Source organism: Pseudoalteromonas sp. SR43-5 (assembly GCF_014163835.1).
GTDB lineage: Bacteria > Pseudomonadota > Gammaproteobacteria > Enterobacterales > Alteromonadaceae > Pseudoalteromonas > Pseudoalteromonas distincta.
On record NZ_JACJEA010000009.1, the window covers coordinates 1 to 57,671 of the forward strand.

The following is a 57,671-nucleotide window of genomic DNA, read 5'->3' on the forward strand; positions in this document are numbered from 1 at the left end:
AGTATGTTCGTTAATCATAATGTGCCCTCAAACAAGATTTGAAGATCTGATCATGACATTGAGATTTAGTTCAAAAAAATCCCCGCTAATTTCTTAGCAGGGATTTGTGTATAAGAGACAGCTTAGAGAGACTTATTTCTATAGGAAAGGTGCATTTTTACCTTCACCAGTACCTTCTTATACTGTCCATCTTCCAGAACAATCTTTAGGGAAGTGATTTTATGGATAAAATATTATTATTGTTGATTATGATGGCGCCTTCCATTTATGCCGCAGGTCCTCGATGGGATAATACTATAGATATAAATGACCCAGATTTAACTGTAATAACCGCCGCACAGCAATGTCATAAAAGCTTAATTAACGCGCCAGAGTATCTTGAAGAGTGGTGTGAAAAAGCTTATTCCATGGGATACTGGAAAGCATTGATTACTTTAAGCCTTCACACTGGGGATGGGACTCGATTATTAGAGGAAGCCAAAAAGCGGGTTGCGGCAAAAGAGATAGAAGCTTATTCAACATTAGCTTGGTTATATGGAAGCGGCATGTTTGTAGGGCAAGATATTAATAATGCAATTTCCCTTCACAAAGAATTTTTAGCATTAGATGCAGAATTGCCAAATTCATTAGTTACAACGGCGCATTTTGAGTTAGCAAGTTTATATAAATCGCAGCATAATTGGCTTGCAGTAAAAGAGCATGCACAATATGTTATTGAACACAGCGCTTTAGCTTATGACAAAGAGCAAGCTGTTAGTCTATTACAGTTAGCAAAAGAGAAAGCTCAATTAAAATAAATCATTGAATTCAAACTGATACACAAAGGAGCTATGAACGCCTAAGCTAAGGCGCTATAGAAATGATATGGAACAACAAAGCCAACAAACACTAACTAACCTTGTTTACGATATATATGAAGACCCAGCTTTAATAGAAGAGCATCAAGTGCTTATAAACCCTTTGTTGAGCGATTTAGTTGCCACTGCGCCAGCTGGGTTTGAGGGTATGGCGACGATGATTAATACCCATATTTCTAATGGGTTTAAATTCAAAAATCCTAAAATACAAAAATTTGAACTTGAGTCAGGACTTTTAAAACTTAAAACGTATTTTCAAAAAATAAACCTTTAATACCTACCTCTCTTTATTATTGAACACCCACATTATAATGCAGCACAAGTGCTGCATTAATTCTTTCTCATCAAGGATGATCTATGAACCTTATCACCACGAGTATTTTAATGCTGTTTTTACAGCCTTTATTTGTATATTTAGCTCTTTTTAAAGAGTCAGATCGGAGTACTCCAAGCCGTTCATTAGATAACGAAGATGCTATGTATCTTTTTATAGCACCAGGGTTAGCTGTATTTTATTCTGATAACTTTTGGCAGGCGTTACTTTATTTAGGAAGTGTATGCCTGTTAGGTTTAATGCTTGCCATTATTGTAAAAAGCAAAGCTAAAAAACGATTAACAAGAGATGACGCTATCGGGTTTACTATTGCCAGCTTTTTATTTTTTGGGATTATAAAATTAATTATTGGTGGGTTAGGATATTTTTTTAGCGAAAATGCCGCGAATGCTTCAGCGCCTGTCATAGGTGAACAAACTTATTCATCAACTACAGGTGAGCTTTTAAACTGGGGGTATTTATATTATCAGTTTTGGCCAACGCTATACTTTTTACTCTTTATGTTAGCCACATTAGTTATAAAAATAATAGAGAGCCGATTTAATAAACATTCATTTTCAGGCTCGCTCTTAATATTGGGCGCAGTTTTGGCAGGTGTATCACCGTTATTTGGGCATGCTTTTATTTTAGGCGTTATCGCAAACTTTTTTATATTTTTTGTTGTGTGCACGACATGTATAGAAATTGATAAAAGGAGCGATCCTTCAGCGGGTGCTATTAGTTTTATATATGGTTTTTTGCTTGTGGGCGGTATCGCGTTTAGTAGTATTGGCAAATTAATATATACGCTATTTTATAATTAAATTAGGATTGTTTTTTGATTAAAAAACATGCAATATAATTGTACCTAATTAGTATGTTCCCCTACTTTTTTTTAATATAAATATGGTTGGTGTAATTAATTGGCCATAAACATTAAGTAGCTTATAGCTAGGTCTTGGGAGAGTGTTTGCTTTGTTTTTATCGCGTTTAAAAATTTTTGTGTTGGTAATAGCCTCTATTGCCGTTGTTTTTTTTACTACATCACAGGCTTGTGCGGATATGTTTGGTTTTTTTAATAAACAAGAATTTTATTTATCGGCTCCAGTAAAGGGGCAGTTATTAGATAATGGGCAGCCAGTTGCAAACACTAAAGTAATGCGCTCACTCACCTATGGCGATGAATACGTTGACGAAACCACAACAGACGAACACGGTTATTTTACTTTTACAGAAAAAACAATAAAAACAGGTAAGCCCTCTAATATGTTTGATAACGACTCGTTGGTTCAGCATATTTATTTAGAAAACGGCACGCCAGAAGGAATTGTTTTATGGTACACGCTTGTTTCAATTCATGAAAAAAGTGACACACTTAAAGAGCTTCTTGCACACTTGAAGTGCGATATTTCTAAAGAGCCGCAAACATACGATATTCCAATTAAAGAAGATACCAGCCACGCTTTTGCGATTTACACATCATGTAAACTTTAACTATTAATTTAAAGGGAACTTATATGAATACTTTGACGCCAACCCAAGCGGTACAGTTAGCTAACCTTGCTTATAAAGCAAAAAGCATTAAAACCACTAACTTACTTCATCGTTCACTTCATGCATCTTTGCGCGACAATTTTAACTTTTCAGTTAACCCTGGCGCAGTACAAGGGGTAACGGGCGGTTTTTTCTCCCATTTATTTAATTTAAGTACGGGTTTTGCTTTAGTAGGGCATGGGCTTGGCGATTATCAGGGTGATTCGGTTATAACAATTCGAGTACTAACTCGCTAAGAGATGGCTTAACTGATGGCCATTTTGGTTTAAGTGGAGGCTCAAATGGCAGTATGGTGCATGCTGGATTTAATAAGACCTTTTACAGTATGAAGCCCGCGTTACAGGAGTTTGTTGAAGCTAATATTAAAGATAAAGTAACCGATTGTATTCATTTAGTTGGCCACAGCTTAGGTGGTGCATTAGCGACGCTTTCTGCCGATTGGATTAGAGCTGAATATTCAATACCTGTAAAGCTATATACGTTTGGCTCACCGCGCGTTGGGCTTGAAAACTTCTCTCGGGCTGCTACATCGAGAATTGATAAAATTTATCGCTGTACTCATGGTGCAGACCCAGTTGCTAAGGTACCTTTGTGGCCGTTCTCGCATGCGCCTTATAGCGGTCAAGAAATACGCTTAGATAATGGGCAAGGTTTAAAAGGTGCTGCCCATACTCTCAATGGTACGCCTGGCTATATAAACACAGCCAATAGTAATAATTGGAACAACTTAACCATTCAAGCTAATCATTTTTTGAGTACCCCTGTACGTTTGAAGTTTGAAGATAGAAATCAAGCCTCTTTTACTTCCCACTGGGCTGATAAGCTAGGGGCTGCGTTAGTCACACTTTTAAAAGATGCCGGCTATTACAGTGCAGTAGCAGCTCAAGCAGCTATTGGTACTGGGCTCACTTTTTACGATATGTTGGCGCGTACTTTAGATAAAATAGCTAAAGCGTCAGCCTCGTTTGCAACACAAACCTTAGGTTTACTAGGGCATATGTTAGTGTTTGCTGGCAAAGTAATTAGTAAAGAGGTGGAGCTTACATATAGCTTTATAAAATCGGTATTCGATTCAACCCTAGGTGCTCTATACCGAGCGGCGAGAGAGGGGCTAAGCGGCTTAGATTAACTTTAATCTAGCCCTCAATCTCGCTCTAACAAAATAGCACCACTTTGGTTTTCGCCTAAGTGGTCGTTTTTGTTATAAATAGGGCATTTACTCATAGATAAGCACCCACAGCCAATACATCCATCAACGCGATCGCGCAAACGCTGCATATACGCTATTCGCTCGTCCAGCTGTGCTTGCCATTGCTTTGAAAGGGCTGCCCAGTCTTTTTGCGTGGGTGTGCGCTGATCAGGTAATGTTGCCAATGTTTGTTTAATTTCATCAAGGGTTATTCCCATTGCTTGTGCGGCTTTTATTACCGCTATACGGCGCAGTACATCTTTTTTATAGCGGCGTTGATTGCCGCTATTTCGCCAGCTACGTATTAGTCCTTTGGTTTCATAAAAATGCAGGGTTGATACTTTTACGCCGCTACGCTTTGCTACATAACCCACGGTTAGGTTGGCCTCAGTTAGTTTTTTTTGATCTATTGGCATTATTTTTAATTTCCGATTGACCTCAATATAACTTGAGGTTTTAAGCTTCTTGTAACATTAAAAAAGGAGCTAACTAAATGCAACAAAAACTTGAGCGTAGCACTGTTATTATTTATTCAAGCGCACGCAAAAATGGTAATACACAGGCGCACGTTAATGGATTTGCAGAGCAAAATAATGTGCGTGTAATATGCTTAGATGATTATAAAATTGCGCCGTACTGCTATAACAAAAACTATAAAAATGATGATTTTTACGCTGTGTTTGAAGCACTTTTAAAATATGATCATTGGGTGTTCGCGTCTCCTGTTTATTGGTACAGCACCACGGTACAAATGAAATTATTTATCGATAGAATAACCGATTATATGGACGATGAAGCATTAAAACCTAAGCTTCGTAGTTTACGTAGTAAGCATTTTTCAGTGCTTTCTAATGCGTCATCAAGTGAAGCCCCCGCCTGTTTTGTAGAGCAGTTTAAAAATACGTTTAGTTATTTAGGTATGCAGTTTATTAACCACAGCCATAAAAGTACCCAAAAGGTTGCTTAAATTGCAGCCTTTTTTGGTTGTCTCTGGTAGTTTAGTAATAATATTAAAAAACACAGGATTGTTTTATGAAATATTTACTATTGTTAGTGCTGCTTTTTAGCCCTTTAATATATGCAACAGAGCAACCAATTAAGGGATATGGTAATTATTACAATGTACCCGAGCATGATGAAATTAATGACGCTACGGTATTTAAAATAGCATTTGATGTTGCTGATGGCGCTGAAAAAGGCGCGCAAAATAATTCAATAAATTCGCTAGCGCGTTTTATTAACATGCATGTGGCGCATGGCGTAAAGCCTGAAAACATACAACTTGCATTAGTTGTGCACGGTAGCGCAAGTGTTGACGTGTTAGCTAATAGCGAATATAAAAAACGTTTTAACGTTGACAATAAAAATCAAGCGTTAATTGAGCAGCTACTAGCAAACAACACTAAAGTGTATGTTTGCGGGCAATCTGCTACTCACTTTAAAGTAACGCCAGCGCTTTTTATTGAGGGTGTAAAAATGTCGCTTTCGGCTATGACCGCTCACGCACAACTTCAACAACAAGGCTATACGCTCAATCCATTTTAATGACTCAAATAATAAAAAATATTCTCTGCTTTGGGGATTCAAATACATGGGGCTTAAACCCTGTAACGGGTAAACGTTTTGATGAAAATACCCGTTGGACATCACTTTTAAATAAAAACTTAGGGTGGGGCTTTAACGTAATAGAGGCAGGGCAACCTAATCGCACGTTAGTGCATAATCCCCCGTTTGACGGTGTGCTTAATGGTGTTAGCTATTTAAAGCCTTATTTGGATAAGCATGATCTCGACTTTATTATTATAGCTCTTGGTACAAACGATCTTAAAAAACGTTTTAATTTAACACCTAGTTTAATAGCAGATGGCTTGAATGATTTAATTAACTCAATACACATTTATTATCAGCAAGGTAGTACTTTAAAATCTCCTAAGATTATTATTGCTAGCCCACCTAAAATAAGAATTACCGAGCAGTATTCACGTATTTATGAAGAGGCTGATACAAAAGTAACAAAGCTCTCTAGTGCATTTAAAAGCGTTGCAGCTAATAATAAGTGCGCTTTTATTGATTTTAACTCGTTCATTAACATAACAGATGGTGATGGGATTCATTTTGATGATATCCAACATTTGGCAATAGGCTTTAAAATAGCGCAATTGATTCAAAACTCACTCAATAATTGTTAAATCTATCTGTGTGAATTTAATGCGACTTATGCAATCATCTAATAAAGTAGTGATATAAATTAACAACTTCGAGATGCTATGAAAAAGTACCAACAAAAATCTATTATAGCCGTTCTAACCGGAGTGTTAGTTTTTATAACTGGCTGTATAATTTTACTCAATTTTGCAGCGCAGCAATTAACAGCACAAACAAAGTCAGATGCTGAGTATATTCTCACTCATGTAGAAGGTGCAATTGCAGAGCGGCGTCGAATACTTACCCCATTAAATAAGCTTGCGTTTAAACAGTGTGACAACACAACTCTTCTTGAGATGCGCCGAGCTTTATTTGACGCAAAATATGTAATTGATATAGGTTTTTTTAAAGATAATCAGCTAGTTTGTACTACGGGTGCAGGCTTATTAAGTAAACCAATTAACGACAAACAGCCTGACTTTATTCGAGATGATGAACAGGTGAGGGTTCGTTTTGAGCCAGAGCTTTATCTATTATTATTTAGTGAGCGCCCTATGGAGGTAATTATAGTCAGACAAGGGGACTATAATTTAATTATGCAGAGTACTCCCTTTACCAACATTGGCATTACTGTGCCAGATTGGGAAGTTGTTTATAAAACACCAAATACTTTGCATCATTTAGCAGGTAAAGAGGATCTCTACCTTCAAGTAAAAAACAATGTTTTCTTTCCTTACGAAACTAATTTAGTTTGCAGTTCTGCAAGTAGCCAATATTGTGTGGTAGTGCACTTACCTTGGAGTCTGTTTTTTTCTAATAACCACTTATTACTAATAATTTCGTTAATTTTAACCTGTTTAGCGGGAATATCGAGTGCGTTAATAGTTGATGCAAGAATTGCTGCACGTCGCTCTATTAATCAGCGTATTCGTAAAGGACTCAAAAAGGGATCATTTTATTGGACTTACCAGCCTATTATTTGTTTGCAAAGTGGCAAGCTGATTGGTTGCGAGGTACTTGCACGTTTTGAAGATAATTACGGTGTTTTATTTCCAGATGAGTTTATTCCGGTTATTAGAAAAAACAATTTAACCTGGACTTTTACTGAGGCCATGATTGCCACTACAATCAAAGAGCTAACCTCTATAGAGGTATTGCCTGAAGGCTTTAAAGTGTCGCTTAATATATTTCCGTGTGATGTAGAGCTGGGTAACGTGTCGTTGCTGCCACAAATTACAGAGCTTACCAATTCACGCTTTATTATTTGTTTAGAGATAACTGAAGACGAATACCTTGATACAAGCATCGCGCATGCTCATTTTAGAACCTTGGTTGAATCGGGATTTAACTTATCATTAGATGACTTTGGTACGGGTTATTCGAATTTAAGAAATTTACAAAATTTGAGCTTTCATCAACTTAAAATTGATCGTACGTTTGTTCAAGATATAACAACTGAGGGCTTAAAAGCCTCTATGATCCCGAATATTATGGAACTTGTGCATAAGTTTAATTATACCTGTGTAGCAGAAGGTATTGAAACCACTGAGCAAGAAGCCATTTTAAAAACAGCGGGTGTGCATTACGGACAAGGCTGGAAGTATGGTAAACCCATGACTGCGTCTAAATTTAAAAATTATATAACTAATCAGCATTTTTAGATCTCAGCTGCCATACTAAACGTATCGGTATGAAATTTATAAATATTAGGTTTATTATGATCAAATTAACATTAAGTGCTTTTGCACTTTTACTACTTAGCGCATGTACAACACAGTACCCAAACCAGCAATTAACAGGTAAGCAGTTCCCAAGCATTAGTGGCGAAAGCTTAGAGCAAACTATGGTGACTATACCAAGTGATTTTAAAGCAGATAAAACACTACTGCTCATTGGGTACAAGCAAGACAGCCAGTTTGATATAGACCGTTGGTTAATTGGTTTAGATATGGCGGGCGTAACGCTCCCTACATACGAACTACCAACCATTGCCGGCATGGCACCACGTATGTTTAGCACATTTATAGACAGCGGTATGCGCAAAGGCATCCCTAAAGAATTATGGGGTGGGGTAATCACTATTTATAAAGATGGCGAGACAGTTCAAAAGTTTACAGGTAACCAAAGCCCAAATAACTCTCGTGTGGTACTTATAAATAGCAGCGGCGAAATTTTATATTTTTATGATCGAGGTTTTTCGGTTGATGCGTTAAATAAATTAAAAGAGACGATAGAATAATTAACCTAAAGCTTAGTTTACGATAATGTATATTTAAGGTTTTAATAATTACTAGACTACTAATCCGATCTGTTATTTATCTTACAAAAGTAATTGTAAAAACAAAGGCAATGTAGGTTATATATTGATTTAAAAGGTTTTTATCTTTTTTAGGGGGAGAAGCGGTAGCTTTATTTTAATACCAAAATCTCATTGTAAGTTGTATTTGATTTAGGTAATGTAGTGTAAATGTTTCAAGGACGAAATTTATGCCCCATAAAAACTCAGTATTCGTAAAAACTACATTTCAATCATCTTTTCATTCACACAACTACACTGCTATTTTAAGAACACTACAGGCCTTGTTTGGTGATATTAAAATGGACGATGTTATTCCTAAAGCTGAGCAGCGTGCAAATTATGATTTATTTTTAATAGATGGTGCTAAAAGCAAATGGCAAGATCTCATTCCCGCAGACCTTATTTGTTTAGCTAAACACCATAGTGTTGTTATCTTTAATGTTGATAAAGAAGATGTGTGCGAGCAAAACTTATTGCTTAACCACTTTAATGGTGTTTTTTATAAATCTGATGCGCCAGAAGATATTTTTAAAGGGTTAGTTCGTGTTGATACTGGTGAGCTTTGGTTTACGCGTAAAGTGATTTCAAAAGCTTTTAACGACATTTTAGCCGTGGCATCGTCATTTAATAACCTACATGACGATACTGAATTAAAGCAGGACGATTACGATCATTTAACAAAGCGAGAAAAGTCCGTTATTCATTTAATTGCACAAGGTGCGAGTAACAATACAATTGCTGATAAGCTCAACATTAGCGACCACACTGTAAAAACACATTTGTACAGTGCGTTTAAAAAAACTAACTCACGTAACAGGGTAGAGCTTGCGAATTGGGCTCAGCGTTACGTTTCTGTTTTATTACCAATGGCTAAATAAATAGCATATATAATCTCAATTTCTCCCATAAAAAAGGCTACTGTTAGTAGCCTTTTTTATTTGTTATGACGGCCTGTGTATTTAGCTCACTTTTTTAGCCCATAAGCCTTTATCAATGCCTTTTGTTATAAGGTCTGTCAGTGCTTTTTCTATTGCCTGAGTTACACAAATACTCATAGGTTCGTTGTCACTAAAGCCGGCTTCAGCTTCAGCTAGACGTTTGTAGCTTACGTATCTAAAAAAGCCTGCACGCATCTCTTGGCTTAATACTTTTTTGCTGGTGGCCACACTAAGCAACACTTGGCCTGTACGAACATCCACAGCGCGTAGATAAATTGAAATAGCATCTTCACGGTAAAGCTCAGATGCGCCTATACCAAAGTATTCCATACCTAACCCACCCGTTTTTACATTGGTGTCATAGCTTATAATACCGCCCTCTAAAATGATTTTAGCTGTGGTAAGTGGAGGTAACTCAGTCTGGTTAGGGTTATCAGTTTGGCCTGCACGAATAATTTTTCGCTCAGTTAAAATGTTTTGTAAACCTTCACGCTCAACAGGTGTAAACCAATCAGATTCATGCAGTGCTTGTACGAGTATTGAATTAGCACCTTGAGTAACGGCAGTCGAAAACGAACTAACGTTAGTTTGTGGTTTGTATTGACCTGTTTGGTCTCTAAATGAGTAGACCGATACCGGAATGCTGCCAACAGGTTTTGGTAAGTTTTTTAAGTCTGCAAATAATTCAGTTGGCTCTAGGCTAATTGCTTTTTGCTGTGATGGTGGAATAAGCTTACCTAAACTTGTACAGCCGCTCAAACCCAGTAATGTTATTGTTATTAGTAGTTTATACATTATCCAAACCTCGGTACTTCAATGATCACAACAGAGTCATCTAATATGTTTGTTATTTTTACTGTAATAGAATCGGTTGTGCTGGTTATAACTTCAATTTGATAATCACCACTCATAAAAATTGAGTCCTGATTAAAAATACTATCTTCAATATCCTCACCAAAAGCCATATCTGTAATTTCTCTTACCATGCGGTTTAAGTAAGTGCGCTCTAAAGAGTCTTGAAATTGTTCAGCATAACCTTTTTCGATTACCGGAGCCTTGTGCTTATTTTGAGCCTGTGCTTTGCTCAGCAGCATATTTGCATTGAGTGGATTACCACCAAAGCTTGGATTTATTGGGGTGTAAATTATTTCAGTCGCGGAAGCTGAAAAGCTTAATATTGTTATTATTATAAGGGCTATTTTTTTCATTTTACCATCCATCTTTAGCCATATCTGGTGTTGATGCAGCCATGTTTGAGCGAGCCATTGCATCTATTACTGTATAAACAGCTTGCTCAACACGTTCATCGAGGGGTTCTAATCTGCGACCTAAATAAGTCGCGTAAACGAGTTGATTATTCATTATTAAAGAAAGTTGTGTACCCGCTTTTGGTATTACGGTTTCTTTTATTTCAATATTAAAACCAGCTGTTGAAGGGAGATCTCGCCAGTAGTTTGAAAATTCATAATAAAATTGATGACCAAAGCGGCTAATACTTCTATCAAGTAATAAGCCATCTATTTCTAGTTCATCCGCAGCATGAGTTGCCCCAGAAAAACATAGGAAAAGTGTGAGTAGGTAACGATTAAAGTTAATATTTTTTTTCATAATTTAAAAAGGGGAGAGGATCGCTCTCCCCACCTCAACAATTACATTTGAGTAATTGTTGCTGCGTTTCCATCACCAATTTGGGTAACAGATACAGTGCTGTCAAAGCCAATTACTGAGCCTTCAACAATATTGTCGTTACCAATTTGAGTAACACTAAACGATACGTTTTCACCACCAACTAAAAATGCTGATTGTTCAACGCCAGTAACCCAGTTACCTTCACCTGTTTGTGAAATATCAATGCTGTGGTTATTGCCTTCAACCATCATATCAATAAGGTTTAACGTGCCACTTTGTGCAATATCAATTTGGTTATTATTACTATCTAAAATGCCAGCAAGGGTAACAATTGCTTCATTTTGAGAGCCGTCTTGAGCAATATCGATGTCATTATCGTTAGATGTAAGCGTTACATCTGGGTATGAAGATTGAACAAGTACGGCATTTTCATCGCCAGCTTGTACTAAATCAACATCATTGCCAGAGCCGTTAAAGTTAGCTAAGTGAATCGAGTTTAAATCACCTATTTGGGCTGATGTAAATTCATTGTCTGAACCAATTACACCCATGTAGGCTTCGTTTAAATCACCGTTTTGCATTGAAGTTAGTTCGTTGCTGTCACCAATTAAATCGGCTGTCATTAAGTTTTCAGCGCCAACTTGTGTTGCTGAAACCTCATTATTAGAACCTTCAAATAAGTTTGATTCAATTGTGTTAAGTGAACCTTCTTGATCTAAATCTATTTGGTTGTCGTCCCCAATTACAGTTGCAAACGTTACCGCATTAGTTAAGCCATCTTGCTCAATTTCAATTTCATTTGCATCACCAGAAATTGCACTAAATGCTACAGCATTACGATCACCTACTTGTTCAACTTCAAGCTCGTTGTCATTGCCTTGTAAACTACTTACTTTAAAGGTACTCCAATAACCGTCTTGAACTAAATCAAGAGTATTTTCGTCGCCTGTAAGCATCGTAATTTCTGCTTCATGCCATTCACCGGTTTGCAGTGAGGTAATTTCATTTGCGTTACCTTGCATATCCATGTTGTAGAACCAGTGACCACCAGTGCCTTGTTCAACATCAATGATATTATCATCACCAGTTACAATATTAATCGCTTCATTATTTACAAAAAAGCCTTGGCCAAATTGTGAAACAAATAACATATTATTATTACCAGTCACTTCAGAGATAAAACCATTAGCAACGCCATCTTGGCTGTATACTTGTAAGTTGTTGTCACCTGTGGTGATTACTTCAGCATAATTACCAAATTGGCTCTGCACAACTTCAGTTTCGTTATTATTACCGGTTGTTGTTACAAGCATGGTGTTGCTATCACCATCTTGTGTAAGTAGTGCAGTATTTTCATTAAAAGTTTGGATAAGAGTCATTGAGTTTTCAACACTTGCTACAGAAACGTTGGTAGCAAGTTCTGAGCTTGATGCTGATTTGTTGTTAGTATCTGCATAAGAAGCAAAGCTAGTACCCATTGCAATTGCAACTGCGCAGCTTAAAAGTGATTTGTTCAACTTCATTATTTTCTCCTTGAAATATTAAAACCAAACACCTTAAATTTTATAGGTTTTATAAGGTATTTGCTGTGTCAGCATGCCGTGCCGATATAATGTTTTGTGATCCGCTTGAAAAGCTCTTAAAGTAAAATTTTTCGATGTAGTTAATAATTATCACTAAACGCTTTGTCATTATTTTTAACTTACGTTTAATAACTGTTAATTATTAAGTACCCAATTACTGTATTCCTCAAATGTATTTTCTGAAATCATCATTTTTTACCAATTTTTTAATTTTTATTTTTCAGTGGGTTATAGTGCGGTTGTTGAGGTTTTTTATTAATTCAATCTAAAAGCAGTAAAAATCTCCGACCCTTTATTAGGTAAATGGCTTTGCGTGAATTTCATTAAAAGGTCTGTCTTTAGTGTTTTTTTTATACTTTAACTGGTCAAAATTGTTGGTTTTAACAACGTTTTTATTTTTTAACTTGTTAAATGATTAGTTTGGTTGTTTCCTTAGGGTATGCCATGTGATCCCTTGTACTCGAAATAGTGAAAGAACGTGCTTAGAGCATCTAAGCTAACCCAAAAAAAACTATGGATAGAACAATGAAAACAAAATTATCTATTATTACTCTTGCCTTACTTCCGTGCTTAGCAGCTGCAAAAGTTCCTGATGTGGGTGTAAAGCAATCTGTAACTGCTAGCAGTGATTCTATAATTGTTAAATATAAAAGTAATGCAACGAAAGAAATGCGTAAGCAGGCTCGTTCATTAGTTAAAGCTAAAATTACTGATCTAAATAAAGATGAACTTGATGACAGCTATACGTCTTTACTTTCAGGTCGCTTAGCTAAGTTTAAAGTGTCGGGAATGAGCACTAAAGACGCAATTGCGCTTTTAAAGTCTCATCAAGCTATTGAATATGTAGAGCCTGATTACCAAGTAAGCATTGCACGTACGCCAGATGATCCTCGTTTTGATGAGCTTTGGGGCTTAAATAATGATGGCCAAACGGGTGGTACAGCAGACGCTGATATTGATGCAGTAGAAGCATGGGATATTTCGACAGGTAGCCGCGATGTAGTGGTAGGTGTAATCGATACGGGTATTGATTACAGCCACAGTGATTTAGCTAGCAATATGTGGGTAAATAGCAGCGAAATACCAGGAGATGGTATTGATAATGATGGTAACGGTTTTATAGATGACGTGCATGGTATAAATGCCATTACTGACAGTGGCGACCCTATGGATGACGAAGGCCATGGCACCCACGTTTCAGGTACTATTGGCGCAAGTGGTGGCAATGGTATTGGTGTTGTAGGTGTTAACCATGAAGTATCACTTGTTGGTTGTAAGTTTTTAGATGCTGCGGGTAATGGCTCAACATCAGACGCTATTAAGTGTATTGATTACATGGTTAGCCTTAAAAACTCAGGCGTTAACTTACGCGTATTAAATAATAGCTGGGGTGGTGGCGGTTACAGCCAAGCACTAGCAGATGCAATTGCATCAAGCGAAGCGGCGGATTTACTCTTTGTAGCCGCAGCTGGTAACGATACTATTGATAACGATGTTAACCCGCATTACCCATCTAACTACGAAAACGCAAGTGTATTATCGGTTGCAAGTACGGATCAAACCGATGGTATTTCATGGTTTTCACATTATGGTTTAACAAGCGTTGATATGGGCGCGCCGGGTAGTGCTATTTTATCAACTACACCAGGTGAGAGCTATGCATCTTACTCAGGCACATCTATGGCAACGCCACATGTAGCAGGTGCTGCAGCGTTAGTATTGTCAATTAATCCTGAGCTTAGCACTCAAGAGCTGAAAGATTTACTAATGAACTCTGGCGATGCAAATGCTGCGCTACAAGGTGTAACGGTTGCAGGTACTCGTCTTAATGTTAACCAAGCGCTTATTGATGCAGACCCTACACCTGGCTTTAAAATATCAGCGGATCCACTTACGCAACAAATTGAAGCAGGCCAAGCTACTAACTACACATTTACAATTGGTTCAATTGCCGAATGGGATGAAGAAGTAACGCTTGAGTTATCAACAACATTAGGCGGCGCTTATTTATCATCGCTTACAGCGCGCCCAGGCGATGAAGTAATGCTAAATGTTGAAACCGATACTAACACTCAGTGGGGCGAATACGAGCTTACTGTAACAGCTACAGCTGGTGATATTGTTAAAGAGCAGTCAGTTAAATTAATGGTTCAACCTGTTGGCTTAAACGACTTTACTTACAGCAGTAACACAAGTGTTGATATTCCTGATAACTCGCCAGTAGGTGCAGTGTCAGTAATTAATGTTCCTGATGACTTAACAGTATTTGGTACTACTGCTGATGTAGATATTTCGCATACTTACTCAGGCGACTTAGTGGTTAAGTTAGTATCTGCTCAAGGCACACAAGTAACGCTACAAAGCAATGTGGGTGGTTCAAACGACGACATAGTTAGAAGCTTTACTTCTGAATCATTTAACGGCGAAGTTGCTACAGGCGATTGGACACTACAAGTAGAAGATACTGCCGCAGCCGATACCGGCACAATTAATGGCTGGTCATTAACGCTAAGCGCTATTGGCGAAGTTAGCCCACAACCACCACGTGCTAGTTTTGACGTTGAGACACAAGGCTTAACAGTTAACTTTATTGATTCAAGCACTGATTCAAATAACGATATTACACAGTGGAGCTGGAGCTTTGGCGATGGTGCAACATCATCTGATCAAAACCCTATGCATGTGTATGCAGCATCAGGTAATTACGATGTAGAACTAACGGTAACAGACAGTGAAGGCAATACAAGTACATCAACTCAAACGGTTGTTGTAAGTGATGTAGAGCTAGAAATTACCTTAAAACGTGCTAATAAGTCTCGCCTTGATACTATGCGTGTAGAGCTTAGTTGGGAAAGTGTTGGCGCTGAATCACTAAGTGTTTACCGTAATGGTGAGCTTGTAGATACTACTGCTGACAGAGGTCGTTACCGTGACTACGTACGTGGTGCTACATTACCATCGTACGATTACCAATTATGTGTAACTGAAAATGTATGTTCTAACATCATTACGGTTTCATTTAACTAACTACTCCTAAAGTGACTTTAAGCCCAGCATTGCTGGGCTTTTTTTATGTTTTAAAAAAAAGTAAACTATGCTTTTTTATACGGATGGGTTTTAAGCCAGTGCTCGGCTATTTGCTCACGTGTGGCAAACCAAACCTGATCATGCGAGCGAGCATATTCTAAAAACCGTGCTAATGCTTTTATTCTTCCTGGTCTGCCAATTAGGCGGCAATGCAAACCTATCGACATCATCTTTGGGGCGTTTTCACCTTGTGGGTCGCCTTCCTCGTATAGTGTATCGAATGCATCTTTTAAGTAATTATAAAACTGATCCCCGGCATTAAAACCCTGCACGGCAGCAAAGCGCATGTCGTTTACGTCAAGCGTGTAGGGCACTATTAACTGTGGTTTACCTTCTTTAATACTGTAAAAAGGTAGGTCGTCGCTGTAATCGTCGGCATCATATAAAAACGAGCCATTTTCTACCACAAGGGCTGCTGTGTTAGGGCTTGTGCGCCCTGTGTACCAGCCTTTGGGCTTTTTACCGGTAAGCGTTTGAATGATCTCAATGGCTTGTTGCATATGCTCGCGTTCGGTTTGCTTATCTATATTTTGATAATTAATCCAGCGCAGGCCATGGCTTGCAATCTCGTGGCCCGCTTTAACAAAGGCTTTAGCTACATCGGGGTGGCGCTCAAGGGCCATCGCCACTGCAAAAATGGTGACCGGTATATCGTATTTTTTAAATAAACGCAGTAGCCTCCACACGCCAGCGCGTGAGCCATATTCGTAAATAGACTCCATGCTTATATGGCGGTCTTCAACATGCGGGGCACTGACTATTTCTGATAAAAAAGTTTCGGCCGCTGCATCACCATGTAATACACAATTTTCGCCGCCTTCTTCGTAATTTAATACCACTTGCACGGCAATACGTGCTTTATTGGGCCAATTTGCATGGGGTACATCTGGACCATAACCAATTAAATCGCGCGGGTAGTTTTTAAATTGCTCGCTCATTTTATTGCTCCTTTTTAAGTGCTGAGAGCCAAGCGCCTAGCGTTTCGCGCTCTGTGTCTGTCATTTTGGTCATATTGGCCAGTGGCATATCTTTGGTTATAACCGCGCGGGTATGAATAAGCGTGCTGGATTTTTTTACATCACTAATAGAGTCGAGTTTAAAGCCTAGCGGCGCGGTTTGAAAAAGCTCAGAGGTGGGTGTTTCGCTGTGACACCCAGTACAGTGTTTGCTAATTATATCCCACGCTTGTGCGTCGGTAATACTTGTTTGTAAAGGCGCGCTTTCGCCTGCATTTGTTGGTGTACTGGGCCAAGGGGCTATGGCGAGCATAAGAGCAAAAAAAGCTGCAATACCGCTTACAAGTACTGAGGGTTTATTAATACCTTGATGTTTTAAGTTAAAATAATGGCGTATCCACATACCAATACCAAACAGCGCAATTAAAATAAGCCAGCCAAAGTTGTGGCTGTAGGTATAAGGAAAGTGGTTGCTCAGCATTATAAATACCACGGGTAACGTGGCGTAGTTATTATGAATAGAACACAGCTTTGCCCTTAAACCTGGCGCTGAATCAGGGATTCTACCGGCTTCTACTTCACTTACCATATAGCGTTGCCCTGGCATAATAATGTGATACACATTGCCAACCATACAAGTACCAATAAGTGCACCTACATGAATATACACAGCGCGGTCGCTAAATAATTGATCAACCCCAAAAGTCCACAGAGCTAATAAACCAATAACTACAGCAATAAACACTTTGCCGTTTTCGACCAGTGAGGTTTTACACAATAAACGATAAACACCATAACCTAAGCCAATAAAACCAAGGGATGCGCCAATAGCTGCAAATTTACTTAGCTCACTTTTACTGTTATCAATTAAATACACATCGGCGCCAACATAATAAAGTAAGCTAAATAGTAATATACCGGTGATCCACGTTGTGTAGGCTTCCCACTTAAACCAGTGCAAAGTATGCGGCATTTGTTCAGGGCCATTTTGATACTTAGCCACTTCGTAAAAGCCACCACCATGCACGGCCCATAAATCGCCTTTTATGCCTTTATCTATTTTCCACTGCGGTGGTGTTTGTAGGTTGTTATCAAGCCATGCAAAATAAAATGAAGCGCCAATCCATGCTATACCAGCAATAACATGAAAATAACGCAGTACTAAATGAGCAAGCTCAAATAAATAGTTTTCCATAACGGTTAAGCCTCTTCTAATACCGGTGAGCGGGTGTCTGAAAATTGATTGTTATCATCGCGCTTATACACACTTTTACCCATAATGTAGGTTTGCTCAACGCAGCGGTCGTCGCCTAACATCATCATTGCAAATAATTTTTCATGCAGGGTTTTGGCATGCTGTATTCTAAATTTTAAAAATGGGGTTGCTGAACAATCCATTACAATAAAATCGGCTTCACAACCGGCTTCAAAATTACCAATTGTCCCTTCTAAATCGAGCGTTCTAGCACCGCCGAGTGTTGCTAAATACAACCCTTTAAATGCTGAAAACTTTTGACCTTGTAATTGCTGAATTTTGTACGCTTCGTTACCTGTTTGTAGCATAGAAAAGCTTGTTCCCGCGCCTACATCGGTACCCATGCCTACGTTTATGCCGTGCTCTTCACAGGCTTTTAAATTTAAAAGTCCTGATCCTAAAAATAGGTTTGAGGTAGGGCAGTGCGATATTGCCGCATTGTTATCTGCAAGGCAGCATAGCTCGCGCTCAGATAAATGAATACTATGGGCAAATACTGAGCGTTTACGTACCATTTTTGCTTGCTCGTACACGCCTAAGTAATCTTCGGCTTCTGGAAATAGTCCTTTTACCCATTCGCACTCGTCTTTGTTTTCAGATAAGTGTGTATGCAGGTAGGTGTCTGGGTATTCTTCAAGCAACTGAGTACATTTTTGAAGTTGCTCAGGGGTTGATGTGGGGGCAAAACGCGGTGTAACTGCGTAGCTTAACCTATCAATATTGTGCCATTTTTCGATGAGGGCTTTAGATTCGTCATAACTTGTTTGCGCGCAATCAGATAAGTCGTCAGGGCAGTTACGGTCCATCATTACTTTACCGGCAATCATGCGTAAATTGCGTTTTTGTGATTCTTTAAAAAACGCATCAACCGATTGCGGATGCACAGTGCCAAATACAAGGGCAGTGGTTGTGCCATTGCGCAGCAGCTCATCTAAAAAGCGGTTAGATATCTCTTTTGAATAATGCTCACAGGTAAACTTTTTTTCGGTTGGGAAGGCGTATTCGGTGAGCCAACTTAAAAGCTGCTCGCCATACGCGCCTACCATTTCGGTTTGCGGCAAATGTATGTGTGTGTCAATCATACCAGGCATAACGAGCTTACCATCGTGGCGGATAACACGCGCTGATTTATCAATTGTAGGCAGTATGTCTTGCTCATAGCCAAGCTTAACTACTTTGCCGTGCTTGATAACTAATGCGCCTTTTTCAAAAAAACGATGGGCGTTTTCGCCAGCAATGGCAGGGTCGTCAACAAAGTCGAGTATATCGGCACAAACTACTGTTAAGTTATTATTGTTTTGCGTGCTCATTATTAGCTACCTCTGTATGTAGAGTAGCCAAACGGGCTAAGCAACAACGGAATATGGTGATGTTTAGTATCTTGTAATCTAAACGTTATTTGCGCCTCTGGGTAAAACGCAGGGGTAGGTTGGTTTTGGTAATAACTATCTAAATCAAATACTAGCTTATAGGTTGCAAATTCTACTTCTGTATTTAGCCAATCGGTAATTCGCCCATCGGAATCGGTTTTGCCTTGGGTTAGTTGTACCCATTCGTTATTTGTAAGTTTAAATAGCTTAACAGCAACATTTGCTGCTGGTTTTCCGGTGCTTGTATCAAGTATGTGGGTAGTTATAGGGCTTTTGCTCATAGCAGTGACTCCAATCTTATTTTTGTTATTTTGGCTTGTTCGCCCGCGGCTATATTTAGCTCTGTACTGCGGGTGTTGTGTATGCGCTGCTCTATGAGTTCGAGCATTTGTTCGGCCGTTTTACCGGTGGCGCACACAATAAAAATAAAGCCAAACTTGTTCAGGTACTCTTTATTGAGGGCAATCATTTTGGTAAGTACGGCTTCGTTTGCTTTGCTCATACCCGATTGCTCATGCCCCGCTTTTTGTGCGGTAGCAGCGTATTTTTTGCTAAGGGTTGATAAGTCGCCTATTTGCGGGTGGCCTTCAAAGGCAGCTAAATAGTCGCTTTCGCCAAGGTTATCCCATGTGCTTTGTGCGCATTCAAACAGCTGCTGAGCACTTTTAAATGGCATTGCTTTTACCATGCCCGCCACCCAGTTAGGGGCCGCGCAGCAATGCTCAAGTGCTTGTTTTACTTGTGCATCATTTAGCGTATTTATTTGTAAACTACTCATGCGTTTACTTCCTCTTGCGTGGTGCTAATTAAGGCATTTTTTAGTGTGCGCCATTGCAAGCCTTGGCGTTTTGGCTCTTGGGTTTGCATAGCCTGATAAAGGCCAATTAGCTGTCCACTAATCGAAATAGCCACTTCCATTGGTAATTTGCCCGAAATGTTATTAAGCCCAACAGGGCAGGTCATTTGCTGTATTTGATCGGCTGTAAAATCGCGATGTGCTAGGCGCTGCTTAAAGCGTTTGGCTTTAGTCTCAGAGCCAATTACACCAAGCCAATTGGCATCGGCGCGTTTAATAATGGCTTGGGTGAGTGCAAAGTCGAGCTGGTGGTTATGGGTCAATATTAAGTAGTTGTTAGCTTTAGGCGCACGTTTTACTTGCTCTGTTGGTTCTTCATCAACCACTTTTACTACGTTATTTGGAATAGCCTGTGGGAATACATCGGCGCGGCTATCTATCCAGCGTATGCGCATAGGTAGTTGTGCCAATATACCAATAAGCGCCTGTGCTACGTGGCCTGCGCCATAAATGTCTAAGGTAAAGCGCTCGCATTGCATGCATTCAAGCATAACGGTGGCAGCCCCGCCGCAGCACTGGCCTAAATTTGCACCTAGGTTAAATTGCTCAATTACTTGGGCGGCTTCGCCTTTGGAAAGTAGTTCGCGGGCTTTTTCTATTACTACATACTCAAGATGGCCACCGCCAAGGGTGTCGTAAATATGCTCGCCGCTTATTACCATTTTAGAGCCTGTGCCGCGTGGGGTTGAGCCATTGGTGCCAAGTACCGTGGCAATTACATAGTTAGTGCCGCTTTGTTCGTGCTCGTTTATAGCCTGCGCCCAATTTTGCGTATGAAAACCCTGAAACGACTCATTTAAATTAGTCATGTTGATGCTCCTTAAACCAGCTAGCGGTTTGCTCAATTGCACTCAATACTCGCTCTGGGGTTGCGGGTGTATCCAGTGGGGCGGTGTATTTGTAATCAGCCACACTACTTATTGCATTACGAATAGCGCTCCATACACTAAAGGCCAGCATAAATGGCGGCTCGCCTACGGCTTTTGATCTAAACACGGTGGTTTCTGGATTTGCTGAGTTATAAAGATTGACGTTAAATTCGGCAGGGGTATCGCCAATGGCTGGTATTTTGTAGTTGGCTGGGCCAAAGCTTGCAAGCTGGCCTTTATCATTCCATTGTAAGTCTTCTGTTGTTAGCCAGCCCATACCTTGTACAAAGGCGCCTTCAATTTGCCCTATATCAAGTGCTGGGTTAATTGAGCTGCCTACATCATGCAGTATATCAACGCGAGTTACCGTGTTTTCACCAGTTAGGGTATCTACTTCTACTTCGCTGAGTGCAACGCCGTGTGCGTAGTAAAAAAATGGGCGGCCTTCGCCTTTGGCTCTGTCGTAATGAATTTTGGGTGTGGCGTAATAACCGGTAGATGAAAGCGATATACGATTCATGTAAGCAAGATTTGCAAGTTCGCTAAAGCTAATTTCCCCTTTACTAAAAGTAATGAGGTTATCTTTAAATGTAATACTTTGGCTGTCTACTTCAAAGTGCTCGGTAATAAAATCAATTAAGCGCTCTTTTATTGTGTTTACTGCATTTAGCGCCGCCATACCGTTTAAGTCGGTACCGCTTGAGGCCGCTGTTGGTGAAGTGTTTGGCACTTTGTCGGTACGCGTAGCACTAATACTTACCGCGTTAAAATCGACCCCAAAGCCATGGGCTACAATTTGCGCAATTTTGGTATTCAGCCCTTGGCCCATTTCGGTGCCGCCGTGGTTTAAATGTATAGAGCCATCGCTATATACATGCACTAATGCACCGGCTTGGTTTAAGTGTTGTACAGTAAAGGATATACCGTATTTAACCGGCGTCATTGCAAGGCCTTTTTTTATAATAGGTGACGATACGTTAAATGCTTTAATAGCCTCTTTACGTGCCCAGTAGTCACCCGACTCCTCAAGCTGAGCAATCATATCTATTAAAATATGTTGCTCTACGGTTTGATGGTACGGCGTGGTATCGCGGCCTTTTTTGTATAAATTAAGTTTTCGGATCTCAAGCGGATCTTTACCTAATTTGGCGGCTATATCGTCCATTATTAGCTCGCCCATAATCATGCCTTGCGGGCCACCAAATCCTCTAAATGCGGTATGGCTTACGGTATTTACTTTACAGCGATTACCCTTAATTGTGGCGGCTGGGTAGTAGTAGGCGTTATCGACATGAAACATGGCGCGGTCTACAATTGCATCTGATAAATCAGGCGAGTAGCCACAAAATCCGTTTACGGTAATGTCGGCACCTTCTATTAAACCATTTTCGTCAAAACCAACATGATAGTGATTATAAAACGGGTGGCGCTTACCGGTTAATTTAAAATCGTCGCTACGGGCTAGGCGCATTTTTACTGCGCAGCCAAGGTGGTAAACCGCAAGAGCTGCAAGGCATGCCCATGGTGCGCCTTGGGTTTCTTTTCCGCCAAAAGCACCGCCCATACGGCGGGTTTCTACGTTTACAAAGCTAAATGGCTTTTTTAAAATTTTAGCAACTAAGTGCTGCACCTCAGTAGGGTGTTGCGTAGAACACTGAACATGAATGCCCCCGTCGTTATCAGGTTGCGCCAGCGCTATTTGGCCTTCTAAATAAAAGTGTTCTTGCCCGCCTATGTTTATTTCGCCTTTAAGCTGGTGGGTTGCGTTATTAATGGCGTTTTCGCTGTTACCACGGTTAAGTGAATGGGGCGGCCTTACCCAATGCTCTTTGCTAATGGCTTTTTTAATATCAAGTATTGGAGTAGTTTGCTCGCACTCTATAACCACTAAACGTGCCGCGCGGCGCGCTATTTCATATGTGTCGGCAACGACAATTAATACAGGTTGCCCGTGGTATTGAATTTCATGGCTGGTCAGCAGTACATCACCAGGAAATACCGGGCCAATATCTAATTTACCCGGAACATCTTCGGCCGATAAAATACGTTTAACGCCTGCAACTGCCAGTGCGAGACTGGTATCTATTGATTTAATAAAGCCGCTTGTAACAGGGGCGAGCACTGGGTAGGCATGCAGGCAACCGTAAGGCTCAGGGTTATCGTCGGCAAAATTTGCACTGCCACAAACTTGTTTAATAGCGCTTTCGTGATATTTAGATTCTCCAACGCTACCACCTTGCGCTTTTAGTTTATCCATTTCAAAGTGACGCATGTGAGATCCTCGTAATGGCAATGTTGTTATTGTTGCGTGCTTGTGGCTCACAAAACTCAATACCAATGCGTTGTAATAAGTTTTTGCTTACCGTGGTGCGGTAATGCGCACTGCTTCTTACATCGCTCATGGGCGTAAAGTCATCGTTAATAGCCGTTGCTGCGTCTATAAAACTACTTACTTGTAATGATTGAGATATCAGCTTTTGCTCAATATGATGTGCGCGCTTAGGAATAGCAGCCATACCGCCCATAGCGCAGCGGGCTTGAGTAATCATGTTTTTTGAATGCTCTATAGCAAGCACCAAACAAACGGTAGATATATCGTCTTCAAAGCGTTTTGATATTTTATGACATGCCAGTTTTAGCGACTCTGGGCGCTTTGGAATGGTGAACTTACTAATTACTTCATCGCTTTTAAGAACCGTTTTTTTGTAATCAATAAAGTAGTCGGCAAGTTTAATAGTGCGCGTACCAGCGCTGCTTAATAAATCCATTGATGCATTAAGAGCGATTAAAAGGGGAGCGGGATCGCCAATAGGAGAGGCATTCCCTATGCTGCCACCAAGCGTGCCGCTGTTACGTACTTGGCTTGATCCTAAGCGTTCAAATAGCTCTTTTGACTCTGGGTAATGGTTATAAAATACTTCAACAAATTGGCTATAAGGTAGTGCTGCACCAATGTGTAACTCACCGTTATTATCTGCCAAGGTGCAAAGGTCCTTTACTTGGCTAAGGGAGATAATTACATCTGGTAAGAGCATGTTTTGGCTAAGCTCAATGGCAAAGTCGGTGCCACCAGCAACTAAATGTGCATAAGGATAAAGCGCTTTTAGCTCAACAAGTTGCTGGGCAGTTTGTGGTAAGTAAAATTTGCGAGGACCATTTTTTAAAAATGGAATATCGTCATCATATTGCGTATTAAATGATGCTTTAAATTGAGCGGCCATTGCTGAGTACGGTTCAGCTTTACGTTCATAGCTATAGGCTTTTTCGGCTGCAAGTAATATAGGGCTATAACCTGTACAACGGCATAAGTTACCGCCAAGTGCATGAATAACCGCTTTTTTACCAGGGTACGTTGGCTCATTAATATAAAGAGCCAACAAACTCATTATTATACCGGGCGTGCAAAAACCACATTGCGAACCATGGCACTCTACCAGTGCACGTTGTACGGGATGTAAATCGGTTAAGCTTGGGTATAAGCCAGTAGTCACAGCCTCTACCGTTACTATATGTTTTGCATGCGCATTACCTAATAACAATAAACAGCTGTTCATTGTTTTGTATTGCCAACTAGTTTGCCCGTTTGCATTTATACGCTCTTCACCCACTAAAATTGTGCACGCGCCACAGTCGCCAGTTGCACACCCTTCTTTGGTGCCCACTTTCCCTTTTTTGGTGCGTAGCCAGTCCAAAATGGTGAGACTTGGCGAACATTCTTGTACTTCAATTGGTGTGTTATTTAATAAAAATTGAATCACACAGACCCCCTTAATTTTTATAAAGCCCTGATACATAAAGGCTTGGCGTATGTTTTTTCTTGTTGTTTGCGCACGGGTAAGAAAAATACTTTTTCATCTTGGTAAGTATATTGCAGTTACCATGCCATTGTTGACCGGTTGGTCAGTTGATGTTTTGAGTATGCTAAATTGCTCATTAAGTACAAATAGGCCCTAATAATGAATAATAAATACCGCCTTACTATGCAGGGAATGACAAAGCAGTATCCCGGATGTATAGCCAATAATGACGTAACCTTAAAAATTAAGCATGGTGAAGTGCATGCCTTATTAGGTGAAAACGGTGCAGGTAAAAGCACATTAATGAAAATGCTTTATGGTGTGGTTAAACCTGACCAAGGGGACATGTTTTTCAACGGCCGTATAATGAATATAAAAGAGCCTGCTGATGCCCGTGATTTAGGCATTGGAATGGTGTTTCAGCATTTTTCGTTATTTGAAACACTTACGGTCGCCCAAAATATTGAACTAGCGTTAGGTGATTTAGCAGGGCATAGCAGCACGCTTGCGGGTCGAATTACGAAAACATCAACACGTTATGGTATGCCATTAGACCCCCATAGACTGGTATCAACACTTTCAACTGGCGAGCGCCAACGAGTAGAAATTGTTAGATGCTTATTATTAGATATTCAGTTACTTATTTTAGACGAACCCACTTCAGTACTGACTCCACAAGAAGTCGATGCATTATTTAAAACCCTAAAGTCACTTAAAAAAGAAGGCTGCTCTGTGCTGTTTATCAGCCATAAACTGCACGAAGTGATTGAGCTATGTGACAGTGCGACCATTTTGAGAGGCGGGAAAGTAAGCGGGCATTGTATTCCTAAAAACGAAACTAGTGAGTCAATTGCTAGGCTGATGGTAGGCGACAACACGCCAATTAGTAACCAAACTCGCAGAGCTTTGGGTACTGCGGATTTTTTAACCGTTAATAATCTAACCACCGCCGCACAAGCATTATTTGAAACACCCCTTAAAAACATTAACTTTGCAGTACAGCAAGGCGAAATAGTGGGGATTGCGGGTGTTGCTGGCAACGGACAAGAAGAGTTATTAAAAGTGCTTTCGGGGGAGCAAATTCAAGCTAGTAGTAGCGCCATTAAATTTAAAAATACCGTAGTTGATGCACTGTGCCCGCTAAAAAGGCGCCGCCTTGGGCTTGCATGTGTGCCAGAGGATAGGCTTGGGCGAGGAGCCGTGCCCACTATGGATTTGGCACAAAATGCATTGCTTACTAGTTTTGATAGTGGACTAGTTAAAAATGGCTTTTTAGTAAAACAAAAAATTACTGAGCTTGCTAATAAAATCATTACAAAATACAAGGTTAAAACGCCAAGTTTTCGCACTCATGCAGCTAGCCTTTCAGGTGGTAATTTACAAAAATTTATTATTGGTCGCGAGGTAGAGCAAAGTCCAAAACTACTCGTTATGTCGCACCCTACTTGGGGTGTAGATATAGGTGCACAGGTGGCGATACATGAAGCTATTTTAAAGCTTCGCGACGAAGGGTGTGCGGTACTCGTTATTTCAGAAGATTTAGACGAACTTTATAAAATTTGCGACCGCATTGGCGCAATTTGTGATGGCAAACTGTCTCCTATTTTAAATACCGATACCGTACCGCTTGTGCAGTTAGGGCAGTGGATGGCTGGCGACTTTAGCGATGTTTTTAATAACCAGCCTAAAGTACACACACCACAAGGGGCACTCGTATGATTAAGTTAGAACCACGTGTTGAACGCTCACCAGCGTGGAGCTATCTCTCTCCTGTTTTAGCTATTTTACTCACATTAATAACCGGTTACGTGGTGTTTGCCTTATTAGGGCATGATCCTCTAAATGCCCTGTATACATTGCTTATAGCACCTGTTGCCGATTGGTATGGTGTAACAGAGCTACTTGTAATGACCATTCCTATTTTGCTATGCGCCTATGGCTTAGCGCTTTGTTATAGAGCATCGGTTTGGAATATAGGCGCAGAAGGGCAACTGCTTATTGGTGGTGTATGTGCAAGTGCTGTAGCCGTTAACTTTGTTGACTCAACAAGTGCTTTTGCAATGCCACTTACATTATTCGCTGGTATTGCTGGTGGCATGTTGTGGGCGGGGCTTGCTGCTTTTATGAAGCTGCGTTTAAACACCAATGAAATTTTAGTCACCATAATGCTCAACTACATAGCAGTAAATGTATTGCTGTGGGCTGTTCATGGGCCACTCAAAGATCCTCACGGTTATAACTTTCCTGAAAGTGCATTGTTTGGCGATAGCACGTTATTGCCTGTTTTATTCGACGGTACTCGATTGCACTTAGGCCTGGCGTTTGCGTTATTAGCGCTATGTGCCACATGGGTTTTTATTAGTAAAACCTTTATAGGCTTTCAAATACAAGTACTTGGGCTTGATGCATCCGCGGCCAAAATGGCGGGTTACAAGCGAGCATTATTAATTGCCGGAGTGCTAGTTATTAGCGGGGGCTTGGCGGGGCTTGCTGGAGCGGGCGAAGTAGCTGGGCCTATTGGGCAGCTGGTCCCGCAAATATCACCCGGTTATGGCTATGCCGCCATTATTGTTGCTTTTTTAGGGCGACTGCACCCATTAGGAATTACGTTTGCGGGTTTATTAATGGGGCTTATTTATATGGGAGGTGAGCTTGCGCAAATTAACATGGGATTACCTAACGCTATAACCGGTATTTTTCAGGGGTTAATGCTGTTTTATTTACTCTCGTGCGATGTGCTTATTACTTATCGCCTTAAATTTTCGCTGCCATTTAAACAACAAAAAGCGCAGCCAATACATATTGCACAGGAGTCTTAAATCATGGAATTAGATGTAATTACTAATATTTTATACGCCACTATTCGTACAGGCACTCCCTTATTGCTGGTGGCGCTGGGTGAAATGGTATGCGAAAAAAGCGGCACCTTAAATTTAGGGCAAGAAGGCATGATGCTTTTAGGCGCAGTGGCAGGGTTTATAACTATGTACCAATGCGACAACCTATTTATTGGTTTTACGGTAGCAGCTTTGGTCGGGGTTATGGCCTCACTTATTTTTGCTTTTGTAGCACTTAATTTAAATGCTAGCCAAGTAGCGGCAGGTTTAGCGCTGACTATTTTTGGTACAGGCCTCTCGGCATTTTTAGGTGCTGACTATGAGGGAAAAACCATTAACGCGTTACCTACTTTAGCAATTGCAGGGTTTGAGCATATTCCGGTTTTAGGCAAAGCGCTATTTTCGCAAGACGCCATTGTGTATTTAAGTTGGGGTTTAGTGCTTGGTGCGTATTTGTTTTTTAAATACCACAGAGCAGGGCTTGCAGTACGAGCTATTGGCGAAAACCCAAGTGTGGGTAATAACTTAGGATTACCTGTAATGCGTACACGTTATTTAGCCGTAATGTTTGGCGGCGCACTGGCTGGCATTGCGGGCGCATACTTGTCGTTGGCTTATACACCACTTTGGACTCAAAACATGACGGCAGGGCGAGGTTGGATAGCTCTTGCTTTAGTGGTGTTTGCAAGCTGGCGTATTGAGCGCGTAATGCTTGGCGCTTATTTATTTGGCTTTGCCAGCATTATGCACTTAGTGGCACAGGCTTTTGGGTGGGCTGTGGAGTCTAACTTACTGGCCATGTTGCCTTATGGTGCAACGCTTATAGTACTGATTATGCTCAGTAAAAATAAACAAAAATTAAAAATGTACGAACCCATGTGGCTAGGTAAACCTTGGCACAAGGGTCATTAAATTAATTACAAAATCAATAAGGTAAATCACCTGCTTCAACAGGATATTAAAAATATAACACGGAGAATAACAATGAAAAAACTTATAACAACACTCGGGGTTGCATTGAGCTTGTGCATAAGCGCATCAGCTACTGCAAAAGATAACGTAAAAGTAGGCTTTGTATATGTAAGCCCAATTGGTGAGGCCGGTTGGACGTATACACACGATGTAAGCCGGCAGTACCTAGAAGACAAATTTGGCGACAAAATAGAAACTACTTTTGTTGAAAGCGTACCAGAAGGAGCCGATGCTGAGCGTGTTATTACGCAACTAGCCAAAAGCGGGCACGATTTAATATTTACAACGTCGTTTGGCTACATGAACCCAACACTTAAAGTGGCTAAACGGTTTCCTAATGTAAAGTTTGAGCATGCTACAGGCTATAAACGCGCAAAAAACGTAAGCACTTACTTTGATCGCATTTACGAAGGACGCTACCTAACAGGTGTTATTGCAGGGCACATGAGTAAAACCGACAGTATTGGTTATATTGCTGCGTTTCCTATTCCGGAGGTAATACGCGGTATAAATGCATTTACGCTTGGCCTGCGCTCAGTAAAGCCTAATGCAAAAGTAAAAGTAGTGTGGGTTAATAGCTGGTTTGATCCGGGTAAAGAGCGAGAAGCTGCCGATAGCCTTATAGATCAAGGCGTTGATATTATAACTCAACATACTGATTCGCCTGCACCACTGCAAGCAGCTGAAGCCGCTGGTATTTACGCTATTGGCTACCACTCAGATATGAGCGGTTATGGTAAAAAAGCACATTTAACGGCGGCGGTTCATCATTGGGATGAATTTTACGCAGACCGTGTACAACAGGTACTTGACGATAAATGGCAATCGCAAGATATATGGAAAGGTATAGGCTCAGGGATGACTCGCTTAGCGCCGCTAAGTAAAGACATTCCAAGTGATGTTGTGAGTGAAGTGAACGCGATTTCAGACAAAATTGGTAAAGGTGAATTCCATCCATTTACTGGCCCTATAAAAAATCAGCAAGGTGAGCTGGTTATTGAGGCGGGTAAAACAATAGACGACAAAACGTTGTTGGGTATGGACTTTTATGTTGAGGGCGTTGAAGGGCAGCTTAAATAAGCCGTTAACGCAATAACAATGAGTTGGTCACTTAGACAAATACAGTGGCTAACTCGCAAAACGTAGAGGTTTATATGTCAATAAATACAAGCTCGTCTGACGATATTATATATGCGGTTGATGACACCCCAGGCGCAACCGAATCATTTTTTGCAGGCTTGCAACATGTACTAGCAAGCTTTGTTGGCATTATTACGCCCACGCTTATTATTGGTGGGGTGCTAGGCCTTGGCAGCGAAATACCTTATTTAATTAGTATGGCATTATTTGTATCTGGTGTGGGCACGGTTATACAAGCGCGGCGTGTTGGCCCGGTGGGGTCAGGATTGATATGTGTGCAAGGTACAAGCTTTGCCTTTTTAGGAACTATTTTAGCGACAGGCTTTACCGTTAAAGCAACGGGTGGCAATAATGACGAAGTCCTTGCCACTATATTTGCCGTGTGCTTTTTAGCCGCTTTTGTTGAAGTATTTATTAGTTTTTTTATTAGTAAATTAGGCAAAGTAATAAAGCCAGTAGTCACTGGTGTGGTGATCACCACTATTGGTATTTACCTAATTAAAGTAGGCATGACTGATATAGGCGGCGGGCAATGGTTACTTACTAATATGCCTGAAAAATTTGCTTCAACGAGTAACTTAATTGTTGGTTTTTCGGTCGTTGCTTTAGTAGTGCTGCTTAATGCCAGTAAAAATCAATGGGTAAGGCTAACGGCTGTCGTAGTTGCAATGATACTTGGCTGGCTACTAGCCTTAGTATTAGGTATCGCTAAATTCAAATTAGGTGAATTTGATTTAATTGCCATCCCACTGCCCTTTAAATACGGCTTTAATGTTGATTTTGGTGCACTCATAGCCTTTGGCTTTTTATACCTTATTACTGCAATTGAATCGACTGGTGATATTACTGCCAATTGTGCTGTTTCTAAGCTACCTGTTACAGGACCTAGTTACTTAGCACGTATTCGTGGTGGTATTTTAGGTGATGGTGTTAACTCGATGATTGCCGCCTTATTTAACACTTTTCCTAATACTACTTTTAGTCAGAACAACGGCGTTATTCAGTTAACCGGTGTTGCCAGCAGGCATATAGGCCTGTGGATCGGCAGTATTTTAATCATTCTTGGTTTGTTTCCTGTGATTGGTGCTGTATTACAAAATATACCTAAACCTGTTTTGGGCGGTGCAACGCTTGTAATGTTTGGCACCGTTGCCGCCGCGGGCGTAAAAATACTCGCAAGCGAAAAAATAAATCGCAGAAGCCTACTTATTATTGCAGTGAGTTTAGGGCTCGGGCTAGGTGTTAGTTTTGTACCAGAGTTGTTTGCAAACGCACCTAAGTTAGTTACCGCTATATTTGGTAGCGCAGTGACGGTATCGGGTATCACCGCAATAATAATGACGTTGGTACTACCAGAGAATTACTCAGCAAGTACGGATCATCTTAACTAAACTAATAAAAATCATAAAAGGGATTAACAATGAAAATCAAAACAATAAAAAAATTAGCATTAGTAACTGCAATTGCAATGTGCTCAACAGGTGTATCGGCTAAAGAGCTTTGGTCTGATTTTAGTATTACCGCAATGACAGGAGCCGACTACCTAGAGCCGTTTTCAGGGGAGGAAGATGATAGAAGTGTTGTTACTATAGAGCATGCATCGGGGCATACTTGGGGCAGTACGTTCTTCTTTATGGATAGGCTAAGTAATCCCGATGAAGTGTACGGTGAGCTAAACATAAACCCTACTCTTTACAAGCCACAAAATAGCTTTGTTAAAGAGGTGTTTTTAGGCCTACAAACAGAGTATGGCTCGGGAGATACGGATCAAAATAACTATTTATTAGGGGGCGGTGTATCACTTGATGTACCTGGCTTTCAATATTTTAATGTGGCTTATTATCGTCGTTTTCAAGATGATATAGGTATTCAACGTGAAGATAATAACCAAATAACAGTCACGTGGGGCTACAACAAAGGTAACTTTAGATACGATGGCTTTTTAGATATTGTAGATAGCACCGACACAATGTTTGGTAAAAGTGAAGGTGGCTTTAACTTTACCTCGCAGATTAAATACAATATTGCCCCTATGCTCGGCTTAGATACAGGCCGCCTTGATGTGGGTATTGAGTATGTTTATTGGAAAAATAAATTTGGTGTAGATGGTCAAACCGAACATAATCCAAACTTGCTAGTTAAATGGCATTTTTAACAGCAAATTGAATGGTATTTAATTAATAATTAAAGGCTACTTTTTAGTAGCTTTTTTATTTGATAATCTTAAATAATTGAATAGCTTAAATTAGTTGTGTTAGATTACTTTTTAATAACGCTATATGGATTTTTTTCATGGACTCTGAAATTGATTTTTCTACCTACACTTTAGATGAGCTTTACTCATCAGCGAGAGCTATAGATCGCGAAGCCTACCCAGATCGAGCAAAAGAAATAGACGACTTAATTGAAACGCGAGAAGCACAGAACCCATCTGAAATTATTGTATCAAAAGTAGCAGGAGAAAAAGCAACGCGCTCAGACAGGCTAGTGGCTGCTATTGTTGATGGCGTTTTAGGTGTTGTTTGTTTTATACCTGTATTCATACTCGTAGGGTTTGATAATTTAAGCCAACCAACACTTACTTTATCTGCAGGTTTGCTAGGTTATGGCATATTAAGCACGTTAGTGCTTCATGGTTACCTTATGTACCAACGCGGACAAACAATTGGTAAATATTTAATGTCTATCCGTATTGAAAATTTAGATGGTACACAAGCAAGCTTTACTACAATTTACTTTAAACGCATGCTTTGTATGCAACTATTATCACTTGTCCCTTCGGTAGGTCAGTTTATAGCTGGTTTTGTTAATCCATTATTTATATTTGGAAAAGATAAACGATGTTTACATGATCATTTAGCGGGAACAAAAGTGAGTTATGTAGATTAATCAGGATATTAATTATGGCAGCTTTGCCCGGATTTAAGTTTGATTAGCAAAAGTTACAAAATGGCGTATTTCACTAAATTGGTAATATAATTAAAAAACCTTACCGATTTTTTTGACTAGTAACCAAGGATGATTATGAAAAACAACACACAACTAATTTTAGCACTAGCGGCCTCTTTAATTTGTTACTCAACATATATTGTATTGATAGATAAACCTTTTAGTTTGCAAGCGTTTAACCTGTTTTTATTTCCCGTTATTTTATATTTTGTGTTTATTCGTTCGCGCAATGTTGAGCAAAGCCCGTTAAAGGCTGTACGCGTTGAGGGGCAAATATTATACGTTTATAAGCAAGTGTTTAATATTAACGATATTAACAAAGTTGTCATCGACAAAACTAAGAGGCACGGTGTATTTGCACTACCGTATAATCAAGTTGATGGTAAAACAACTGAGTTTATTTTCAATAAAGATGCGTTTGAATCTTTAAAATCCTACCTTTTACAAAACATTCCAAATGTAAAAATTATTGAATAAAGTAAAGAAGTAACAATGAATTTAAAGAGCATATATTATTCATTGGGTTTCTTACTGCGGCGAAAAGCAATGAGGTGATAAATGAGAATATTTAGGAAAACAAACGAGTTTGATAAACTGTCGAGGTGTTACGCATGTATTAAATGTGGTACTTGGGTGAGCATAAAAGCCTAAAACTGTATGCAGTGCCAGCATAGTTTTACCAATAATGATAAAAGCTCAATGCAAACACTCTATAATCAAAATAAAGAACAAAACTGGCAACATGCAATATTGCCTATTATTTTTGTAATATTGGTAATAGCTTTATTGTTCATTTAATTTTTGCTTAAAATTTAAAAGTGCTCGACTGCAACTCTGTAACAAAATCCCTCTGTACTTTAAGGTGTAAAAACTACCCATAATTAAAATAATTACTCTTGTTAATCCTTCACTAAATATCACATAGCTAACGTTTTTTAATAAATGAAATAAGCTTATAAATTTCAGTCACTTAAATTGTGGGTTTATTTATATTTACTCAGTTTTTTGGCACGTAAGTTGATACAGCTCCTAATAAACTTTAAAAAGGAATTACCATGACTGCTGAATACTTTATGGTACTAGGGTTACTCGGTGTTGCATTTTTTGCTGTTGCAGGGGCATTGCTTGGGTATGAAAAAAACATTAGTGGCTTTGGCGTTGTAGTGGTTGCAACCGTTACTGCACTAGGGGGCGGTACCCTCAGAGATATACTTTTAAACAAACCAGTATTTTGGATTGCTACCCCAGAGTATTTATATTCAACCTATGGGGCCGTTATAGCAACAATTGCATTTATTCGATATTTACCGCGCGTTAATAATTACTACTTTTTATTAGTAGACGCTGTGGGTATGGCGTTATTTAATATTATGGGGATAGAAAAAGCACTCATTAATGGCTCTGGTATGGTGGTCGCAATTACCATGGGTATCACTACAGGTATATTTGGTGGTTTAATACGTGACGTAATTTGCCGTGAGGTACCAACTGTTATGCGCAGCGAACCATACGCCTCTGCGTGTTTAGCGGGTGGTGCAGTCTATGCTGCTTTATTTAGCCTTAATGTAGATTACATTTGGTGTATTTTAGGGTCATTTTTCACGACTATCTTTTTAAGATTAGGCTCTTTGCATTGGGGTTGGCATTTAACTATTTTCAGAAAAAAAGACTTCAGAGATCAAAGCGACTAATTTTAGCTACGAGTAGCTCGCGTTTGCATGTAGTACTCGTAATTATCCTCATCCGTTATAGTAAAACCCAGCCGCTTATAAAGTCCTAATGCTGGGTTGTTTTTAAGCACGGTGAGTTTAATGGGTTTTGACTGCGCATTTGTAATAACTTGTTCAATAACCGCTTTCCCATACCCTTTATTTTGGTGCAATGGATGTATTTGTAATTGCATTATTTCAACGTATTGAGCGTGTGTTTGGTATTTTAAAGTACCAATTGGTACCTCATTTATAACTATAAGATGGGAGCAGTCATATTGATCATTAAGCCTTAAAACATGCTGTTGCTTAGTTATACCAATCCGCAATAATACTTAATCATTTTGCGGGGCTAAACGTGTCGCTAGCTGCGTTAAAAAATGCTCATTTAGAACAACTAAATAGCGAATTTTTTGCCTAGCTATCAACACGTTTTTCCAGCCTCAAAATAGATCACTTAATTAAGCGAATTGGTATTAAAAATAACCCGGCATTTTCTAAGTGTTCGACCATAGTCAGTTTTCTGAGGCTTAATAAGTAGTCTTGGTCTGAATATGCTGCCTTTATAAATTTAAAAACCATAGTGCTCCCTTGCAACAGCCTCAATGTTTATATTTGTAGAACTAACCAAAATAAGTACGCAGTAATAAATGTGCAAGCAAAACTAACAAAGGCAATACTACCAATACCCAAGTGCTTTCCACCAAAGCCCGCCAATAATTCCCCATACACTTAAATTAATAACGCTCATTATAAGGCCCATTACCCACCAGTCTTTTAATGATACATAGCCTGAGCCAAACACTATGGGTGATGTGCCTGTTGCGTAATGCGTTAACGACATCATGAGTGATGAAGCGCCAGCTAACAGTAAACCTAAAAATAAAGGCGGAGCGCCAAGCGCCAAACCTGCGGCGTAAAATGCGGCAAACATAGCAGTAATATGTGCTGTGGTACTGGCAAAAAAGTAATGAGCGTAAAAATACACAGCTACCAATATAATAGCCGATACAATCCAGTCAAAACCCAGTTGCGCAATATTGCTCTCAACAAGTGTTGAAAACCACGTTACCAAACCTAATTTATTTAAAAAAGTGGCCATCATTACTAATGCTGAAAACCAAACAACGGTATCCCACGCAGACTTTTCTTTAAGTACATCGTCCCAACTTAATACACCAGTCACTAATAAAACCGATAAACCTAAAAAGGCCACTGCGGTTGTGTTAACTGCGTAGTCAGCCCCTAAAATCATTGCAGGCACGCCGGCCCATAAAATAAGCAGCATGGCAAAAACACCCACCATTATTTTTTCGCCGTAACTCATTGGGCCCATTTCAGTTAATTTAGATTCTGCGTAGGTTTTAGCATCGGGTGTACTTTTCACTTCAGGTGGGTAAATGGCATAAACAACCAAAGGCACAAGGGCAATACATAGCAAACCAGGAACAAGCGCTGCCAGCGCCCATGTACTCCAAGTAATACTAATATTTGCACCAGTAGCATCTGCAATAAGCTTTACAATTAGAGGGTTAGGAGCCGTGGCGGTAATAAACATAGCTGATGTAATAGGGTTTATATGGTAGCTCACCAAAGCAAGGTAGTGCCCAATTTTACGAGATGTGCCCTCCTCAGGAGACGAGCCAAAGCTTGTTGCTATAGACTTCATTATTGGGTGAATAATAGCGCCGCCTCGCGCGGTATTACTTGGCGTCACAGGCGCTATAACAAGTTCAGACAGCGCGAGTGCATAGCCAATACCAATAGTTTTTTTACCAAAAAAAGAAATGAAATTATAGCCAATACGATTACCTAAACCGGTTTTAGCTAAACCCCGAGAAATAATAATAGCAATACCAATCAACCAAATTAATGAATTAGAAAAGCCACTTAATGCATCTTTAATAGCGCCAGATGGGCTGTCATTAGTTACGCCCGTTAATGCAACAGAGGTAATAGCTAAAATAGCAATGGCGCCGATAGGCATTGCTTTACCAATAATGGCAACTACAGTACCAATAAATAAAGCGAGCAAATGCCATGCGTTTTCGGTAACACCTTGCGGAGGCGGTACAGCAAACCAAAGTAATAAAACAATGGCTATAGAAATCAGTCCAGAGGTAATTCGAATATCAGTACCTTTCATTAAAATGTCCCTAAGTTTTAGAAATGCATGCATTCAGTGTATTGAAAAGGCAACGTTATTCTACTTCATTTAATAATAAAAAAGATGACGCACATCATATGAAAATTAAACTTATTTAATTTTATTAATAAAGAGGTAATAAACCATAAACTAAATGAATAATTAAGTTACCCGATGAGAGCTTACGTTGTGCTTAATCAACTCTTATTTTTTAAGAGTTAGCTTGAATTGTTTTATAGGTTCGTAAGGTCTTTATAAACCTCAACGAATACTTGGAAATACAATGAACTTAAAACTAACCAACAATGTGATTACTTTTTTATTAGCGAGTAGCTTTTTACTACTTGGCTTATCGTTTGCGTTAGGAGCAAACCCTAATACGTTAACGGCTACGTTTAGTTTTTACGGCGTTGATTCGCTAATGTCTGTATCTGCGTTAGGTTTAATTAGTGGCTCATTTATGATTGCTTTAGCGTTTGCCACCGTGCTCGCTCGTTTTAAACTAATGAAACCTACGCCAGCACTTTTACTTGCAGCAATTATAAGTTTAGTTGCATTACTTACCTTATTTGCCAGCAACCGTTGGATGGCGCAACTTGGTGGCTTTCCAATCATTGGTAGCGGGCAGGGCATAATTAAATACTTTGCTGTAGTGCCTTTATATTTGTTTTTATTTTATAAAGACAAACTTACCGACAAACAACACGTACTTTTAAACTTTATACCGGTTGCTATGGTTTTACTGTGGATCGGCGGCATGAAGTTTTACGAGTTTGAAGCAAAAGGCATTGTAAGTTTAGTAGAAACCTCACCGTTTATGTCGTGGTTATATACGGTATTTAGCGTACAAGGCGCGTCTAACATGATTGGCGGGTTTGATGTATTATTTGCTGTGTTATTGGGCTTAGGGCTATTTTTAAATAATAAAAAGCTAATTATTGTAAGTGGCTTAGCGTGTTTAAGCGTATTTATGATGACCCAAACATTCTTAATTACCGCAACCGGTGCATTTAGTTCTTCCACTTTATTGGATCGTTTAGGGCAATTTGTAATTAAAGATTTGTGGTATATAGCCAACCTTGTTGTTATTGCTTTTTTAATGATTTTTAAGCCGACTAAATAAAGAGAGCGTTATGATCAGTTGCAACCAATACGACTACATCGAAATTGCTTGTATGCACCATTTAAGCATTAAGCTTATATTAAAAAATGGTGATGGTGTATGCGGGATAGCAACTGACACAAAACGCAATGCTAATAGAGACGAATGCATAGTTGTTAATGTAAATAGCGAGTTGAAACTCATTGTGCTAACTACAATCAGCGTACTTAAAGCGCATGAGAAAAACCCATACTTTGACCATGTGAATTTTGAAGTAAAGTAAATGCCTCACTCATTCGTTTTTATCATAAATAAAGCTCTATTTTTGTTTTGTCCAATAACATTATTAAACACCGTTTTGGTGAAAAATTACAAAGGGTTTTTTGTAACATATTTAATTACTTGTTTACACTGAAGTTGTTTAGTGGAATTATTGAACACTGTAATATACGCCGTTTTGGGGTGCTATAAATCCCCAAAGTGGTGCTCAATAAGCTGTTAGGTGTTTAAGGATAAGCATGAAAAAGTATCTACCTTTAATCATATTAATAATCTCTGGTTGTGTTGGTATGAAAACTTATAAAGGTGTCATAGTCCAATATAGCGATGTAAGCAAAAACTCTGATGGGACGTATTCAATTGAGGTTCTTGGTCATACCGATCTTAATGAAACAGATATGGTCGAATTGGTAGAGCTCAAAGGAAAAGAGTTATGCAAATCTAGTGATATATACGTAAAAAAATATAAAATGGGTACTTATGGCTCGCATAGTCAGTTTGGTTCTGTCTACCCACCAAAGATTAACGCAACAATTGACTGTAGTGTAAACAATGCATAACAGGCTGTTAAACAAGGATAAAAATAGTTGGCTTTGTTCCTTTGTTGCTAATTTAACTAACTATTTTCTGCCTGTTAACAGGCTCTTTATATAACTACGTGAGGAGAGATGATGAACAAGGAAACTATAGGGAAATACGTCGCAGTTCTGGGATTATTGCTTTTCTGGGCACCTCTTTGGGGAATTGTTGATTCGTATTTAATTATGTCCTCTTCATTTCAAGAGATAACGCTGTTTGGAAGTAATGAACCTAAAATATCACAAGAAGAAATGTCATCAACAGTAACAGGGTTCATCTTATTTTTAGTTGCACTTTGCTTTTTAACATTTTCCGTTGTGGGCTTAAACTATCGAACTAAGTGGCTTTTTTGGGCACTAATAATATATTCAACATTGTTACTCTTCATGTTCCCTGTTGGTACAGTGTTAGGAGTAACTGTGCTGGCAGCGCTAGTTTTGAACAGAAAAAAATTTGGACTTGACGGTGACCTTACATAACAAAGCCATTAACCGGATTTGTGCAAGAGCGCTACAAATCGGTTATGGCAGGCGTTAGCTTTCTAAGAAGGTTTCGAGTTGAGAACAATATTTAGCTTTATTTTAGCCTCTTTAATTGTTGCATTTTTAGCGCCAATGGCAATTGAAAGGAAATTTACTATTATGCCTTTTGGTATATTTATTTGGACGTTAATAGTTGTTCTAATTTTGGTTCCAGTAACAGCATTTCCCATTTATAAATTTATCACTAAAAGCTGTGGTTATTCGCTAAATACAGTGCTCAAATCTTCAGTTATATCTACTTGCTTAGTTTCTTTCTTTTTTGTTTTCCCTTCAGGTTTAGATAGCTCAATCATTAATGGTAAGGTATTGGTCGAAAATGGTTCAATTACGTTAATAGGTTATGGATATAGCTTTTTACAATTATTTTTATTTTCTATAGTAGGCCTTGTTGCTGGTATTGTATTTTACGTTTCAAAAATAGAGTTAAACAAAAGCTAAAGAGTTAGGATGAGATTCATTCTAGCTTTTACATAAATAATAAATTAAAGCAGCGGGTTAAGTGGGTTTTATAAAAATAAATCACGCAAAAAGCTGAGCTGAAATGAAAGAAAGAGTAAAAAGACACTCACACTAAATTATCCAGTAATACCCTCCAAAACATCAATTAAAACAACACCTAGTCCTCTTATTATATTCCACGTGAAGTGAAGTAACCGATTGAACCAAAATAGGAACTCAGCTATGGTTTGTTTATCAATAAAAAATTAAAAAACGAGTTAATCTACAGGCTTGTTATATTTCACGGAGGATTTAGGTTGTCATTTCCAACTTTAGAGACAAATCGCTTAAGGTTAGATCAATTATCAAAAGAAGATTCAAATAGTTTGTTTGAGTTGTTCTCGGACAATTCAGTTGTAGAATATTATGATTTAGAGGCGTTTACTGAACTGTCACAAGCCAGCCATTTAATTGAGTTTTTTAACGCTCGTTTTAAAGAAAACTCAGGTATTCGTTGGGCTATTCGCCTAAAAGAAACAGATCAACTTATAGGTACTTGCGGCTTTAATACTTGGAGTCCTAAAATGAAAAATGCTGTTATTGGATATGATTTACTACCTAAATATTGGGGTAAGGGTTTTTCCACTGAAGCAGTTCATCGAATAGTTAAAGCCGCATTTTCAGGTGACTTATCTTGCGGTAAACTTAATCGTATTCAAGGCGATACTGTTCTTGGAAACTCTGCATCTGAGTCACTCCTTTTAAAAGTTGGGTTCAAAGAGGAAGGTATAAGGCGTCAAAGTGGTTACTGGAAAAATCAGTTTCACGATCTTAAATGCTTTGGGTTAATTCAGTCCGAGTACTCTGAAATACGGCAAGTTAGGATAATAACAAACAGTTAGCATACTAAATTTCCAGTAATACCTTCCAAAACGTCAATTAAAACAACACCTAGTCCTCTTTTTATATTCCACGTGAAATGCAATAACGATTGAACCAAAATAGGAACTCAGCTATGGTTTGTTTATCAAAAAAAATAAAAAACGAGTTAATCTACAGGCTCGTTATAATTCAAATCTGATAGGTGTTTATGCGTTATATATATTTTTTCTTACTATTATTTTTAAGTGGTTGTGCTTCAGCCCCAAGAGATGCTTTAACTTTTGACCAGGTACAGCTACCTCAACCAAATGAAGAGCAAAGTGTTTTAGTATTCCATAGGTTGTTAACCCCACCAGCGGCATCAGATATGCGTGTAAGTATAAATGATAAAAAAATTGTAGCACTACCAAACAATACTTTCTCTTACATAAAATTACCTGCGGGTAATTACGATTTAAAAATTAGCTGGAGCCCACTCACAGGAGTGTGGAGTAATACAAAACAGCTAATAATTGCACCTAATCAAACTAAATATTTACAATTAAATAGCAGTGTTTATACGGCAATGGGTGTTGAACTAGGTTCGAGTAAACATGATCAGTCTAACAAAGAGGCCGCAGAGACCTTGTTAAGAGAGTGCTGTAAATATGTACAAGCTACTGAACTCTAATAGTTGCTTAAACGGACTTCTAATAGTTAGTTTTTTGTTCGTACCTAGCTTATTGTAACCAGCTATTTTACGCTGTTTAATTGAGGCGTTGAGATTGTAGAATTACTCTTTTTATGAAAACAGCCTGTTTAATGGGTAATACATTTATTACACATTGCTTTAAAATGCTTAGAGTTAATTAAAGAAACTAATTAATTGAATTTGGCTATAGAAGTTATTCTACAGCCTCGTTGTATTGCTAAAGGATTATCGTGAAATGCTCTAGGATTGTACTCTTTTCAGTAGGCTTGTATTTATTGCTAGTTGCTTTATCAACAATAGCAACAAAGATTGTTGGCTTTGATGAAATGACTCAAAGTACCTCATTAACTTTTACTTATTACGTCCTCGGATTTGTAACCTTTTTAATCGTGTATTGTTACTTAGGCTATAAGCAAACAGTGAGTCCCTATAAACAAGCCTTTTTAGTTATGGCGGTTTATTGGTTTATTAATCTAAGTGTCGGTGCCTTACTATACATTTTATTAGAGATATCAATGGAGCCTTTAGTATATTTGGTTTCGGCTTTGCTGCATGTTATTGCTGTTTTATTAGGGACGTTACTTGGGGTTCAATTACGTAGTAAAATAATTAAGCATAATAAAAAATCGTAAAGCAGAACATAAACAGCTGGTTTTTGCTTTTTTCACCCTAACCTTAGATAACAACTTTATGGCCTATTTATTCGGCATAAGTAAAAAGGAATTTGAATTTGCTATTCGATTGGTTTAGCTCTGAAAAGCCAAATGTTTATTTGGGATCGTTAGCTGTAGCTAATAACAGCCATTTTTCTAAGGTAGAGTCGTTTTTTTATATAACGGGCGATTCACTACAAGATCATATGCACAAGAAGCTTGAAGATATTTTTTGTCTTCACAGTATTTCGTCTATTAAAGAGCCTAAAAAGTCAGATATTGGTTTAGATGTTGTTATAGTTACTTTGCATGGTGGTGATGCATTCACTATAGATTTTGATACAGCTATTATTCCGCTATTTTGGCGACCAAAAGTTAAGTTAGTATCGCGCTTGTATAATATTAAACACAATAAGACGATTAAAACGTTCAGCGTTTCTAAATCTGTTACGTGGCGCGAATTCATAGCTAAAAAATTTAGCTTAAGAGGCTTTTTTCGTTGGGGTCCTTTGTACCATAACGAAGACATGGAAATACTGTTGTATAAAGCATGCTACGAGTTATTAAATAAAATGCGAAAGGCTATTTAACCAGTAGCCAATAAGAATAATTAAAATAAGATAAAATAAAAATACATTTTGCTCTTGGTGAACATTATTACAAACAAAAGAGGAACTCAGCTATGGTTTGTTTATCAATAAAAATAAATAAAAAACGAGTTAACCTACAGGCTCATTATTTTTCGAACATCGAGGATATTTATGGAAATTGAATATATTTGGGGTGTTTTAGCGGTTATTGCAGTTTTATTTATATTAATATTTGGTAACTCAATACCTAAGCATGGCAGCGTAACTGAAGGTGATGTTATTGTTGCTTTAAAATCAGGTCATAAAGTTAGAGCAATAAAATATTATAGATCTGTTCATGGTGTAAGTTTGAAAGAAGCTAAAGATGCTATTGAAAAATTAACTTCAAAAACATAAAAACATGCCCTGAAGTGAGGGCCAAATAAAACTCAGCCATTAATTGCAAGTTTTAAAAGGGGTGAGCCTCTTCGTTTTCCACCACCTAAATACAACCCTTATCCATTTGAATACCAGCGATCTAATAATAAATTGGGCTATCCCCACTTATTTCACTTCAGCGATATCATCAAACGCGCGCAATATCCCTTAAAACCAATACCTAAAAAAATAACTATGGGAGGTCCTGTAGTCAAATAACTATATTTTAGTAAACACTAGTTCATATTACGTCACGTAATATCCATACAGAACTTTAAGTTAAACATACGTTCGTGCAGCGTTCCCATTTTTATTTGACTCAATTTATTGGACATTCTTTTTATGAAATTAAAGTTATTTATCGCAATTATTTTTAGCACTTCGATGTCGTCTTACGCGACAGAAGCAGTAGATAAAACGGAGTTTTCATTCGAAGACTTAAAAGCCCTAGCAAAAGCCTCAGCCGAAAAGCCCTATACGCCAACTAAGGTGCCAGCGCCGGAGTTAATCGATAAAATTACGTATGACGAACACTGGAAAATACGCTTTAAAGAAGATGAAACCTTATACCCAAGTGGAAAAAAGGCGCCCGTACAATTATTTTACCCTGGCCGATATTTTCCTGAGCCAGTAAGTATTTACATCAGAGACGATAAAAATCAGGTTCAAAATGTACCTTTTAGTAATGATATTTTTGATATGCCTGATGACAGCCCAGCTCACGATCTCCCAGAGGGGTTTGGATTTGCAGGCTTTAGAATAATGCGCCCAGATATGAAACCCGATTGGATATCTTTTTTAGGCGCGTCTTATTTTCGTACCGACGGCCCAGAGGGGCAATATGGACTCTCGGCCCGAGGTATCGCGATTAATACGGGCATGAATCAGCCAGAAGAATTTCCGCGTTTTTCTGCATTTTGGATTGGCCCCGCAGAGAAAAAAGGTGAAAGTGTGTCTGTTTGGGCATTGCTTGAAGGGCCTTCTATCACTGGTGCTTATCGATTTGGTTTAAGTAAAGATAACAAAGAAGCCAAAGGCCATATTACCTCTGTAACGGCTAATTTGTATATGCGCGCCGATGTTGAGCGTTTAGGTATAGCGCCATTAACCAGTATGTATTGGTACTCACAAAAAGATAAAACAGAAGCTAAAGATTGGCGCCCAGAAATTCACGACAGCGATGGCCTGGCGATTCACACAGGATCGGGTCAATACGTTTGGCGCCCATTAAATAACCCTCAGTCGGTGTCGACCAATAGCTTTATTGATGAGAATCCAAAAGGGTTTGGTTTAATCCAAAGAGATCGTGACTTTAATAACTACCAAGACGACGGCGTATTTTACAATAAGCGTTCATCAGCGTGGATTAAACCTACTGGCGATTGGGGCAAAGGCGCAGTTCAGTTAATCGAAATTCCTACAAAAGATGAAACGTTCGACAATATTGTTGCCTACTGGGTGCCCGAAAAAGAGGCGCGCAAAGGTGATGAGTTTACCTTTTCTTATGATATTGAATGGCGTCCACTCGATCCAAAATCAAAAAACCTTGCAAGCGTTGTAAATACTCGCCAAGGCTTAGGCGGAATTCCCGGCCAGCCTATTCCTGAAGGCGTTAACAAGATGGTGATTGATTTTGAAGGTCCAGTATTTAAAGGCTTAGATAACAAAAGTGGTATAAAGCCGATTGTTGAAGCCAGCAACGGTGAAATATTAGAACCTATTGGAGTTTATCCGGTAGTTGGTACAAACCAATGGCGATTAGCGTTTGACTACAAACAAGCTAACAACAATCCGGTGAACATACGCGCGTATTTAGTTGATAAAAATGATGAAGCTATAACTGAAACATGGGTAAGTGATGCAAAGGTAACGATTAAATAAGACCTTAAATAAGCATTAAAGTAAAACGGGTGGCTATATTTTGATTTTCTGTCAATTATAGCCACCATAATGTCTATTAAAACGCCAATCAAAACACCATTAAAACTCCCTTTTATATCCCACGTAAAATACAGTAATCGATTGAATCAAAATATGAACTCGGCTATGGTTTGTTTATCAATAAATATAAAAAAACGAGTTAACCTGCAGCTTATTAGCTGTTTCGAGGGATTGTATGTTTTTTTTGAGTAAATTATTTTGTTGGGAGCGAGGCCGACAAAAATCAGGCTACGATAAAATGTTGATTTGTGGTGCTACGTGGCCAATTAAATTTGATACATATTTGCTTAAATTCCCACAAGGAAGTGAAATAGCACCACACACAGACAAAGTTGAATCTGGTAAACACTATCGGTTGAATATAGTGCTTAAAAAAGCAGATTTGGGTGGTGAGTTTATTTGTAGTAATCCGATATTTGAAACAAAGCGGGTTAAGCTATTTCGCCCTGATGTAAGTGAGCATCAGGTATCAAAAGTTATAAAAGGTAATAGATATTTACTCAGCATTGGGTGGATAAAAGGGAGCGCTAAATGCTAGATTTAAGACCTAATTGTGAATGTTGTGATAAGAATCTACCTGCAAAGTCCACAGAGGCTTTTATTTGTTCATTTGAATGCACATTTTGTTCTGGCTGTGCTCAAACGTTATTAAATAACGTGTGCCCAAACTGCTCAGGTAATTTGGTTCAGCGGCCAATTCGCCCTTTGGCTGCACTAAAAAATTACCCAGCATCGACTAAACGGGTATTAAAAAAAAGTGTTTGTGCGCCAAGCACATAAGAACACAAAGTATAATAATTACATTTCTGGGTATGGAGATCTGATGAGAAAATCCTTTGAATTTACTATTAAGTCAATCAAAGTTAAAATAATTAACACTTGGTTTAGTGGTGCTAAATTATATGTGAATGGTGACTTACGAGATACTGACAAAACTTTGTTAGCTATTAGGAATAATACTTTACTATCTGCAAATTTAGGTGAGTTGGGTGTTCTAGAAATCAAGCCATTATCGGGTTTAATTACCGTCGAAATGGATGCATATTTGGTTAATGGTACAAACATTCAACATGTATATAGCTCACATAAACGCCTTAGCCTAAAAGAGCAAAGGGCAGCCCGATAAAGCTACTTTAAATAACGTATATTCCTGCATTTACCTGCCTTCAGTAATAACCTCCAAATGACTTTGAGGAGGTTTAAGCCCCTAAGCATACCAAGTTAATATACTTGGTTTACTCGATTACCTTAAATCACTCACACTCTTTCACATAAAGTAAAAGCGCGCTGTACATTACACTGAGTGCCTTTGTTACATCGCCGTCTATAACCGCTTCTGCTGGGTGATGGCTTATACCGCCAGGGCTGCGTATAAACAACATGCCAACGGGGCAAATTGGAGCGATTGCCATTGCATCGTGCCCTGCGCCTGAGGCAAGTGAAGGCGATGCTTGGTTATTGAGTTTACATGCGCTTGAAAACAAATGCTGAAGAGTGGTGTCGCACGCTACGGCATCGGCGGCATGCGTCCATTGCCAATCAAGCGTTAAATTGCGTTTGCTTGCTATAGATTGAGCGCTGTTTTGTATGACGCTTAGTAAGTTAGCGAGATCGGTGTCGCTTTGTGCGCGTGCGTCTAGGCTTATGGTTGTTTTGCCTGCAATCACGTTTGTAGCCCCAGGGCGAGACTGTATTTGCCCTACGGTGGCAACTTCGCCATTTTTAGCATTACTTGCTAGTTTTTCAATTTCGGTTACTAATTCAGCGCAGCCTGCTAGTGAATCCTGCCTCAAGTTCATTGGGGTTGTACCCGCATGACCGCTTTGGCCTGTTAGGGTAAGCATGGCGCGCTTTGCTCCTGCGATTGCAGTTACAACGCCTAACGCCTGATTAACCGATTCGAGTACAGGACCTTGTTCAATATGAGTTTCCCAGTAACCTAGTAATTCGTTTTTGTTTAGTGCGGCCTTTGCATAGTCGTTGGGGTTTAAACCAAAGTCGAGCATGGCTTGGCGCATAGTTATGCCGCTTGTGTCTTCAATGTTTAGCCACTGTGGGTCAAATTCGTTAGCGAGGGCTTTTGAGCCAATTAAAGTGGTGGCAAAGCGGGTGCCTTCTTCATCGCAAAAGCCCACTACATCTAAATGAAAGGGCAGGTCGAGCTTTAACTTATGTGCAAGCGCTGCAATTTCTATCCCCAGTAGTACACCTAAAATACCATCAAACGCACCTGCGTTTGGTACGGTGTCGAGGTGCGACCCTATAATTAAACGTTTAGCATGGGGGTTTGATGATTTTAGTCGCCCCCAAAGGTTGCCCACTTCGTCTTGCCACGATTGCATGCCTGCCTCAACCATCCACGATGCAGTAACGGCGTTACAATCTTTGTGCTCTTTTGATAAGTACACGCGGTGAATACCGCCTTGCATTTGCGATAGTGCGCTGAGGGTTTTACAGCGAGATAAAGCGCGTGTTGCGTATTCATCAGCAAGTTCTTTATCTAATAAAGGGCTGTGTTGTGGGCTTACAATCGTCATGCTAAATCCTTTTTTTATTTATAGTGAGCAAGGGCGGCAATAGCGGCTTCGCCTTTAGGGCCTTTGTAACCGTTGGCATGTAAGCAAGCGTCTAAGCTTGCGAGTGTTTGTAATACAGCATCTTTGCGGGCGTTGTAGCCCATAGTGCCAATACGCCAAATTTTGCCATGCAGCGGGCCAAACGAGGTGCCAATTTCTATTCCGAAATCGGTTAGCATTTGTCCGCGTACGTGATCGGCATTAATGCCCTCGGGTATATACACACCCAGTACGTTGTTCATTTTATGTGTTAAATCACCAAATACATTTAAGCCGAGCGCTTGAATGCCTGTTAGCATGGCATCGCCATGTAATTTGTGGCGCGCTACGCATTTATCCACGCCTTCTTCAATGACTATGCGGGCGCATTCTGAGGCGCAGTACAGCATGCTGGTGGCTTCGGTATGATGGTTGAGGCGCTCCTCTCCCCAGTAATTCATGATCATGCCTAAATCAAAATAGTTAGAGCGTACAAAGGGCTCTGTGCCGTCGGTATGGTCGGCCGTGCGAATACCTGCTTCTACCTTTTTGCGTTTTTGGATCCAATCGGCGCATTTATCGCTAAGCGTTAATGGCGCAGACCCAGAAGGTCCGCCTAAACACTTTTGCAGACCAACAGAAAGTGCATCGAGTTTCCATTCATCGGCAGGAAGTTCGTTACCCACAATGGAGGCGGTGGCATCACAATAAAATAGTACATCGTGCTTTTGGCAAATATCGCCAATATGCTCAAGAGGTTGGTTCATGGTGGTGGATGTATCGCCTTGTACCATAGCAAGTACATGGGGTTTTACATCAACAATGGCTTTTTCGATTTGTTCTGGCGTAAACACTTCGCCCCACGGTACTTCTATTGTGTGCACCTTTGCGCCAACGCGTTCTGCTATTTCAGCAAGTAGGTGGCCAAAGCGCCCCATAATTGGCACAAGTACTTTATCGCCTGGGCGTAAAATTGAGCATAATACGGCTTCAATCCCTGCGCGCGATGTGCCATCTATTAGCATGGTCCATTCGTTTTTAGTTTTAAAAATTTCGCGGTAACGTGCCATGGTTTCGTTCATAAAACCGGTCATTACTGGGTCGTATTGGCCTATAAGCTGCGCCGACATAGCACGTAAAACACGAGGGTCGGCATTAATTGGGCCTGGTCCCATTAATAAACGCTGTGGTGGGTTTAAGGTTTGAACTTGCGTGTTATTAAACATATTTTAGGCTCCCAGAGTCTGAATAAGCATGCGTATGCCGGTTATCATTAAGACAACGGCAAAGGCGCGTTTTAGTTGTTTTTGATCCAGCTTGCTACCAATTTTTACGCCAATAGGCGCAAATAAAATAGTCAACGGAATAATAAGAAAAAAGGCAGGGAGGTTAACCAACCCCCACGTACCTAGGGGAGCATCGGTTGGCGTTGTGCCAATACTTAATAAGGTAATAACGCCAGGTAGTGCAATCAATAAACCAAAAACGGCCGCAGTACCTACTGCAACATGGGCGCGTACATTAAATGCGTTTAGCATAGGTACGCCAATAGTGCCGCCACCTATGCCAATCATTACCGACAAACCACCTACAATACTTGCCATAACCCCTTGACCAAATTTTCCTGGCAGTTGTTTTACAAGCGCGGGTGCGCCGGCTCTAAATAGCATGTTTAAACTGACTAAAATAGCAATACAGGCAAACATAAGTACCAGTGCATTACCGCGTATTGAGTGCGCTAAGTAGCTGCCTACAACGGCCATAACTAAAATAAATGGTGCCCAGTATTTTATTAGCGCAAGGTCAATATTCCCTTTGCTATGATGCGAGCGAATAGATGAAAGCGAAGTAGGTACTATGGTTGCAAGTGATGTAGCGGTGGCTATCATCATTGCCGACTCTGGGCTTACGCCAAAACCTTGCAGTAAAAAATACAGCACAGGGACGATAACAATACCGCCGCCTACACCAAAAAGTCCTGCTAAAATACCGGCAAAAATACCGGTTGCTATTAAGGCTACTATAATTGGCCATTGATTTATTATTTCTGACATTGTGTTCCTGCTGTAGTTACTGTTGCACGTCCATCTGAACGAGGATCTGTTGCAGCTTCAAGGCTTGTAGGTGTATCTAAAATAGCCCCAGCGTGCCCCATCATTTCGTTATTATTATCAACGCTTACCCAATCGTGGTCACGTTGATTTAATTCATGTTCTATATGAAAAACTAACTCTTTTTCAATTTTTAAATTTGTACTCGTATCGCCCCATGTTCGTCCAAGTAACCAACGAGGGTCGCTAATTGCTTGTTTTATAGATTTATTTCGCCACGCGTAGCCTGCAAAAACAGCGGCTTGAGTTTGTGGCTGCCCTTCACCGCCCATTGTTCCGTAAGCAAGTCGACGACCATCGCTAAACTTTGCCAGTGCTGGGTTAAGTGTATGAGCGGGCTTTTTATTTGGAGCAAGGGCGTTGGTATCTTGATTGTTTAAACTAAAGCTTAAACCACGGTTATTCCACACAAAGCCGCCTTCACTCATTAATATTCCGCTGCCAAATTCCCAGTAAATGCTTTGAATAAAGCTGACTAATTGCCCGTTTTTATCTCTGGCTGCCATCCACACAGTATCGCCAGGCTCTGCGTTAAATGGCCATTTTTTGGCTTTGGCCATATCAATATTGTTAGCAAGTTCGCTTAAGCGATTATCGGTTAGTGCGTTTTTATAATCGTCTCCTAATGCTTCAGGGTCAGCCCAAAGGGTAGGGCGATGGGTAAAGCTTTGTTTAGTTGCCTCAACAATTAAATGTGTCCAGTCGGCATCGGTTTTAGCTAAATGCTTTAACTTATTTACGGCACCAATTATTTGTAGTGAATGCACGCCTTGTGTTGGCGCGGGTAAGTTGTAGCAATCAATACCACTGAGGTTTGCATTTAGCGCAGTAACTACCTCGGCTTTAGTATTTGCAATGTCACTTGCGGTAATTGAGCTGCCTGCTTTTGCTAAGTCAGCGGCAAATGAGTTGGCAAGTACGCCTTCATAAAATGCGTTTAAGCCATGTTTTGCTAGGTATTCAAACGTTGCTGCAAGTTTAGGGTTTTTAAAATGTTGACCTGCTTGCAAGGGCTTGCCATTGGGTATGTAGAGGCTTTTAAACGCCTCATTGGTATTGTTAGCAGCGGCTAGCTTTTCGCAGCCTGCTTGCAAGCTTTTTGTAACTGTAAAGCCCTCGCGAGCAAGTTCAATAGCAGGTGCTAAAATTTGTGACAGTGGTAGTGCCGCTTGCTCATCTAGTTCAAGCGCTTTTTGCCAGCCGCGTATTGTGCCCGCTTGAGTAAGTGCGCTTAATCCGCCGCGCTCTGGTATTTGCGTGAGCGTGTTATAGGGCGTTGTATTAGTTGCTGCGCGGCCGCAGGCGTCAATAGCAGTGGGCGTTTTTTGATTTGGCTTATCGATAAGCCAAAAGCTGTCGCCACCAATTGAGTTCATATGTGGATATACAACGCTAATAGCAGCGGCAGCCGCTACCATAGCCTCGGTAGCTGTACCGCCTTGTTTTAGTATATTTATACCCGCCTCAGTGGCCGAAAAATGAGACGCGGTAAATGCAATGTTGTGTGTGGTCATGCCGGTGTGTCCTGTTTAAAGTGTGCAGCTAGGTGCTTAACGCAAGCAAGTAGGCTTTTATCGTTACCGTGGCTCATCATTAATGAAAAACCATACGGATGATCATTTGCTAAATCAGCCAGTGGTAAATGCACTTGCGCTGAGCCACTAAGCCCTGCAATTGCCGAAAGCGTAATAATTTGCATGCGTAAGGCGCTTGTGTCGGCGCCTAATTTAGGTGCGGTTGTGGGGGTGGTTGGCAAAAATAAACAGCTGTTTGTATTTAGGTTTTTAGCTATTAGTGTTTGCCATTGGGTTTGCACTTTTAGTGCTTCTTGTTCTTCTTGATCAGTTAGGGCAAGCGCCATATTAAAACGTGCTGCAATTGCAGGAGCAAACTGGGGAAGTTGCCCCTGCAATTGAAGCCAGTCTTTATGCGTTTTTGCGATTGCTCGCCCTTGCAGTACTCTAAAACTATCAGCAAGTTCATTTAATAAGCTGCTGTTAGGTAGTTCAAATTCTTTATGGTGCTTAAAATTAGGCTTGGTTTTTTCAAGCAATTGTTTAAGTGGGGCTTGTAAAACAGGGTCAACGAGTTCAAATAACGGCTCGCAAATAACTAAGGTATCAACGTTATTAATAGCTTGATTTGGTAGCAGTACATTACCTACACCGCTTAATAGCTCAGCGCTTTGGGTAAGCCAACCTATGGTATCAAAAGGGGGAGCCAACGGTATAAGGCCGTCTTTTTCAATCACGTTATGGCTTGGCCTTATGCCATATAAACCACAATAGCTGGCGGGTATTCTAATTGAGCCGCCGGTGTCGGTGCCTAAGCCAATATCAGCTAAGTTAGCAGCAACTGCAGCAGCAGACCCCATACTCGAACCACCGCAAGCATGCCCTTTTAATTTAGGATTTTGCGCAGCGCCATAATGTATATTATTACCCTCTAAGCTATAAGCTAGCTCGTCAGTATGGGTAAAGCCTATAAAGTTACAACCAGCGGTCATGAGCTTATTAACCGAGCTTGCCGTATTTTGAGCCGGTTTAGCTGTTTTAAACCAGTGTGGGTTGCCTGCGCTGTTACGCTCGCCCTTTACTGCAAATACATCTTTTACAGCTAAGCGATTGTTTGCAAGCACTCCAGACTGGCTTGTTTGCCACAGGGTAGGACCGTGATTGCAAAATATACCTTTGTTGTTTTTTTTATCACTCATTTGCAGCTCATTATTATAAAACTGACCAAGTACTTACTTATTAAGTTAAGAGTGATTAAAAAGCGGGCTGGTTATTATTATTATGAATACCAATTTTATTAAAAACATGATCATTTTATCGGATTAAATAGCGCACTCACTGCGTCATTTTCTTCGCGTTATAATAGATCACTAATTTAATGCAATTGCTAAGGCTCCGCTTTTTAATCGGTAGTTTTGATTTTATAGTGCTTAGACTAAGCAAGAGGAATGCCATAAATTAAAATCCTGTCCAACTGGTCAGGTTTTGTTGGGTTGTATGAGATTTGTAAATGTGGTCTGTAAAAATAGTGAGATTAAAATGAGCTAAAACAAACCAACTTGGTGCGCAGATGCACCAAGTTGGTCTTTATTTATATGGCTTTGAGTGCTAAATAAGGGGCGTTTTACTGATGATTAAACCGTTAATATCGGCGTAAACCCAATCGTTAGGTTCAATAGTAGTGCTAAGCATGGTAACAGCTTGGTTTTTATCACCAAAGCCGCGCTTTAAGGTACTACGCGGTGTAGAGCCTAGCGCCATTACAGGTAAGTTCATCGTGGCGAGTATTTCTATATCTCGGCAACAGCCATTTATTATTACGCCTTCCCAGCCATTACTTAAGGCACGCTCGGCCATAATATCGCCTATAAACGCAAAGCGTTTGCTCGCAAACCCGTTTATAACCAATACTTTACCTTCACCATTTTCATGCAATATATCGGCGGCAAAAGAGTTGTCTTCTGGGCAGGTAACGGTAACTACTTTGCCATAAAACGTGGTTTTTTTACCAAAGTGATAAAGGCCGCTGTCTGCTACTTGCACGTTATCGCGATGATCGTCAAATAAATCGGGTGTAGTAAAGGGTGTCATGGGTTAAGTCTCACTTTGCTCAGGTATTTTAAGACCAATACCTTTTAAAATTATGTGGGCAATTGATTGCGTAATTTGTGCCACATCGGTTTCGTCGTACTCTAATTTGTTCATTACGAGTAAAACCTCAGCCTGAAAGTCGGCGTAATATTGCGTGGTAGACCAAATAGTAAAGAGCAAATGGTAGGGATCAACCTTATCCATTTTATCAGCGTCCATCCATGCTTGAAGTACATCAACCTTTTGTTTAACCCAAGGGCGGGTATTGGTTCTAAAGTAGTTTTGTAAATAGGGTGCACCGCGCAGTATTTCACTGGCAAATAAGCGAGATTGCATTGGCTGATTTACGGCCAGTATTACTTTGCTTTTAATATAGTTATAAAGCACGGTAGCTGGATCGTCGTTAATTGTGACGTTATCGAGCCCTAAGTTCCAATTAGCTATTATGCGGTCAATCACAGACTCGTACAGACCATCCTTACTTTTAAAGTAATACAAAATATTAGCTTTTGGCACCTGCGCTTCTTTAGCAACCATGCTCATACTTGCTCCGTCGTAACCTAATTGCGAAAACAATTGCTCGGCGGCATCTAAAATTAGTTTTTGGTTTTTCTCGCGTGTGACTTCTTTTTTATTTGGCTTTATTTTTGTGGTCATTATAAAGTTTGCGTGTTTAACGTATTGATTGATTGTAGCTTTACTGACCAAAAGGTCAATTACTAAAAAGGGTGAATGCTAAAAACAAATGAGAGGTTTAAGCTATTAACTTTAGGGTCTGTTGATCTTTGCGGATTAAAATTTGTTCAAACTAGGGGCTATTTAATCGCGGCGCGAGATTTGTAACCTAGTGGGCTAAGTAAAAACCGAGCAACAAAGAGTAAGTAGTCCCTAGGAAGAACCCTTTGGGCAGCGCCTGTTTGGCATTAATGCTACGTTATCGCCCATTAATGGGGAATAACCACACTATATAGGCTCTGCCTTGCCTAAATACCAAACAGACTGCTGCAAATTCAACCTTGAAAGAACAACAGACCCTTATTGTTTAATTAAATAATTACTGTTAGTTTAGTTTCAAATTTACGAGTAGTACTTTTGGATTGGCAAATGGATTTTATAAGCAAAAATAAATACACGCTTTATAGAGTCGCGGCCATATTACTGTGGAGTTGCTTAGTTGCATTACTACGGGATATTTCTGAGTTGTTTAGCCCCATTGGTGGTGCGGCGGCTATGTATTCTGTCAGTGCGATATTTTTAATTTTGGTTATGGGAGTGCCCAAGTTTAGTGGTTTTTCGAAACGTTACTTGGTAATAGGTACTTTATTATTTGTATCGTACGAAATTTGCTTGGCGCTTTCTATTGGTATGGCAAACAGCCGTCATCAGGCAATGGAAATGGCGGTTATTAATTATTTATGGCCCACGCTGACTATACTGCTCTCTATTATTATTGGTCGTAAAAAAGTAAGTTTCTGGGTTTACCCAAGCATGATCATTGCTTTTTTAGGCGTTGCTTGGTGTATTACAGGCGATCAAAAAATGTCACTCGATACGCTTGTTACTAACTTTGCTGATAATCCTGCTACTTACTTAATGGCATTAGCTGCAGCGTTTATATGGGCTATTTATTGCGTAGTTACGCAAAAGCTGAGTAATGGTAAAAATGCTATTACGTTATTTTTTACTGTCACGGCAATGAGTTTGTGGGCGCAATATGGTTTTTGTAATGAAGCGCCATTAACGTTTTCACTGGGCTCAAGCATAACTTTGCTATTAGCTGGTGTAGTAGTGGGGAGCGGTTATGCACTGTGGAATCAAGCTATAATTGGCGGTAACTTAATGCTGTTGGGAACACTTTCGTACTTTACACCGGTGTTTTCTACTATTATTTCGGCGTTGTATTTATCTATTACGCTGAGTGCTTCGTTTTGGCAGGGGGTTGTACTGGTAACAGTGGGCTCGCTAATTTGCTACTTTGTAACGCGAGAAAAGCCTAAACAACCTCAAATAGCGTCTGCAACATAAGGCTAATTTTATTAAAAATAAGCCCTATTATTTTAGGGCTTTTTGTTGCGTGCAGATTATTTTGCATTATTTACCTGCGCTAGTAACTCTATAACTTTTTGTTGACCAAATGTTTGTGCAAATTGCTCTGCTGTTTGACCGGCTTTGTTTTGATGCGCGTTATCGCAATCAAGTGATACGAGTGTTTTAGCTATACTAAATTCACCTCTAAAAATAGCGGCCATTAGCGCTGTGTTGCCACGGTTATCTTCTAGACAGGCATTAGCGCCTAAGTGTAAAAGTGTGTTAACCGTGTTTTTATTACCATGGTAAGTAGCAATCATTAACGCGGTGTAGCCTTTATTGTTGTAGCTGTCGATAGGAATACCGGCATCTACAAATTGCTCTATTACAGCTGTGTCGTTTGTGCGTGCTGCGGCAAAGTAATAAGCAAATAAACTATCGTATTGAGTTTTTGCAGAATGTTGGGTTTCAGATTGCGTACTGGGTGTTTGTGTATCTGATGTATTTTGAGCGTAAACGCTACTGGTAAAGCTCAGAAATAGAGCGACTATAATTAATAAATTACGCATAACAATTGTCTCTTATAAAAGAGGAAGGGTTTATTCCTTCCTCATGATTGTGGTTTAAATAGCTATTTAGTTGGGACTAATTGCTTTTAACTAGTTGCTTATAAGTTAGCGGCTAGTTGTTTAACCATTTTAAGGTCGCCGTTTACAGCTTTAGTTAAGCGTGTACCGTACTCACTATCAGCTTTGTAAAAGTGGCTAAGCATTTTGTGTTTAACACTGCTGTTTTGCACTTTGCCTAAATCGCCTGCTAGGTTATTAATTAGGTTTGTACGTTCTTGCTTGCTAAAACCACGGTATATAACACCAGCTTGCGCGAAGTTTTGCTGCTTTTTAATCGCAGCTTGTTGTACAAAGCCTTTTAGCTCTGTGTTACTTCTACGTGCAATTGGGTTTTCAGCTACGTTTTCTTGGCTTGGCTGGTAGTTCACATTGCTTGTAGTGTTACCAATATTCATTGCGCCGTCTTGGTTGTAGTTAACCACTTCAACTTTTGCACGGTTAATTGGCAGTTGCTGGTGGTTAGCACCTAGGCGGTACATTTGTGTATCAGCGTAAGAAAACATACGACCTTGTAATAGTCTGTCTTCTGATGGCTCAATACCTGGAATAATGTTTGCCGGTGCCATTGCTACTTGTTCCGTAGATTGGAAGAAGTTAGTTGGCATACGGTTTAGGGTCATTGTTCCTACTTTAGTTTCTTTAATGTCTAACCACATTTTTGTTGCATCTAACGGGTTGTAATCAAAGTCATCAAGCTGCGATGGATCAAGCGTTTTAATGTACAGATCCCATTTAGGGAAATTGCCTTTGCCAATTTCGCTGTAAAGGTCGCGTGTTAAGTGTTGGAAGTCTTGGCTTTGCACTTTAGCTACTTCTTTTGCGTCAAGGTTATCAATACCTTGTTGGCTTACCCAATGAAACTTAACGTATTTAACATCGCCCGATTTGTTAATCATTTTGTATGCATGTACACCCCAACCGTCCATTTTACGAAGACTTGCTGGTGTACCGTAGTCGCTGTAAACCCACGTTAGCATTTGTGTAGAACCTGGTTCGTGCGAGAAAAAGTCAAATACGCGGTTAGGATCTTGAATATTATCAACCGGAGATGGTTTTAAAGAGTGAACCATGTCTGGAAATTTAATCGCATCGCGAATAAAGAACACCGGTAAGTTGTTACCTACTAAATCCCAGTTACCTTGGTCTGTGTAAAACTTAGTTGCAAAGCCACGTGGGTCACGCAGTGTTTCTGGGCTGCCTTTTGAGTGAATTACCGATGAAAAACGAACAAATACGTCTGTTTCTTTACCAGCTTGTGCAAACGGTGCTGCAATTGTTAAATCATCTAGCTCTTTTGATGCTACAAACACACCGTGTGCGCCGGTACCACGAGCATGCACAACACGCTCAGGAATACGCTCACGTGCAAAGCGTTGCAGTTTTTGAATTAGTTGCACGTCTTCTAGTAATACACTGCCACGTTCGCCAGCAGTAATTGAATTTTGGTTGTCGCCAACAGCTGCGCCGTTATCTTTAGTAAGAGTTGTTGCTGCGCTTGCCGGTAATGCCATTGCAAGTGCCAGTGCAGTTAGTGTTAATTTTGTTTTGTTTATTTGAGTATTCATTGTCGACCTCATCTATTTAAAAGTGCCGGCAGTGGTGCAGGCTGTTAATCTGTTAACGATAGTATTAATTTTATTAACTTCGGTAAAACTGATTAATTAGATTAATGTGATTTGTAAAACAGATGAGATGAATTTGCAGATACACTTTTTACATTAATGTAATTTTTTTACTACGACCTTAGTCGCAATATGCTTTTATAAAATTTATTAAATACAAAGGTTTTTAGTTTTATCTGGCGGTATTTTCATCAAGCTGGTGCGTTTTATACTTACAGTGTGTTGACATATTCGCACAATAAAGGGAATATGCTCAACCGGTGAGCTTATGCTCATTTCTGAGTTGCACTAAAAAGTTGCACAATATTAATCGCGCTTAACTCGTTATACTTAAATTAGCTAAACCAAACAGTGTTAATAAGGTGACAAGATGAATACTAATATTGAGCTAGTGATATTTGATTGTGATGGCGTTGTTATTGATAGCGAAATTTTAAGCGCACAAGTACTCATTAATATGCTTGTTGAAAAAGGCGTTGAGATTGACCGCGCTTATGTACAGCAACACTTTTTAGGCTGCAACTTTAAAACAGTAAGCCAAAAAATAGCGGATGCAT

The 57,671-nt window shown here is 39.7% G+C and carries 61 protein-coding genes and 1 pseudogene (1 of these 62 running past the window's edge); 38 read left to right on the forward strand and 24 right to left on the reverse strand.

Annotated features, from left to right (window positions below):
* The first annotated feature begins 221 nt into the window (after nt 1–221).
* The 6 genes and pseudogenes from H5090_RS06865 to H5090_RS06885 form a co-directional block, all read left to right on the forward strand.
* Complete coding sequence (locus tag H5090_RS06865) at nt 222–797, forward strand: hypothetical protein (RefSeq protein WP_182695336.1); 576 nt, start codon at nt 222–224, stop codon at nt 795–797.
* A gap of 67 nt (nt 798–864) precedes the next feature.
* Nucleotides 865–1,131: a hypothetical protein gene (locus H5090_RS06870; protein ID WP_076924322.1), complete on the forward strand. Its 267-nt coding sequence runs from the start codon at nt 865–867 to the stop codon at nt 1,129–1,131.
* An 83-nt stretch (nt 1,132–1,214) separates the two neighbouring features.
* A complete protein-coding gene (locus H5090_RS06875) occupies nt 1,215–1,994 on the forward strand; it encodes a hypothetical protein (protein ID WP_182695337.1) in 780 nt (259 codons plus the stop codon).
* Between the two features lie 238 nt (nt 1,995–2,232).
* Nucleotides 2,233–2,664, forward strand: coding sequence for a DUF4198 domain-containing protein (locus H5090_RS06880; protein ID WP_253188801.1), 432 nt, complete (start codon nt 2,233–2,235; stop codon nt 2,662–2,664).
* Between the two features lie 23 nt (nt 2,665–2,687).
* Nucleotides 2,688–2,960 (forward strand): hypothetical protein, encoded by a 273-nt coding sequence (locus tag H5090_RS20815; RefSeq protein ID WP_259395063.1) that lies wholly within the window; start codon nt 2,688–2,690, stop codon nt 2,958–2,960.
* 47 nt (nt 2,961–3,007) lie between these two features.
* A pseudogene (locus H5090_RS06885) lies at nt 3,008–3,853 on the forward strand (lipase family protein); the annotation flags it as partial.
* Between the two features lie 14 nt (nt 3,854–3,867).
* On the opposite strand, the gene soxR reads toward H5090_RS06885, so the two are convergent.
* Nucleotides 3,868–4,329 carry a redox-sensitive transcriptional activator SoxR gene (soxR, locus tag H5090_RS06890; RefSeq protein WP_182695338.1) on the reverse strand — a complete coding sequence of 154 codons (462 nt, stop codon included), beginning with the start codon at nt 4,327–4,329 and terminating at the stop codon, nt 3,868–3,870.
* Between the two features lie 77 nt (nt 4,330–4,406).
* Here soxR and H5090_RS06895 point away from each other — a divergent pair, with 77 nt between their 5' ends.
* The 6 genes from H5090_RS06895 (at nt 4,407) to H5090_RS06920 (ending at nt 9,235) form a co-directional block, all read left to right on the forward strand.
* Nucleotides 4,407–4,880, forward strand: coding sequence for a flavodoxin family protein (locus H5090_RS06895; RefSeq protein ID WP_182674961.1), 474 nt, complete (start codon nt 4,407–4,409; stop codon nt 4,878–4,880).
* A gap of 65 nt (nt 4,881–4,945) precedes the next feature.
* Nucleotides 4,946–5,458 carry a DsrE family protein gene (locus tag H5090_RS06900; protein ID WP_182695339.1) on the forward strand — a complete coding sequence of 171 codons (513 nt, stop codon included), beginning with the start codon at nt 4,946–4,948 and terminating at the stop codon, nt 5,456–5,458.
* Nucleotides 5,459–5,466: 8 nt separating this feature from the next.
* Nucleotides 5,467–6,102 carry an SGNH/GDSL hydrolase family protein gene (locus H5090_RS06905; RefSeq protein WP_182695404.1) on the forward strand — a complete coding sequence of 212 codons (636 nt, stop codon included), beginning with the start codon at nt 5,467–5,469 and terminating at the stop codon, nt 6,100–6,102.
* A gap of 78 nt (nt 6,103–6,180) precedes the next feature.
* The gene (locus H5090_RS06910) at nt 6,181–7,719 is read left to right on the forward strand and encodes an EAL domain-containing protein (RefSeq protein WP_182695340.1); all 1,539 of its coding nucleotides are present in this window, start codon (nt 6,181–6,183) and stop codon (nt 7,717–7,719) included.
* Nucleotides 7,720–7,775: 56 nt separating this feature from the next.
* Nucleotides 7,776–8,297 carry a hypothetical protein gene (locus H5090_RS06915; RefSeq protein WP_182695341.1) on the forward strand — a complete coding sequence of 174 codons (522 nt, stop codon included), beginning with the start codon at nt 7,776–7,778 and terminating at the stop codon, nt 8,295–8,297.
* Nucleotides 8,298–8,545: 248 nt separating this feature from the next.
* A complete protein-coding gene (locus H5090_RS06920) occupies nt 8,546–9,235 on the forward strand; it encodes a LuxR C-terminal-related transcriptional regulator (protein WP_182695342.1) in 690 nt (229 codons plus the stop codon).
* An 81-nt stretch (nt 9,236–9,316) separates the two neighbouring features.
* Here the strand turns inward: H5090_RS06920 and H5090_RS06925 are convergent, their stop codons facing one another.
* Genes H5090_RS06925 through H5090_RS06940 form a run of 4 tightly spaced genes read right to left on the reverse strand, consistent with a single transcriptional unit; the run spans nt 9,317 to nt 12,447 of the window.
* A complete protein-coding gene (locus H5090_RS06925; RefSeq protein WP_024595598.1) occupies nt 9,317–10,090 on the reverse strand; it encodes a CsgG/HfaB family protein in 774 nt (257 codons plus the stop codon).
* Nucleotides 10,090–10,515, reverse strand: a complete 426-nt coding sequence (locus H5090_RS06930; RefSeq protein WP_024595597.1) for a curli assembly protein CsgF — start codon at nt 10,513–10,515, stop codon at nt 10,090–10,092. Before H5090_RS06930 ends, H5090_RS06925 begins: the two co-directional genes overlap by 1 nt.
* Complete coding sequence (locus tag H5090_RS06935) at nt 10,505–10,903, reverse strand: curli production assembly/transport protein CsgE (RefSeq protein WP_024595596.1); 399 nt, start codon at nt 10,901–10,903, stop codon at nt 10,505–10,507. The genes H5090_RS06930 and H5090_RS06935 overlap by 11 nt, the downstream gene beginning before the upstream one ends.
* A 41-nt stretch (nt 10,904–10,944) precedes the next feature.
* Nucleotides 10,945–12,447: a curlin gene (locus tag H5090_RS06940; protein WP_182695343.1), complete on the reverse strand. Its 1,503-nt coding sequence runs from the start codon at nt 12,445–12,447 to the stop codon at nt 10,945–10,947.
* Nucleotides 12,448–13,032: 585 nt separating this feature from the next.
* On the opposite strand from H5090_RS06940, the gene H5090_RS06945 reads away from it, so the two are divergent.
* Nucleotides 13,033–15,534: a S8 family serine peptidase gene (locus H5090_RS06945; protein ID WP_154902977.1), complete on the forward strand. Its 2,502-nt coding sequence runs from the start codon at nt 13,033–13,035 to the stop codon at nt 15,532–15,534.
* Between the two features lie 65 nt (nt 15,535–15,599).
* Here the strand turns inward: H5090_RS06945 and puuE are convergent, their stop codons facing one another.
* Genes puuE through xdhA form a run of 8 tightly spaced genes read right to left on the reverse strand, consistent with a single transcriptional unit; the run spans nt 15,600 to nt 24,658 of the window.
* Nucleotides 15,600–16,532, reverse strand: coding sequence for an allantoinase PuuE (gene puuE / locus H5090_RS06950; protein ID WP_182695344.1), 933 nt, complete (start codon nt 16,530–16,532; stop codon nt 15,600–15,602).
* Nucleotide 16,533: 1 nt separating this feature from the next.
* Nucleotides 16,534–17,745, reverse strand: a complete 1,212-nt coding sequence (locus tag H5090_RS06955; protein WP_182695345.1) for a urate hydroxylase PuuD — start codon at nt 17,743–17,745, stop codon at nt 16,534–16,536.
* A gap of 5 nt (nt 17,746–17,750) precedes the next feature.
* A complete protein-coding gene (gene guaD / locus H5090_RS06960) occupies nt 17,751–19,115 on the reverse strand; it encodes a guanine deaminase (RefSeq protein ID WP_024595279.1) in 1,365 nt (454 codons plus the stop codon).
* Between the two features lie 2 nt (nt 19,116–19,117).
* A complete protein-coding gene (gene uraH, locus H5090_RS06965; RefSeq protein ID WP_024595278.1) occupies nt 19,118–19,456 on the reverse strand; it encodes a hydroxyisourate hydrolase in 339 nt (112 codons plus the stop codon).
* The gene (uraD, locus tag H5090_RS06970; RefSeq protein WP_024606698.1) at nt 19,453–19,953 is read right to left on the reverse strand and encodes a 2-oxo-4-hydroxy-4-carboxy-5-ureidoimidazoline decarboxylase; all 501 of its coding nucleotides are present in this window, start codon (nt 19,951–19,953) and stop codon (nt 19,453–19,455) included. The genes uraH and uraD overlap by 4 nt, the downstream gene beginning before the upstream one ends.
* Nucleotides 19,950–20,840 (reverse strand): xanthine dehydrogenase accessory protein XdhC, encoded by an 891-nt coding sequence (gene xdhC / locus H5090_RS06975; protein WP_182695346.1) that lies wholly within the window; start codon nt 20,838–20,840, stop codon nt 19,950–19,952. The genes uraD and xdhC overlap by 4 nt, the downstream gene beginning before the upstream one ends.
* Nucleotides 20,833–23,172, reverse strand: a complete 2,340-nt coding sequence (xdhB, locus tag H5090_RS06980) for a xanthine dehydrogenase molybdopterin binding subunit (protein WP_182695347.1) — start codon at nt 23,170–23,172, stop codon at nt 20,833–20,835. Before xdhB ends, xdhC begins: the two co-directional genes overlap by 8 nt.
* Nucleotides 23,159–24,658, reverse strand: a complete 1,500-nt coding sequence (gene xdhA, locus H5090_RS06985; protein WP_182695348.1) for a xanthine dehydrogenase small subunit — start codon at nt 24,656–24,658, stop codon at nt 23,159–23,161. Before xdhA ends, xdhB begins: the two co-directional genes overlap by 14 nt.
* A gap of 198 nt (nt 24,659–24,856) precedes the next feature.
* Here xdhA and H5090_RS06990 point away from each other — a divergent pair, with 198 nt between their 5' ends.
* The 9 genes from H5090_RS06990 to H5090_RS07030 all read left to right on the forward strand — a co-directional run bounded on the left by H5090_RS06990 (nt 24,857) and on the right by H5090_RS07030 (nt 34,286).
* Entirely contained in the window at nt 24,857–26,416 is a 1,560-nt protein-coding gene (locus H5090_RS06990) for an ABC transporter ATP-binding protein (RefSeq protein WP_182695349.1), read from the forward strand.
* On the forward strand, nt 26,413–27,516 hold the full coding sequence (locus H5090_RS06995; protein WP_182695350.1) for an ABC transporter permease: 1,104 nt from the start codon (nt 26,413–26,415) through the stop codon (nt 27,514–27,516). Before H5090_RS06990 ends, H5090_RS06995 begins: the two co-directional genes overlap by 4 nt.
* A gap of 3 nt (nt 27,517–27,519) precedes the next feature.
* Nucleotides 27,520–28,446: an ABC transporter permease gene (locus tag H5090_RS07000; RefSeq protein WP_024591976.1), complete on the forward strand. Its 927-nt coding sequence runs from the start codon at nt 27,520–27,522 to the stop codon at nt 28,444–28,446.
* Between the two features lie 72 nt (nt 28,447–28,518).
* Nucleotides 28,519–29,586: a BMP family ABC transporter substrate-binding protein gene (locus tag H5090_RS07005; protein WP_182695351.1), complete on the forward strand. Its 1,068-nt coding sequence runs from the start codon at nt 28,519–28,521 to the stop codon at nt 29,584–29,586.
* A gap of 74 nt (nt 29,587–29,660) precedes the next feature.
* Nucleotides 29,661–31,037 (forward strand): uracil-xanthine permease family protein, encoded by a 1,377-nt coding sequence (locus H5090_RS07010; RefSeq protein ID WP_182695352.1) that lies wholly within the window; start codon nt 29,661–29,663, stop codon nt 31,035–31,037.
* A 29-nt stretch (nt 31,038–31,066) separates the two neighbouring features.
* A complete protein-coding gene (locus H5090_RS07015; RefSeq protein WP_154902967.1) occupies nt 31,067–31,801 on the forward strand; it encodes a DUF5020 family protein in 735 nt (244 codons plus the stop codon).
* 137 nt (nt 31,802–31,938) lie between these two features.
* Nucleotides 31,939–32,535, forward strand: a complete 597-nt coding sequence (locus H5090_RS07020; RefSeq protein ID WP_182695353.1) for an RDD family protein — start codon at nt 31,939–31,941, stop codon at nt 32,533–32,535.
* A 135-nt stretch (nt 32,536–32,670) separates the two neighbouring features.
* A complete protein-coding gene (locus H5090_RS07025; protein ID WP_076924301.1) occupies nt 32,671–33,072 on the forward strand; it encodes a hypothetical protein in 402 nt (133 codons plus the stop codon).
* A gap of 578 nt (nt 33,073–33,650) precedes the next feature.
* The gene (locus H5090_RS07030) at nt 33,651–34,286 is read left to right on the forward strand and encodes a trimeric intracellular cation channel family protein (protein WP_004334621.1); all 636 of its coding nucleotides are present in this window, start codon (nt 33,651–33,653) and stop codon (nt 34,284–34,286) included.
* Between the two features lie 2 nt (nt 34,287–34,288).
* Here H5090_RS07030 and H5090_RS07035 read toward each other — a convergent pair whose 3' ends face one another.
* Both H5090_RS07035 and H5090_RS07040 read right to left on the reverse strand, forming a co-directional pair.
* Nucleotides 34,289–34,633: an N-acetyltransferase gene (locus H5090_RS07035; protein WP_182695354.1), complete on the reverse strand. Its 345-nt coding sequence runs from the start codon at nt 34,631–34,633 to the stop codon at nt 34,289–34,291.
* Between the two features lie 350 nt (nt 34,634–34,983).
* Entirely contained in the window at nt 34,984–36,450 is a 1,467-nt protein-coding gene (locus tag H5090_RS07040) for a DASS family sodium-coupled anion symporter (protein WP_182695355.1), read from the reverse strand.
* A 283-nt stretch (nt 36,451–36,733) separates the two neighbouring features.
* Between H5090_RS07040 and H5090_RS07045 the strand changes: the two genes are divergently transcribed.
* From H5090_RS07045 to H5090_RS07110, 14 genes are all read left to right on the forward strand, one after another.
* On the forward strand, nt 36,734–37,573 hold the full coding sequence (locus tag H5090_RS07045) for a DUF417 family protein (RefSeq protein WP_182695356.1): 840 nt from the start codon (nt 36,734–36,736) through the stop codon (nt 37,571–37,573).
* Nucleotides 37,574–37,583: 10 nt separating this feature from the next.
* Complete coding sequence (locus tag H5090_RS07050) at nt 37,584–37,835, forward strand: Rho-binding antiterminator (protein ID WP_024596162.1); 252 nt, start codon at nt 37,584–37,586, stop codon at nt 37,833–37,835.
* A gap of 235 nt (nt 37,836–38,070) precedes the next feature.
* A complete protein-coding gene (locus H5090_RS07055) occupies nt 38,071–38,391 on the forward strand; it encodes a hypothetical protein (RefSeq protein WP_024596161.1) in 321 nt (106 codons plus the stop codon).
* A 111-nt stretch (nt 38,392–38,502) separates the two neighbouring features.
* A complete protein-coding gene (locus H5090_RS07060; protein WP_182695357.1) occupies nt 38,503–38,889 on the forward strand; it encodes a hypothetical protein in 387 nt (128 codons plus the stop codon).
* A gap of 78 nt (nt 38,890–38,967) precedes the next feature.
* Nucleotides 38,968–39,390 carry a hypothetical protein gene (locus tag H5090_RS07065; RefSeq protein WP_024596160.1) on the forward strand — a complete coding sequence of 141 codons (423 nt, stop codon included), beginning with the start codon at nt 38,968–38,970 and terminating at the stop codon, nt 39,388–39,390.
* A 317-nt stretch (nt 39,391–39,707) separates the two neighbouring features.
* On the forward strand, nt 39,708–40,292 hold the full coding sequence (locus H5090_RS07070) for a GNAT family N-acetyltransferase (protein ID WP_024596159.1): 585 nt from the start codon (nt 39,708–39,710) through the stop codon (nt 40,290–40,292).
* 188 nt (nt 40,293–40,480) lie between these two features.
* Entirely contained in the window at nt 40,481–40,942 is a 462-nt protein-coding gene (locus H5090_RS07075; protein WP_024596158.1) for a DUF2846 domain-containing protein, read from the forward strand.
* A 251-nt stretch (nt 40,943–41,193) separates the two neighbouring features.
* Nucleotides 41,194–41,595 carry a hypothetical protein gene (locus H5090_RS07080; protein WP_310736310.1) on the forward strand — a complete coding sequence of 134 codons (402 nt, stop codon included), beginning with the start codon at nt 41,194–41,196 and terminating at the stop codon, nt 41,593–41,595.
* A 98-nt stretch (nt 41,596–41,693) separates the two neighbouring features.
* A complete protein-coding gene (locus H5090_RS07085; RefSeq protein WP_024596157.1) occupies nt 41,694–42,206 on the forward strand; it encodes a hypothetical protein in 513 nt (170 codons plus the stop codon).
* A 171-nt stretch (nt 42,207–42,377) separates the two neighbouring features.
* Nucleotides 42,378–42,602, forward strand: coding sequence for a ribosomal protein L7/L12 (locus H5090_RS07090; protein ID WP_007378552.1), 225 nt, complete (start codon nt 42,378–42,380; stop codon nt 42,600–42,602).
* A gap of 363 nt (nt 42,603–42,965) precedes the next feature.
* Nucleotides 42,966–44,504: a glucan biosynthesis protein gene (locus H5090_RS07095; protein ID WP_182695358.1), complete on the forward strand. Its 1,539-nt coding sequence runs from the start codon at nt 42,966–42,968 to the stop codon at nt 44,502–44,504.
* Nucleotides 44,505–44,739: 235 nt separating this feature from the next.
* A complete protein-coding gene (locus H5090_RS07100) occupies nt 44,740–45,102 on the forward strand; it encodes a 2OG-Fe(II) oxygenase (RefSeq protein ID WP_149593221.1) in 363 nt (120 codons plus the stop codon).
* On the forward strand, nt 45,096–45,344 hold the full coding sequence (locus H5090_RS07105) for a DUF1272 domain-containing protein (protein WP_182692416.1): 249 nt from the start codon (nt 45,096–45,098) through the stop codon (nt 45,342–45,344). Before H5090_RS07100 ends, H5090_RS07105 begins: the two co-directional genes overlap by 7 nt.
* 43 nt (nt 45,345–45,387) lie before the next feature.
* Entirely contained in the window at nt 45,388–45,690 is a 303-nt protein-coding gene (locus H5090_RS07110; RefSeq protein ID WP_004334655.1) for a hypothetical protein, read from the forward strand.
* A gap of 127 nt (nt 45,691–45,817) precedes the next feature.
* On the opposite strand, the gene H5090_RS07115 is transcribed toward H5090_RS07110, so the two are convergent.
* The 7 genes from H5090_RS07115 to H5090_RS07145 all read right to left on the reverse strand — a co-directional run bounded on the left by H5090_RS07115 (nt 45,818) and on the right by H5090_RS07145 (nt 53,492).
* A complete protein-coding gene (locus H5090_RS07115; protein ID WP_182695359.1) occupies nt 45,818–47,101 on the reverse strand; it encodes an allantoate amidohydrolase in 1,284 nt (427 codons plus the stop codon).
* Nucleotides 47,102–47,115: 14 nt separating this feature from the next.
* Nucleotides 47,116–48,345, reverse strand: a complete 1,230-nt coding sequence (locus tag H5090_RS07120; protein WP_182695360.1) for an alanine--glyoxylate aminotransferase family protein — start codon at nt 48,343–48,345, stop codon at nt 47,116–47,118.
* A 3-nt stretch (nt 48,346–48,348) separates the two neighbouring features.
* Nucleotides 48,349–49,173, reverse strand: coding sequence for a sulfite exporter TauE/SafE family protein (locus tag H5090_RS07125; protein ID WP_007378545.1), 825 nt, complete (start codon nt 49,171–49,173; stop codon nt 48,349–48,351).
* Complete coding sequence (locus tag H5090_RS07130; protein WP_182695361.1) at nt 49,161–50,744, reverse strand: gamma-glutamyltransferase family protein; 1,584 nt, start codon at nt 50,742–50,744, stop codon at nt 49,161–49,163. The genes H5090_RS07125 and H5090_RS07130 overlap by 13 nt, the downstream gene beginning before the upstream one ends.
* Nucleotides 50,741–51,943 carry an amidase family protein gene (locus H5090_RS07135; protein WP_182695362.1) on the reverse strand — a complete coding sequence of 401 codons (1,203 nt, stop codon included), beginning with the start codon at nt 51,941–51,943 and terminating at the stop codon, nt 50,741–50,743. The genes H5090_RS07130 and H5090_RS07135 overlap by 4 nt, the downstream gene beginning before the upstream one ends.
* Before the next feature lie 409 nt (nt 51,944–52,352).
* The gene (locus tag H5090_RS07140) at nt 52,353–52,835 is read right to left on the reverse strand and encodes a putative 4-hydroxy-4-methyl-2-oxoglutarate aldolase (protein WP_165729003.1); all 483 of its coding nucleotides are present in this window, start codon (nt 52,833–52,835) and stop codon (nt 52,353–52,355) included.
* Nucleotides 52,836–52,838: 3 nt separating this feature from the next.
* Nucleotides 52,839–53,492, reverse strand: a complete 654-nt coding sequence (locus H5090_RS07145) for a TetR/AcrR family transcriptional regulator (protein ID WP_182695363.1) — start codon at nt 53,490–53,492, stop codon at nt 52,839–52,841.
* Nucleotides 53,493–53,939: 447 nt separating this feature from the next.
* Here H5090_RS07145 and yddG point away from each other — a divergent pair, with 447 nt between their 5' ends.
* A complete protein-coding gene (gene yddG / locus H5090_RS07150; RefSeq protein ID WP_182695364.1) occupies nt 53,940–54,860 on the forward strand; it encodes an aromatic amino acid DMT transporter YddG in 921 nt (306 codons plus the stop codon).
* Between the two features lie 56 nt (nt 54,861–54,916).
* On the opposite strand, the gene H5090_RS07155 is transcribed toward yddG, so the two are convergent.
* Both H5090_RS07155 and H5090_RS07160 read right to left on the reverse strand, forming a co-directional pair.
* On the reverse strand, nt 54,917–55,432 hold the full coding sequence (locus tag H5090_RS07155; RefSeq protein ID WP_004334678.1) for an ankyrin repeat domain-containing protein: 516 nt from the start codon (nt 55,430–55,432) through the stop codon (nt 54,917–54,919).
* A gap of 98 nt (nt 55,433–55,530) precedes the next feature.
* Entirely contained in the window at nt 55,531–57,057 is a 1,527-nt protein-coding gene (locus H5090_RS07160; RefSeq protein ID WP_039488381.1) for a catalase, read from the reverse strand.
* Between the two features lie 427 nt (nt 57,058–57,484).
* On the opposite strand from H5090_RS07160, the gene H5090_RS07165 reads away from it, so the two are divergent.
* Nucleotides 57,485–57,671 carry the 5' end (the start) of an HAD family phosphatase gene (locus H5090_RS07165; RefSeq protein ID WP_149593207.1) on the forward strand. Its footprint extends 488 nt past the window's final position, so only the first 187 of its 675 coding nucleotides appear in the window; it begins with the start codon at nt 57,485–57,487; its stop codon lies off the right edge, out of view.

Excerpts from the sequence above, each read along its gene's own strand:
- H5090_RS06865 (WP_182695336.1), top strand. The coding sequence starts at position 222 with ATGGATAAAATATTATTATTGTTGATTATGATGGCGCCTTCCATTTAT.
- H5090_RS06870 (WP_076924322.1), top strand. The coding sequence starts at position 865 with ATGGAACAACAAAGCCAACAAACACTAACTAACCTTGTTTACGATATA.
- H5090_RS06875 (WP_182695337.1), top strand. The coding sequence starts at position 1,215 with ATGAACCTTATCACCACGAGTATTTTAATGCTGTTTTTACAGCCTTTA.
- H5090_RS06880 (WP_253188801.1), top strand. The coding sequence starts at position 2,233 with ATGTTTGGTTTTTTTAATAAACAAGAATTTTATTTATCGGCTCCAGTA.
- H5090_RS20815 (WP_259395063.1), top strand. The coding sequence starts at position 2,688 with ATGAATACTTTGACGCCAACCCAAGCGGTACAGTTAGCTAACCTTGCT.
- soxR (WP_182695338.1), bottom strand. The coding sequence starts at position 4,329 with ATGCCAATAGATCAAAAAAAACTAACTGAGGCCAACCTAACCGTGGGT.
- H5090_RS06895 (WP_182674961.1), top strand. The coding sequence starts at position 4,407 with ATGCAACAAAAACTTGAGCGTAGCACTGTTATTATTTATTCAAGCGCA.
- H5090_RS06900 (WP_182695339.1), top strand. The coding sequence starts at position 4,946 with ATGAAATATTTACTATTGTTAGTGCTGCTTTTTAGCCCTTTAATATAT.
- H5090_RS06910 (WP_182695340.1), top strand. The coding sequence starts at position 6,181 with ATGAAAAAGTACCAACAAAAATCTATTATAGCCGTTCTAACCGGAGTG.
- H5090_RS06915 (WP_182695341.1), top strand. The coding sequence starts at position 7,776 with ATGATCAAATTAACATTAAGTGCTTTTGCACTTTTACTACTTAGCGCA.
- H5090_RS06920 (WP_182695342.1), top strand. The coding sequence starts at position 8,546 with ATGCCCCATAAAAACTCAGTATTCGTAAAAACTACATTTCAATCATCT.
- H5090_RS06925 (WP_024595598.1), bottom strand. The coding sequence starts at position 10,090 with ATGTATAAACTACTAATAACAATAACATTACTGGGTTTGAGCGGCTGT.
- H5090_RS06930 (WP_024595597.1), bottom strand. The coding sequence starts at position 10,515 with ATGGATGGTAAAATGAAAAAAATAGCCCTTATAATAATAACAATATTA.
- H5090_RS06935 (WP_024595596.1), bottom strand. The coding sequence starts at position 10,903 with ATGAAAAAAAATATTAACTTTAATCGTTACCTACTCACACTTTTCCTA.
- H5090_RS06940 (WP_182695343.1), bottom strand. The coding sequence starts at position 12,447 with ATGAAGTTGAACAAATCACTTTTAAGCTGCGCAGTTGCAATTGCAATG.
- H5090_RS06945 (WP_154902977.1), top strand. The coding sequence starts at position 13,033 with ATGAAAACAAAATTATCTATTATTACTCTTGCCTTACTTCCGTGCTTA.
- puuE (WP_182695344.1), bottom strand. The coding sequence starts at position 16,532 with ATGAGCGAGCAATTTAAAAACTACCCGCGCGATTTAATTGGTTATGGT.
- H5090_RS06955 (WP_182695345.1), bottom strand. The coding sequence starts at position 17,745 with ATGGAAAACTATTTATTTGAGCTTGCTCATTTAGTACTGCGTTATTTT.
- guaD (WP_024595279.1), bottom strand. The coding sequence starts at position 19,115 with ATGAGCACGCAAAACAATAATAACTTAACAGTAGTTTGTGCCGATATA.
- uraH (WP_024595278.1), bottom strand. The coding sequence starts at position 19,456 with ATGAGCAAAAGCCCTATAACTACCCACATACTTGATACAAGCACCGGA.
- uraD (WP_024606698.1), bottom strand. The coding sequence starts at position 19,953 with ATGAGTAGTTTACAAATAAATACGCTAAATGATGCACAAGTAAAACAA.
- xdhC (WP_182695346.1), bottom strand. The coding sequence starts at position 20,840 with ATGACTAATTTAAATGAGTCGTTTCAGGGTTTTCATACGCAAAATTGG.
- xdhB (WP_182695347.1), bottom strand. The coding sequence starts at position 23,172 with ATGCGTCACTTTGAAATGGATAAACTAAAAGCGCAAGGTGGTAGCGTT.
- H5090_RS06990 (WP_182695349.1), top strand. The coding sequence starts at position 24,857 with ATGAATAATAAATACCGCCTTACTATGCAGGGAATGACAAAGCAGTAT.
- H5090_RS06995 (WP_182695350.1), top strand. The coding sequence starts at position 26,413 with ATGATTAAGTTAGAACCACGTGTTGAACGCTCACCAGCGTGGAGCTAT.
- H5090_RS07000 (WP_024591976.1), top strand. The coding sequence starts at position 27,520 with ATGGAATTAGATGTAATTACTAATATTTTATACGCCACTATTCGTACA.
- H5090_RS07005 (WP_182695351.1), top strand. The coding sequence starts at position 28,519 with ATGAAAAAACTTATAACAACACTCGGGGTTGCATTGAGCTTGTGCATA.
- H5090_RS07010 (WP_182695352.1), top strand. The coding sequence starts at position 29,661 with ATGTCAATAAATACAAGCTCGTCTGACGATATTATATATGCGGTTGAT.
- H5090_RS07015 (WP_154902967.1), top strand. The coding sequence starts at position 31,067 with ATGAAAATCAAAACAATAAAAAAATTAGCATTAGTAACTGCAATTGCA.
- H5090_RS07020 (WP_182695353.1), top strand. The coding sequence starts at position 31,939 with ATGGACTCTGAAATTGATTTTTCTACCTACACTTTAGATGAGCTTTAC.
- H5090_RS07025 (WP_076924301.1), top strand. The coding sequence starts at position 32,671 with ATGAAAAACAACACACAACTAATTTTAGCACTAGCGGCCTCTTTAATT.
- H5090_RS07030 (WP_004334621.1), top strand. The coding sequence starts at position 33,651 with ATGACTGCTGAATACTTTATGGTACTAGGGTTACTCGGTGTTGCATTT.
- H5090_RS07040 (WP_182695355.1), bottom strand. The coding sequence starts at position 36,450 with ATGAAAGGTACTGATATTCGAATTACCTCTGGACTGATTTCTATAGCC.
- H5090_RS07045 (WP_182695356.1), top strand. The coding sequence starts at position 36,734 with ATGAACTTAAAACTAACCAACAATGTGATTACTTTTTTATTAGCGAGT.
- H5090_RS07050 (WP_024596162.1), top strand. The coding sequence starts at position 37,584 with ATGATCAGTTGCAACCAATACGACTACATCGAAATTGCTTGTATGCAC.
- H5090_RS07055 (WP_024596161.1), top strand. The coding sequence starts at position 38,071 with ATGAAAAAGTATCTACCTTTAATCATATTAATAATCTCTGGTTGTGTT.
- H5090_RS07060 (WP_182695357.1), top strand. The coding sequence starts at position 38,503 with ATGAACAAGGAAACTATAGGGAAATACGTCGCAGTTCTGGGATTATTG.
- H5090_RS07075 (WP_024596158.1), top strand. The coding sequence starts at position 40,481 with ATGCGTTATATATATTTTTTCTTACTATTATTTTTAAGTGGTTGTGCT.
- H5090_RS07090 (WP_007378552.1), top strand. The coding sequence starts at position 42,378 with ATGGAAATTGAATATATTTGGGGTGTTTTAGCGGTTATTGCAGTTTTA.
- H5090_RS07095 (WP_182695358.1), top strand. The coding sequence starts at position 42,966 with ATGAAATTAAAGTTATTTATCGCAATTATTTTTAGCACTTCGATGTCG.
- H5090_RS07100 (WP_149593221.1), top strand. The coding sequence starts at position 44,740 with ATGTTTTTTTTGAGTAAATTATTTTGTTGGGAGCGAGGCCGACAAAAA.
- H5090_RS07105 (WP_182692416.1), top strand. The coding sequence starts at position 45,096 with ATGCTAGATTTAAGACCTAATTGTGAATGTTGTGATAAGAATCTACCT.
- H5090_RS07110 (WP_004334655.1), top strand. The coding sequence starts at position 45,388 with ATGAGAAAATCCTTTGAATTTACTATTAAGTCAATCAAAGTTAAAATA.
- H5090_RS07115 (WP_182695359.1), bottom strand. The coding sequence starts at position 47,101 with ATGACGATTGTAAGCCCACAACACAGCCCTTTATTAGATAAAGAACTT.
- H5090_RS07120 (WP_182695360.1), bottom strand. The coding sequence starts at position 48,345 with ATGTTTAATAACACGCAAGTTCAAACCTTAAACCCACCACAGCGTTTA.
- H5090_RS07125 (WP_007378545.1), bottom strand. The coding sequence starts at position 49,173 with ATGTCAGAAATAATAAATCAATGGCCAATTATAGTAGCCTTAATAGCA.
- H5090_RS07130 (WP_182695361.1), bottom strand. The coding sequence starts at position 50,744 with ATGACCACACACAACATTGCATTTACCGCGTCTCATTTTTCGGCCACT.
- H5090_RS07135 (WP_182695362.1), bottom strand. The coding sequence starts at position 51,943 with ATGAGTGATAAAAAAAACAACAAAGGTATATTTTGCAATCACGGTCCT.
- H5090_RS07140 (WP_165729003.1), bottom strand. The coding sequence starts at position 52,835 with ATGACACCCTTTACTACACCCGATTTATTTGACGATCATCGCGATAAC.
- H5090_RS07145 (WP_182695363.1), bottom strand. The coding sequence starts at position 53,492 with ATGACCACAAAAATAAAGCCAAATAAAAAAGAAGTCACACGCGAGAAA.
- yddG (WP_182695364.1), top strand. The coding sequence starts at position 53,940 with ATGGATTTTATAAGCAAAAATAAATACACGCTTTATAGAGTCGCGGCC.
- H5090_RS07155 (WP_004334678.1), bottom strand. The coding sequence starts at position 55,432 with ATGCGTAATTTATTAATTATAGTCGCTCTATTTCTGAGCTTTACCAGT.
- H5090_RS07160 (WP_039488381.1), bottom strand. The coding sequence starts at position 57,057 with ATGAATACTCAAATAAACAAAACAAAATTAACACTAACTGCACTGGCA.